Source organism: Acinetobacter sp. UBA2581, from assembly GCF_002339435.1.
Taxonomy (GTDB): Bacteria; Pseudomonadota; Gammaproteobacteria; order Pseudomonadales; family Moraxellaceae; genus Acinetobacter; species Acinetobacter variabilis.
Genome location: NZ_DDLD01000072.1, coordinates 1 through 57671 on the forward strand (window position 1 = coordinate 1; position 57671 = coordinate 57671).

Sequence of the window (57671 nt, forward strand, 5' to 3'; positions counted from 1 at the left end):
TCAATGCGTAAGTCCTATATTGGAATAATACTTTGCATGTGCAGGAAACATGCATAGAGGAATCATACAGTGCAGATGAGGGCTTTTTTTATTCTATCTTTAAGTTGTTTTACAGAGGGGGATTTTAGATATCGGGCAAATATAAGGCGATTATCGTATATTTTGATGTAGCTCAATTGAAAAGATCAGTAATTATTCCCATATACAATACAAATGAAACGCACAGACAGGTTCAAGATCAAGGCGTATGATCAATACATTGACAATCTTTGGCCTTAGAAGCTGTGCAATAAAGGATCAGGACATTATATGAATATCGCGGCGAATCCGGTGATCGAAGCAGATCAAACCATTTATTTAAAAGACTATCAAAAACCTTCTTTTGTTGTAGATTCAATCGACCTGAATATTCAAGTCTATGACGATCATACGCTGGTCAGCAGCAAACTGGAGATGCAGCGTCAAACAGCAGGTGATCTGGTATTACTTGGTCGTGACCTCGAACTGCAATCGATTCAGTTAAATGGTCAGCCACTAAATGCATCAGATTATATTCTGGATACTGAGCAACTGGTGATTAGCAATGCTCCAGATCAGGCGACCATTGAAACAGTCGTCAAGATTCATCCAGAAAGCAATACCATGCTGGAGGGTCTGTATCAGGCCAGTTCAGATCTGTTCGTCACTCAGAACGAACCGGAAGGTTTCCGTAAAATTACGTTCTATCCAGACCGCCCAGATGTATTGTCTGTATTTACCACTCGTGTCGAAGCTGACAAAAAGTATCCGGTTCTACTGGCTAACGGTAACCTGATTGAAACTGGCGAAGTGGATGAAAACCGTCACTATGCACTTTGGCAAGATCCAACCAAAAAGCCGAGCTATTTATTTGCTTGCGTCATTGGTGATCTGGCAGTAATGAAAGATCGCTATACCACATCAGAAGGTCGTGATGTGGCACTGGAAATCTATGCCGAGGAAAAAGATATTCCAAAATGCAAAATCGCGATGGAAGCCTTAAAACATTCCATGCGTTGGGATGAAGAGCATTATGGTCTGCCATATGACCTTGATAATTACATGATCGTAGCAACCAGCGCATTCAACATGGGAGCGATGGAAAACAAAGGCTTGAATATCTTCAATACCTCATGCGTATTGGCTGATGAAGAATATACAACTGATGCTGCCATCATGCGTGTACAGTCCGTGATTGCCCATGAATATTTCCATAACTGGACGGGTAACCGGATTACTTGTCGTGACTGGTTCCAGCTATGTTTGAAAGAAGGTTTGACTGTATTCCGTGATCAGTCTTTCTCGGAAGATTTGCAGTCTGCTGCGGTACAACGTATTGATGATGTTGCAGTCCTGAAAGCGCATCAGTTTCCGGAAGATTCTGGCCCTTTATCGCATCCACCGCGTCCGGATCATTTTGTAGAAATTAATAACTTCTATACGGCGACCGTGTATGAAAAAGGTGCAGAAATTAACCGTATGATGGCGACTTTGCTCGGTAAAGAAAAATTCCGTCAGGGTACAGATGAATATTTCCGCCGTCATGATGGTCAGGCCGTAACGGTTGAAGACTGGGTAGCTGCATTGACTGCCGGTTCAGGTGTGGATCTATCAAACTTCCTGACTTGGTATAACCAGCCAGGTACACCAAAACTGGTCGCAAAAGGTGAGTATGATGCAGATGCACAAACTTATCGTCTTCGCTTTAAGCAAAGTCTGAAAGCTCATCCGAAATATCCGAATCTGAAAGCTGTTCCGATTCCAGTGGCTTTGGCCTTGTTTGATGCGGCTACAGGCGAGCAGCTGAGCCTGCACTCTGATGCCTTATTTGAAAATGGCGTCAAAGATGGGGTGTATCTATTTGATCAGGATGAAGCGACCATCGAGTTTAGCGGTATAACCAGCAAGCCGGTTGTTTCTTTACTGCGTAACTTCTCTGCACCCGTTGATCTTCATTTTGATTACTCTGAACAAGAACTGGCGTTCCTGTTGCAATATGAAACCAATGGTTTTAACCAGTGGCAGGCGACCCAGACTTTATTAGAACGCATTCTGCTGGATGATCAACCTTCTGAAATCTATATCGAGGCAATGCTAAATACCTTGCCTGATCTGATTCAGAAAGATCCGCTATTGGCTTCCCGTCTGTTTGATGTGCCGGCTGAAGGTTACCTGGGTAGCCGTATTGATACAGACTATAATCCAGCCATGATTCAGGAAAAACGTGATGCCTTGCTGCATAAATTGGCACGTGCCTTTGGAGCCACAGCTAAAGAAATCTATCTGAGTCTGGATCCTGAATTGCAGTCAGATTTCTCCCAAGCGATGGGTGTACGTGCATTGAAAAATATCATGTTGATGCTGATTGCACGTCAAGGTGATGAAAGTGCATTTGAACTGGCAGAGCAGCAATACCAAAACACAGGCAACATGTCTGAACGTTTAGGTGCCTTGCGTGTGCTGGTATGGAATGATGCCCCTCAAGCCAAAGCATTCCTGGATGATTTCTATAACCGCTTTAAAGATGAAGCGCTGGCACTGGATCAATGGTTCATGCTGCAAGCCGCTCATCCAAAAGCGACTGCAGAAACAATTAAAGCACTCACTGAGCATGCAGATTATGACTTGAAAGTGCCAAACCGTATTCGTGCAGTGAGTGGCGGTTTGAATGCCAATCCGGTCAATACCTGGAGTTTTGGTGTACAGCATTATATCGAGCTGGCGAAATATCTGGATCAGAAAAACCCGATTGTCGGTTCACGTCTGCTTCAGGTGCTTTCACGCTGGTATACACTGATTGAACCACAACGCAGTGAAGTCAAAGCACAACTTGAAGCTTTAAAACCACAGGTGAAATCGAAAAATGTCTCTGAGACATTGAACAGCATGTTAAGCGTATAAGATCATTATGTAAAAAGCCGGATCATCTGATCCGGCTTTTTATTATTTACTTATTTTAAATGGTGAATTTAAACACATTTAAAATCCTATAATGCGAAATCAGCCACATAAAAGGTTTACAGTAAGAGGCTAGACAGGAAAGTAAAACTATACTTTTCTATTAAACATGAAGAAATCTTCAAATTGATATACTAGAGGTCTTATTCAAGATGTTGGTGAAAATCGAAGATGGTTTTTATTTAAATACTCGGCATATTATTGCGGTTCATGTCAGCAGAAATGCTGCGACTGGTCTGTTTGAAATCTCCCTTCAATATACACCGCATTCTATTCAGCAAGCTGGAGAATACAAAAAAGTATTTAATAGCCAGCTGGATGCTGAACTCTTCCTGAACGAACTGAATCAAAAAGTTCGCTAAAAAAAGCCTGCATAGCAGGCTTTTTTTGTTGTCTGCTTTACGATCTCACAATCAATACCGGAATCTCGGACTGGGAAAGAACATTCTGTGCCACGCTACCCAGCATTAGTTTTTGCAGACCTTTACGGCCATGTGATCCCATGATAATCAGATCGGTCGGAACTTCCTGCGCTGCCTGAAGAATTCCTTCAGAAGGTGTCATACCATGAATGATTTTAGTCGTGACTTGCGTACCATCATGCACAAAATTTGCCTTGATCTCATTTAAAAGATCCAGTGCATGTTGTTCTGCCTGCATGAAATAGTCAGTGACTGCGGGAGCAACCTTATAAAAGTCCACGCCTTTAAATGGATCTACGGCAATAATACTGACCAATGTCACCTTACTACTAAAAGCTTTGGCCAGCTCACGGGCATGTTCAGCTGCAGCATAGGACATCGAGGATTCATCGAGTGCGACAAGAATATGTTCATAGTTTTGCATAGTGCCTCCTCATTTTTAGAATATGCAGTGAAATGGTCATTTAGAAAATGGAGGTTCACTGTAGAAGGGTTTAGACAGAAACACTGCCTGAAAAAGTTGCGCACCTTGAAGATGCGCAAATCAGATCATTTTTTAACGATTAACACCGGAATTTGACTGGCGCCCAAAACATCTTGTGCAAAGCTGCCCAGAATCATTTTCTGGAAGCCTTTACGACCGTGTGAACCCATGACGATCAGATCGGCTTGGGTTTCCTCTGCAGTCTCAGCAATATGTTCGGCATTCACCAGACCAGTCACAATGCGGGAATCTGCTTCTATACCTTCACCGTCTGCAATCGCAGTGGCTTCTTTTAGGGCATTTTTTGCATTGGCATGAGCCTGAGCAAAATACTCTTTCATGATGGTTGAACTGTAGTAGAAGTCAGCTTCGGTAAAAGGGTCTTCTGCAATCAGGCTGATCAGGGAAAGTTTACTGCCAAATGCCTTGGCAATTTTGGCTGCATGTCGAACTGCAGAAAAGGAAATATCTGAACCGTCTACTGGGACTAAAATATGTTGGTAAGCCATGATTTTTCTCCGCATGTTGTGTGTCTTTTACGCTCTGATTTATTGATAGCACAGTCCACCCAAGGGTGCAATTGCAAAAAGCTGAAAAATGGCAAAAAATCTTTAAATTACAGATATTTTTCACGTGAAAGCAGAGATTTGATTAAAGAAAAAACAGAGCGAAAAACTAGGAATTCAGGTTTTATTGATCAAAAATAACAGGATAAATGACGCTGTTTTTCTGGGAATAGTTTAAACTGCCTAAGCTTATTTTTTGGCTGATCGAGGGGAAGGTTTTGAGGTTCTTTGTCATTCATTTATTGCTGCTCTGTTCAATTATTCTGGCAGGCTGTCAAAATACTGTACAAAATAGCCGGGTCATTGCCGGTGCTTTTAATTTGACCACAGGGATGCAGCAAAAGGTGATAGATCGCTATGCACCAGGTTCGGTCATCGTGCATCAGAATATGATCTATGCACCGCAGAAAAAGCTCTCTCTGGATCTGTATCAACCGCAAAATATCGAAAGTATTGGCCCCCAACCAACTATTGTGTGGATTCATGGTGGTGGCTGGATTTCTGGTTCAAAAGAACATGCTCGGGGTTATTTTAAACTTCTGGCTGCGCAAGGTTATAATGTGGTATCGGTTCAATATCAGTTTGCACCTCAAGCGATTTATCCAAGTCAGTTACATCAGATTGATCAGGCTTTGGAGTTTATTACTCAACATGCAGCCGAATACCAGATTGATGCCCAGAATTTATATCTGGCCGGAGATTCTGCCGGTGCGAATATGGCCAGCCATTATGCTGCGCTTCTAACAAATCCTGACTTCGCCAAACAATCTGATTTTCAGCCTTATCTGCAACCCTCTCAGCTTAAAGGTCTGATTCTGCACTGTGGTATTTATGACCTGGAGTCATTTGCCAGTACTGCACCTGATGAAATGAAGATCGTAGAGTGGGGCGTATATAGCCTGATTCAGGCCTATACAGGTGACCGTAAAAATGATGCCGAGTTTCTCAAACGTATTTCTCCAATCCAGTATATTACGCCGTCGTATCCGCCAGTATTCATTAGCGGGGGCAACAAGGACTTTCTGACTGATACCCAATCCTTGCCTTTTATCAAAGCTTTAAAAGCGCAGCAGGTTCCAGTGACAGAAGTTTTTTATCCCGAATCTAAAGCCTGGCTGATTCATGAATATCAGTTCTTTATGGGCAAGAAAGAAAGTCAGCAGACTTTTATCAAGACGCTGGATTTTTTGCATCAGCTTTCGCCTCTCAACATAAACTTATAAAAAATTTATTTCTTAAGACCATAACTAAGCTTTGGTTTAGGAAAGACAGATTTGGAGGATGAATAAATGAACCCTGCAACTTGGGCATATCTTTTGTTGGGTTTGGCCATTATTGCCGAAGTCACTGGATCTACATTTCTGGTGAAATCTGAAGGCTTTACCCGTTTGTGGCCTTCTTTAGCGGTGGTCGTTTTATTTTGTATCGCCTTTTATTTGCTGTCTCAGGTGATCAAGGTGATTCCTTTAGGCATTGCTTATGCGATCTGGGCCGGTGTGGGGATCATTCTCACGGCCATTGTTGGTTATATTGTATTTAAGCAGGCGCTGGATCTTCCTGCTTTTATCGGTATTGCCCTGATTATTTCCGGTGTAGTGGTCATTAATCTGTTTTCTCAAGCAGCAGGGCATTAAAAAAAGATAGATATAAGTCATCTCTACTTTTATAAATTTAAGCCAACTGAGGTTTAAGCTTAAATAGTAAATAAACCATCAAACCAAGCAGTAGGCCCCAGAAAGCGGAACCAATGCCGAAAAACTGGATATTGGATGCACTGAACAGAAAGGTTATCAGTGCGGCTTCCCGGTCATGACTGTCCTGAAAAGCCAGTGCAATGTTGTGGCTAATGGTGCCAAACAGCGCAATGCCGGCCAGAACCGTAATGAGAATACCCGGAAAAGCCATCAATAAGCTGGTCAGGGTCGCAGCGAAGAAACCCATCAGAATATAAAACAGACCACAGCTCATACCTGCGATATAACGCTTAGCTGGATCAGGATGTGCCTGTGCATCCAGACTGACTGCTGCACTAATTGCAGCAAGATTAACACTGAAACAGCCAAAGGGAGCGAGTAGTGCCTGAGTGAGGCCCGTCCAGCCTAAAATCGAATTTACCTTGGGTGGATAGCCATAACTTTTAATTACAGCCAGGCCTGGTAAATATTGCGATGCCAGATTAATCACCATCAGCGGAAGAGCCAGTCCTAAAATAGCTTGCAGGCTAAATTCTGGTGTGGTCCATACAGGCTGGGCGATGCTCCAGTCCAAACTTGGGAGCGTAAAATCGATAAAGAACGGACAGAGTGCAATTGCAAGCAGTACGGTAATGACAATGCTATAACGGGTACTGAGCTTTTTAGAAATGAGGTAAATCGCCAGTACGGTAAGCACAAAGCCCCAGGATTGTTGTAGGCTGCTAAATACCGAAATCCCAAATTTCAGCAAGACACCAGCCAGCATGGCACTGGTCAGGCTTTGCGGAATAAACTGAAAAATCCGGTCAAATATTCCGAAAAATCCCAGACAGGCAATCAGGATGCCGCAAATCAGAAAAGCGCCAATCGCTTCGGCTAGACTGTAATGGCCTGCGGAGGCAATAATTAACGCCAGACCGGCTGTCGACCAGGCGGTGGAAATCGGATAACGATATTTCCAGGAAAGCAGCAAGCCGGAAACCCCAATACCTATACCGAGTGCCCATAACCAGGAACTGATTTGCGCTGCATTTGCACCCAGACTTTGCGCTGCTTCAATGACCAGTACCGCGGATACGCTGATCCCAATCATGCAGGTAATAAAACCCGCCATGATGGCAGGAAAGGAGAGATCTTGTAAAAGTTTAGGCATCATCCATGACACTATTTTTAAATGCGTTTAAATCATACGCTTTTCATATATAAACACAATGTTTTTAACAATTTTAGAAAGAGCTGCTCTTGCCAGAAATCTACTAATTTTTAGAAGGTTGAAGTCGCCAGTTTGATTCCGAATCCGCAGAATAGAATTCCTACTGAAGCAACTCCGCCAGCGGTCAATTTATAATTCTGGTTGAAATAGCTCGCGAGTTTGACCCCGGAAAAGATCAGGATTGAAAGGTAGGTCATGCTGATCAGTTGCAGGATTAAAGCCAAGAGTGCGAAAGTCAGTGCCGGATAAGGGTAAGCAGGATCGACAAACTGCACAAAAAAAGACAGGTAGAACAGAATCGCTTTAGGATTTAAAACACTGATTGTCAATGCTGTACGGAAAGGCTGAATCGACCTGACAGTTTCAGGAGTAGCCTTTTTAATCTGAACACGTTGTGACGACTGTTTCGGAAAGAAAGTCTGATAGGCGGCAATGATCAGTTTGATACCAAGATAACTGAGATAGACAGCACCGATAATTTTCAGGGCAATAAATAGCACGGGAAACGCATGAAGTAGAGAAGCTGCGCCTAACGCCGTACACAGGATCAGAATCAGGTCACCGGTATAAACCCCTAAGGCACCCATATAACCGGTCTTGATGCCAAAACGAGAGGCAATTGACATGACATAGAGGGAATTCGGCCCCGGCAGTAACACAATTAACGTTGTCCCAATGATAAAGGTCGTTAGATCTGTGATACCAAACACGAAGAACTCGCAAAAATGAAAAAAGCCGATGCGGCATTATAGCAACATCGGCCTGCAGAAATTCTATAAATTCGCTGTGAAATTAGGTGGTGCTCAAAAAACTTTCCTTTAATAAAGCCGCCAGTTGTTCACGGGCTTTGATAAAGCCATCGATACCACCTTGCAGTAGTTCACTGGCCATCTGGTCCTGTTTCAGTTGTGCATCAAAATCGGCATGACTGATTGGACTCAGTTCACCTTGAGATTGAATATCTTTGGCTGAAAGTTGAGCCTGAACTTCACGCTGATCATTTTCCAGTTGTTCCAGCAAGTTTGGTGCGACAGTGAGCAGATCACAACCGCTGAGGCCCAGAACCTGCTCAATACTACGGAAGCTTGCACCCATGATTTCAGTTTTAATCCCATGCGTTTTATAGAACTCATAAATGCGCTTCACTGAGAGTACGCCCGGATCTTTTTCGATCGGATACGACTCAACACCTTCCGCTTTTTTGTACCAGTCTAGAATGCGGCCGACAAAAGGTGAGATTAAAGTCACTTTGGCATCAGCGCAGGCATGGGCCTGATGCTGGCCAAACAATAAGGTCAGGTTGGTATGGAGACCTTCTTCTTCCAATGCTTTTGCTGCCTGAATGCCTTCCCAAGTCGATGCGATCTTAATCAGGATGCGGTCAGAATTAATCCCATATTGATCATACAGCGCGAGTAATTCTTTAGCCTTGGCGATGGTCGCTTCAGTATCAAAAGACAGGGAGGCATCCACCTCAGTCGAAACACGACCTTCAATCAGTTTTAAAATTTCAACACCGAATTTGACGGTCAAAATATCAATGGTGCGTTCTATCAGAGCATTATTAACATAGCCTTCTTGCTGGGCTTGTTGAAAAGCAGCTTCAATCAATGCCTGATTTTCAGGCTGTTTCGCTGCAGCAGTAATCAGAGATGGATTTGTGGTTGCATCCAGAGGGCGAAATTTCTCAATTGCGCTTAAATCACTGCTATCTGCCACAATAGTCGTCAAGTTTTTTAATTGGTTTAATGCAGTTAATGTCATTACGATCTAGTTCTATGGTTATTACTTATGCATTCTTATATATCATAAATCATCCTCTTACCAAGTAGACTGTCGTTGAATTTCTGTGATTAATGGTCGGTTTTTCGCTGCTGACGCAAGTGATTAATCAAAAAATGAGCAGCTGTACCCAGTCGAGTTTCCCGACTCCAGACCAGATCGACAAAATATTCAAATTTTGGGGTGAAATCGAGCAGCTGCAAGATCTGTAGTTGCTCCTGCAAGTGTGGCTGTTCATTGATCATTTCCAGAGGAAGTACCCCCCAGCCTAAACCTTGCAGGATCATGTTACAGGCAGATTGATGATTGTCAGTGCGCCAGTAATTTCGGGAAAAGAGCAGTTCTGGCTTAATGCTACGATCACGACTGGCAACAACAATCTGTCGACTTTGTAAAATCTGCTCATAACTGACCTGTTGAAATTGACTTAATGGATGCTGTTTGGCCGCAACGGCGACCAGTACCTCACGCTTTAATTCTATAAACTGTTCACGGGTTTCCAACTGTTCTCGTTCAAACATCAGCGCTAACTGCGCTGAACCTTCAAACAGCATGCGATGAGCATCCTCTTGGGGTGCGCTAAATACATTAACTTGCAGCGCTGGAAATTCCCGTTCCAGCAAAACGATATAATCGGTCCAGCGGGTATGGAGTAATTCAGACACCACCACAATATTTAATTCAGATTCCAGGCCTGAACTGAGCGCAAGCGCATGTTGCTTCCATTGATTGATTTCAACCAAAAGCTGTTCAGTTTTTTCATATAGCACTTTCGCCTGCGCGGTGGGTTTCGGTTCACGGCCAATGCGTTCAAATAGCACCAGATTAAGATCAATTTCCAGATTGGCAATGGACATGCTCACTGCAGAAGGAACTTTACCAAGTTTACGTGCAGCAGCAGAGAAGGAGCCGGTTTCCATGACCAGTTTAAACATCAGCAGCTGTTCTTGATTAGTATTCATGAATTCTATCTTTCATTTTTATTGATAGATTCTAACTCGAATAATCAAATTTAAAGAAATAAAATTCTTTTATCTCCTGACTTGATGAACTGAAATGTTAATTTCGAAAAGAAGACTGATTCATGCCACCTTATATGAAGGTATTTTATTGGTGGTGATTGCCATTTTACTGAGTACGCTCATGCATATGCCGCTTGAGGTCACAGGCGCTCTCGGAATTGCGATGGCTGTGACTTCAATGTTCTGGAATATGTTGTTTAATCATTATTTTGAAAAGTTTGAAGCCAAACATCGTTTGAAAAGAACCATCAAAGTGCGGATTGCTCATGCGATTGGATTTGAGGGTGGTTTGATGCTGGCGACGATTCCGATGGTGGCTTATGCATTACAGATCAGTCTGGCGCAGGCTTTTCTTTTGGATCTGGCGATGACATTATGTATTCTGGTGTATACTTTTATTTTCCAGTGGTGCTATGACCAGCTTGAGGCCAAAATGGGTCTGGAACCAGACTACCGAAAAGCTTAACTTGAGTCTTTACTAGAGTAATCTTCAGTGCTCTATTAAAATTACTGCAATAAAAAACCGCTCTTTATGAGCGGTTTTTTATATGAGGCTTGGATTATTTTTCAATAATTGCTGTTACGCCTTGACCACCAGCTGCACAGATCGAAACAAGCACACGACCTGAACCTTTCTGGTTAATCAGTTTTGCCGCAGTCGCGATAATACGACCGCCAGTCGCTGCAAATGGGTGACCTGCAGCAAGAGAAGAACCTTTTACGTTCAGTTTGGCACGGTCAATTGAACCTAGTGGAGCATCCAGACCTAAACGCTCTTTACAGAATTTTGGATCTTCCCAAGCTTTCAATGTTGAAAGTACTTGCGATGCAAATGCTTCGTGAATTTCATAGTAGTCAAAATCTTGCAGTTTCAGACCAGCACGTTCCAGCATACGAGGGACTGCATAAGCAGGTGCCATCAACAGGCCTTCTTTCTTCTCTACAAAATCAACGGCAGCAGTTTCCTGGAAAGTCAGGTAAGCCAGTACTTCATGACCATTTGCTTTAGCCCATTCTTCAGAAGCCAGTAGCACACAAGAAGCACCATCGGTCAGTGGAGTAGAGTTACCCGCAGTCATGGTACGTGCATCACCTTTACCAAAAGCAGGTTTTAGTTTCGCCAGTTTTTCAACTGAAGAATCAGGACGCAAGTTGTTGTCACGTTCAAGACCCAGGAATGGAGTCACCAGGTCATCAAAGAAACCTTCTTCATAGGCTGCTGCCATTTTCTGGTGTGAAGAAGCGGCTAATTCATCTTGCGCTTCACGAGAAATACCCCATTCCAGTGTAGTAATTGCTTGATGGTCACCCATAGACAGGCCAGTACGTGGCTCACCATTTTTTGGTGCATCCATCAGGTCTTTCACATTGATTTTAGTCAGTGCTTTTAAACGGTCTTTCGCCGTTTTCGCAATATTCAGCTCAAGTAATGCTTTACGTAAGCCATCACCAAAAGCGATTGGTGCATCAGAAGTCGTATCTACACCACCTGCAATTCCCACTTCTATCTGACCTAGAGCAATCTTGTTTGCGACTAGGAATGCCGCTTGAAGGCCAGTACCACATGCTTGCTGGATGTCATAAGCAGGGGTTTCCGGTGCAAGAGCAGTATTCAGTACACATTCGCGAGTCATGTTGAAGTCGCGGCTATGTTTCAGTACAGCACCTGCAACCACTTCACCTAAGCGTTGACCTTGAAGATTAAAACGTTCAACCAGACCATTCAGGGCTGCTGTGAACATATCAGTATTGGATGCCGTAAAGTAAGCACCGTTAGAACGTGCAAATGGAATGCGGTTACCACCGATAATAGCAACGCGGCGAACTGTATTTTGGCTCATGTTTGGTTCCTGTTGAACAGAAGTCTGTGTTATAGATGTTGAATCTTGTTGGCTTGAAGTCGTTTTTTTGGTACGTGCAGATGTACTGCGTGTACGTGTGGTTTTAGCCGGACTTTTTTCTGCGGCATTGGCTGTATCAGGATTTTTAGTGCTACGCTTGCTACGCGTTGATGGTTTTGACACAGTTTCTGTCGCAGAGTTCTCGACTGCTGGATTATCTTGAGTTGTTTTGCTCATAAGGCTTTACCAGGCAAATAGATCGTCTTCTTGGTGGTTACATTAGCATAGAAGAAGATAGGCTGTATTGACTACAATGACATTACAGACTGCGCTTAGGTCAAGTCATCTGCCTGTTATCTCAAGTATGATTGGGCGGAATCTGGTAGATCTATTGAAATATAAGTGTCTGGCATCATACTGAAGTTTAAGGATAACTTTAGATCAACCAAAAATTAATTTGTATGAGAGATAATAAACATGACTGATCAGTACCAAACTTTCGCAAAATCTCCTATTGGTAAATTTGTCATTAAAAATTTGGGTCTGCCATCCCCAACTTCTTTAGACCGTTTTGAGTCTGCTACACCTGTAGTTAAAGGCGCGGTATTGTTTGGAGCAGCACCGGCAAGTACATTGACCGGTGCTATTGCTCAGGTTCTGGCAAATATTCATGCTAATAGCTATGCAGGTAACAATGCTGAACTGCAACAGGCTGCTGCATCAGCTGGACTGAATCTGGGTGCGTTTAATCCGGGCGATAAAGAATCAAAATTCAAAGTTGTCATTTTTGATGCTTCAGGAATCGAAAATTCAGAACAATTAAAATCACTTTATGATTTCTTTAACCCGATTGCACGTCAAATTCAAAGTTCTGGCCGTATCGTGATTGTGGGGACTACGCCTGAAACTGCTAAATCAGTCAGTCAGTCAATTGCTCAACGCGCACTGGAAGGTTTTGTAAAATCTGTGGGTAAAGAGTTTAAAAAGGGTATTGCAGCGAACCTGATCTATGTAGATGCCGGTGCTGAAGCAAATCTTGAGTCTGCTTTACGTTTTGCAGTTTCTCCACGTTCTGCCTATGTTTCTGGTCAGGTGATCCGTGTTTCACCTGCTGAAAAAGTGGATGTGGACTGGACTAAACCATTAGCAGGAAAAACCGCTGTAGTGACTGGTGCGAGCCGTGGTATTGGTGAAGCGATTGCTCATGTATTGGCACGTGATGGCGCACATGTCATCTGTCTGGATGTTCCACAGCAGCAAGCGGACCTTGACCGTGTAGCTGGTGAAATTGGGGGTTCAACTTTAGCCATCGATATTACTGCTGCAGATGCAGGCGAAAAAATCAAAGCAGCAGCAGCTGAGCAGGGTGGTCTGGACATTATTGTGCATAATGCTGGTATTACCCGTGACAAGACTTTGGCTAATATGAAACCTGAGCTATGGGATCTGGTGATTAACATCAACCTGTCTGCCATTGAACGTGTAAATGACTATTTAATCTCCAACGATGGTCTAAATGCTAATGGCCGTATTATCTGTGTATCCTCAATTTCAGGCATTGCAGGTAACCTGGGTCAAACCAACTATGCAGCGTCTAAAGCGGGTGTGATTGGTGTGGTAAAATTCACAGCACCAACCTTAAAAAATGGTATAACGATTAATGCTGTTGCACCGGGCTTTATCGAAACACAAATGACGGCTGCGATTCCATTTGCAATCCGTGAAGCAGGCCGCCGTATGAACTCAATGAGCCAAGGTGGTCTACCTGTAGATGTTGCAGAAACAATTGCCATGTTTGCTTCTACGGCTTCAACAGGTTTAAATGGCAACGTGGTTCGTGTCTGTGGTCAAAGCCTGTTAGGGGCTTAATAGATCCCTCCCGATCTCTCTTTATAAAAGAGAGGAGAAGTCCCCCTTTGATAAAGGGGGTTCAGGGGGATTAAAATTCTAAAGAGAAAATTCCAAGAACTCTCAAAACCTCTCTAGTGCTTCACTTTCATACAATGATTGAAGTATGCTCAGGAGAGGTCACTTTATAAAGATAATATTTCCAAAGGTTCAGTATGAATACGCGCCATTTTAGTCAACTTCCAAAACCTTATTTAGCCTATCCAAAAGTGATTCAAGGCTTGATTTTTAAAAAGCCGAAAGCTGAAAAAGTTCTACCGCAAGTTGAATATGTGGTGGATTCATTCAAGGTCGATCAGAAACATTTAAAAGCTTATAATGAAGTATGTGGCTTTAAAAATAATGGTTATATTCCAGCTATTTATTTGACCGTGCTGTCTCAAAGCCTGCAAATGCACATGATGACCTCGGAAGCATTTCCGTTCCCGATTTTAGGACTGGTACATATCCGTAATCAGGTCAAGCAATACCGTAAAGTCGGTGTAAATGAGACTTTAACCTTGTCATGCAAGTTTGGTGAATTACATCCACATGACAAAGGAGTTCAGTTTGATTTTATTACCACAGTCAAAGTAGGCAATGAAGTCGTCGTTGAGGCATTAACGACTTATCTTTCACGTCAAAAGACTGATGCTAAAGCTGCTGCAAAATCGGCAGAAAGTAAAGCGCCGGACTATAAGCTGAATACTGAATGGAAAATTTCAGAAAATACCGGCCGCCGTTATGCCATGACCTCAGGGGATTTTAACCTGATTCATATTCATGCTGTTACAGCGAAGGCTTTTGGTTTTAAACAGGCGATTGCACATGGTATGTGGAGCAAAGCCAAAGCACTGGCTAATCTATCCTTGCCGGATGCCTATGAAGCCGATGTCTGGTTCAAGTTGCCGATGTATTTACCCTCTAAAGTTGAGTTCCTGACTGCTCAAGCAGCGAATGATACAGATTTCCTGATCCGAAACAGCAAGAACCAGAAGCCGCATGTGACCGGCCATGTAAAAGCAATTTAAATCTGAATTAAAAGCCTAAACTCGATTTAGGCTTTTTCATTTTAAGGGATCAAAATTCTATGGATAGAATGATGCAGCCAATTAAAGATTATCTGTTTGCTGATCAGCATAATTATCAGGGCAATGTAGATGCGCGTTTTCGCGACCTTGCTCGTCAGTTTAGCCGCCTACAGGATGCACGTACTGAACAGGGTGGTGCAGCACTTGTCGTATATTTTCAGCGACAAAAAGTTGTCGATATTTATACCGGAAAGAAGTCTGCCACAGAAAACTGGCAGCCCGATACCATGTCACTATGCTATTCCACTGGCAAAGGTGTACTAGCAACCCTAGCGCATATTCTGGTCAGTAAAGGTTATCTGGACTATGACAGATCAGTTGCAGAATACTGGCCTGAATTTGCCCAGAAAGGTAAACGGTCGATTACTTTGGCACATATGCTGAGCCATCAAAGTGGCTTGTTTGATATCCGTAATATCATTGATGATGCCACTGAAATGGCTGACTGGTCACACATGCTGGAGCGGATCGCGGCAGCTGAACCACGTTTTCAGACCACGACAGATGCCGCTTATCAACCTTTGACTTTTGGATGGCAAGTGGGTGGAGTATTGGAAAAGGCAACCGGTAAATCATTAAACCAATTAATGCAGGAATATCTGGTTCAGCCTCTGCAATTAAATGGTGCCTATTTTAGTGTGCCGCTGGATGAACTGCCTCGAGTTGCACGACCGATCTTTAAAGCAAAGTCTGCATCTCAATCTTCTAAAGGCAAAAAAGTAGCCGCACGCAAACCCGGTTTAATAGAGCGCGCCCTGATCTGGAGTGGTCAGAGTCCACAAGATTTTCAAGATGGCATGATTCCTAAAGGCATGAAGAATTTTAACTTCTTTAGTGATGAAGGTTTACAGGCAATTATTCCTTCGGCTAATGGCGTCTTTACTGCAGAGAGTCTGGCAAAAATCTATGTGATGTTGGCCAATCACGGTGCCTGGCAAGGCCAGCAGTTGATTTCACCTCCAGTATTGCAGCGACTAAACCAGGTGCAATATACCCATCGTGATCGGGTGATGCCTGTACCCATGCACTGGCGTCTGGGTTATCACCGTATTTTGACCTTGGGTAAAGCCTCTACAGGTTTCGGTCATATGGGCTTTAACGGTTCTGGTGCCTGGTGCGATCCGGAACGCAGTTTAAGTTTTGCCTATACCCATAACTTCCCCACAGGTTCATTAACTGGAGATTACCGTCTTTGGGGGCTGACGCAGGAAACTTTGCGCTGTGCTGATGCGGTATTGACAGGAAGAAAAGGCTGGCGCTAACTGAATATCCTTGATTTGGGAGTTTAGTCAGTCATTTAAAATATGCTATTTTGTGGCAAATTCCAGCGCTGCGAAATGAAATCATGAAAAAAGTAATACTGATTCCCTTAGTGGCAACCGGTGCTTTATTCGGTTGTCAGGATCAATCCCAGTCAGCTAAAAATACTATTGTTGAAGCCAAGGCGCAGATTCCAGCATGGGCGGGAGAGTATCAGGGTACAACTCCTTGTATGGGCTGCTTGTCGCGTTGTGATGATTGCCCAGGTATGGCTGTCATGCTAACTCTGTATGAAGATCAGACTTATACTTTGCAGCGTGAAAGCCTGAGTGGTCATAATGGGGTGGAAACCTTTAGTGGTCCAATTCGTTTTCAGGATGATTCTTATCAGAAAATTGAGCTGGTGAATGTAGCAACTCGTAATTTACTGTATGTTGATCTGGAAGAGCATGTGCTGGAAATCCGTGAAGACAAAAGCGGTAAACGTTACCAGATGCAGAGTGATTTTATTTTAGGGCGATTCGCTTAAGCAGATTCAACTCAATTCTTTACCTTCGATCAGAAATTTTTATTTTTAAGATTGTATTCATCTACTCAAATAGATGGAAGATCAATAGATATTTTATCTTTCAAATATACAAAAACTATTCTGATATTTCACTCAGGCATAAAAATGGAGCAAACAGCTTCGAGATAGTTGATTTAAATCAGTTTGATAGGCCTATCTCTCCAGATCATAACTGATTAATTCATTCACTATTTTATAAAAAAACAGTATGCTTAGACCTGTAAAAAGGAGCATACATGTATCAAGTACTTGCGCGAAAATACCGTCCCCGCAATTTCAACGAATTGGTCGGTCAAAACCATGTTTCACGTGCTTTAACTAGTGCACTGGAGCGTGGCCGTTTGCACCATGCCTATTTGTTTACGGGAACGCGTGGTGTTGGTAAAACCACGATTGCACGTATTTTGGCGAAGTGCTTGAACTGTGAAACCGGTATTACATCAACTCCTTGTGAGGTATGTCCGACCTGTACCGCCGTCAATGAAGGCCGTTTTATTGACCTGATCGAGATCGATGCGGCATCACGTACCAAAGTCGAAGATACCCGTGAGCTGCTGGACAATGTCCCTTATGCGCCAACTCAGGGTCGTTTCAAGGTTTATCTGATCGATGAAGTACATATGCTGTCCACGCATTCTTTCAATGCTCTATTAAAGACACTGGAAGAACCACCGGAGCATGTCAAATTCCTGTTCGCTACCACAGATCCACAAAAGCTGCCGATTACCGTTATTTCTCGCTGCCTGCAATTTACTTTGCGTCCATTGGCTGTTGATGAAATTACCGAACATCTGGGCAATATCCTGACGAAAGAAAGCATTCAGGCTGATCAGGATGCGATCTGGCAGATTGCTGAATCTGCTCAGGGCTCGCTTCGTGATGCCTTATCCTTAACCGATCAGGCGATTGCCTATGGTCAGGGGGCGATCCAGCATCAGGATGTCAAAGACATGCTGGGCTTGATCGACCGAACAATTATTTATGATCTGATTCTGGCGATTCATCAAAACCAGAAAGCACGTGTCAGCGAATTGTTATTGCAGTTCCGTCAGCAGGCGCTGGATGTATCACTGGTTTTAGATCAGCTGATTTCTACCTTGCATGAACTGGCTTTATTACAATATCTGCCAGATTTAAGCCTGAAATACAGTGCCGAGATCAATCAAAAGATCATGCAGTTATCGGCTTTAATTTCAGCACAAGATTTGCAGCTGTATTATCAGATTGCCTGTAAAGGCCGGGCTGACCTACAGCTTGCGGTTACGCAGGAGCAAGGCTTTGAGATGACGGTGCTGCGTTTGCTAGCCTTCCGTCCGCTACAGCCCAATGAAATTCCAACTAATACAGCTCAGATACAACAAGCTGTACCTGCTGCTTCAGCTTCACAACAAAATCAGATAACGCAGCAGGAAAGTGCTCCGGTTGCTCAAGCTGTAGAAGATTTTTCCTTAGATGATGACTATGAAGACGATCAGGATGATAATCCAGTCACTGCACAGTCTGAACTATCTTCGGATGACTTTCTGGATGAAGACGAGCCAGAAACCAATTCTGAGCCTCAAGTTATACAAGCTGAATCAACTAGAGTAGAACAATCTGAGTCTGAACAAATTGTATTTGATCCAAACCTGGAAGATGGTCTGTTTGGTTTTGACGATGTTCCTGCAGAACCTGTTCCATCCAGCCCTGAAGCCAGCAGTGATGATTTCCTCTTAGAAGAATTCATTCCTGAAAATGATACTGCTGCACTAGTAGAACAAGAACCGGAGTTTAATCTGGATGCCTCGACTCCTGGATCAGAACAAGTGATTCATAAAGCAGATGAAAGCCGGCCAGAAATTTCTACTCAGACAGAGGCTGCATCAACTCAAATCGCAAATACAAATATTTCTACAGACCGTAATCTGATGCCTCAGGATATTCTGCAAATTCCGGTACAGAATATGCAAGGTGAATGGACGGTAGAAAAATGGGAATTCTGGTTTCGTAACAGCCAGTTATCTCCAGCAGTTCAGGAACTGGCTCAGTATGGCATCATGACCGGCCAGATTAATGCAGCATCGGTATTTCATATTCCAGAGCGTTATCAGCCGCTTTTGTCGCAGCTACAACATCATCTGGAAGCAGCTTTGCGGGAACAATGGCCGCAGACCATTTTCCAGGTGAAGTTTGAAGATGTAGAGCAGTTAACGCCATATACCATGCAGCAAGAACGTAAAGTACGTGCTTTTAAACGTGCAGAAGAGCTGTTGCAGGCTGAACCGGCTGTACGTGACTTGCTAGAACAGTTTGATGGTGAATTGCACAATATTCAGCTGAAATAAAATAATCTTATACTGAGACAAAACGCGCTAAAGCATCCCGCATTTCAGCTGGAATCGGGGTGCTTTTTCGTGTGTAGCGATCGACAAACACATGCACGAAACTGCCTTGAGCTGCTGCCGTATCAGAGTTCATTTTGAAGATTGCCAGATCATAGCTGAGAGAACTATTACCCATTTTTTCTATGGCGACACCTACCTCTATAATTTCCGGATAAGACAGCTCCTGATTGAACTGGCATTGCGAGCTGACCACCAGTCCAATTATTGGAGAATATTTGGGATCAAATGCGGCTTCCTGAATCAAGAGGGCATTCGCGACCGTATCAAAATAGCTGTAATAAGTGACATTATTGACATGGCCATACAGATCATTGTCTGCCCAACGAGTCTGTATCGGCAGAAAAAATGAATAATGTTCACGTTGTTTAAGAGCTGCTTTCATATTTTAAAATAACTTGTAGTGACTAGGTCTGCTGAGTTAAAAAATAAACCTAAATTTAATAAATCGACTGATAGATGTTGTAAGCATCTTCCAGAGTAAGTTCACGTGGATTGTTCTGTAACAGGCGGCCCTGTTTCATGGCATCTTCGGCCATGATCATCAGCATATGTTCAGGAATTCCTAACTGTTTGAGTTTCAGGGTTAAGCCACTTTTCACCAGATGGTTATTAAAATGATCAATAAACAGGTCAGTCAGGCCATCATGGCAGCCTTTGCTTTGCGGATCTAACCAGCACATCAGTTCGGCATAGAGGGCTTTGGCATCCGGTGTATTAAATTTCATCACTTCAGTTAATACCAGTGCATTACTATGTCCATGCGAAATATGGAAATGTCCACCTAGCGGATAAGCCAACGCATGTACAGCACCCACTGGTGCATTGGCAAAGGCTTGACCTGCCAACATCGAGCCAACCAGCATGTTTTGACGTGCTTCCAGATCCTGACCATCGTCCAGCACACGTTGAAGATTGGCATTTAACAGTTTCAAAGCATGCTTGGCCAGCATATCGGAATAAGGATTTTTTTTGATTTTAGAAGTATAAGCTTCAATAGCATGAACCATGGCATCAATGCCGGTCGCAGCAGTAATTAAAGGTGGCAGATTTTGGGTAAATGTTGCATCCAGAATGGCAGTATCCGCAAACAGGATCGGTGCCACAATGCCGGTTTTTGTGGTTTCACCGGTAGTGACAATTGAAATTGGGGTGACTTCAGATCCTGTACCTGCAGTGGTAGGAACTAAAATCAAGGGCAAACGAGGGCCAGTGGCCTGATTTACGCCATACAAATCGGATAAAGATTGGTGCTGTGCTGGATGACTCAAGATTGCAATCAGCTTGGCGACATCCATAGAGCTGCCACCACCAAAGCCAATTACGATATCGACATTTTCCTGTTTGGCAAAATCTGCGGCTTCAAGCACTACATGCTCAGGTGGATCGACCTGTACATCGGAATAAATTGCATAATCTAGTCCCGCATCTTCAATAATTTCCAGAATAGGCAGGTGTAATTGATGCTGTAGCATACCTGGGTCAGTGACCAGTAAAACACGCTGATAACGGCCCTGTTTGAGAATAGAGGATAATTCCTGAATCGTACCGAGGCCGGCGATGATGTTGGGAACGGTTTGAAACTGAAATCGATTCATGTCTTTATCCTTTAATTTTTATCGCAAATACAAAATTATTATGGGGCGGTGATATAGGATTCATCAGTTAAATAACTTAACATAAGTATCTTGAAAATGATTAACTCTGAGGTTGTTTATGTCATCCAGAACGCCATATAAGGTGTTATGTGTTTGTTTGGGAAATATTTGTCGTTCTCCCACGGCAGAAGTGGTACTCAGACATTATTGTGATGAACAGAAACTCGATATTGTGGTCGACTCAGCAGGAACCAGTAATTACCATCCGGGGAAAGCACCTGATTTGCGTAGCCAGCAGCATGCCTTAAAGCGAGGTTATGATCTTTCCGGTCTGCGTGCACGTCAACTTAAAACCCATGATTTTATTGACTATGATCTGATTCTGGCGATGGATCTGGAAAATCTGGCGGATATTCACGCGCTTCAGCATCAGGCAGAGGCAGAATTCGGACACCTGCGTGCCCAGGTTGCTTTAATGAGTGAACATGATCAGCACTATCCAAAACAGGCTTTGCCAGACCCATATTATGGCGGGGCAGATGGTTTTGAGCGTGTCCTGAACCAATGTGAGTCCAGCAGTCGGGCTTGGGTAGAAATTTTTAAACAACATCAAACAGAAAAGGTTTAAGTCATGCAGATTCAGACTCAGGTTCAACTTAAACCTTTTAACACGCTAAATCTTGAAGCGATTGCCGCTTATTACAGCCAGATCCAATCAACTGATGATCTGATTGCCGCACTGGAGTTTGCTGAGCAGCAACAACTGAATGTGTTAATTCTTTCTGGCGGTAGCAATATGTTATTGCCGGAACAGATTGATGCACTCGTCCTGCATATGGATATTCAGGGCATTGAAATGCTGGAAGGAAATGAGCAGCATCAATGTCTGCGGGTAGGCGGGGGCCAAGTTTGGCATGACTTCGTACTCTGGACGACAGAACAGAAATTCTATGGTTTGCAGAATCTGGCCCTGATTCCCGGGCTAGTCGGCGCATCTCCAGTGCAGAATATTGGGGCATACGGTGTCGAGGTCGGCGAATTTATTCATGCGGTAGAGGTCTATGACCGTAAGCTGAAAAAATTTGATTCCATTCCTGCCGCAGACTGTCATTTTTCCTATCGTCATAGTATTTTTAAAGATGATCCAACACGTTATGTGATTACACACGTTACTTTTAAATTACTAAAACAGGTAAATCTGAAACTGAATTATGGTGATCTTAAAGCAGCGGTGGGTGATAATCTCACAGCAGAAAACTTGCAGCGGCAGGTGATCCGGATTCGTCAGAGCAAACTGCCTGATCCTAAAGAATTTCCAAACGTGGGAAGTTTCTTTAAAAATCCTATCGTAAATCAACAGGTTTTTTACCAAATTGCTGTGCATTTTCCTGATTTGCCCCATTATCCGCAGGCCAATGATCAGGTTAAAATGGCGGCAGGCTGGCTGATTGATCAGGCAGGCTGGAAGGGGAAACAGCTTGGGCCAGTAGGCATGTTCCATAAACAGGCACTGGTTCTGGTGAACTATGGTCATGCTTCTCTGAAGGATGTCCGTCAAACCTATGGCGCAGTACAGCAGGCTGTCTGGGACAAATTCAAGATTATGCTCGAACCTGAACCGGTATTATTTGATTGTAAAGGCTTAATTCGATCTCATCAGGATAAATAACGTATATGAAAAACACCCATTGGATGGTCCGTTTAGTACAAATCGTCGCAGGACTGTTTGTATTTTTCGGCTGTCTGGTGATGTTAATCTATTCGCCATTTTATTCGCAGCTTGTGGTTAAGGGACTCAATCGATTTGTGTCCTTTGAAATTAACGAAGTTGCAGCACAAAGCCAGAAAATGGCTTCCCTGAGTGAAGATGATACGCTCGAACCAGGTTCTGATCAGTGGATTGCCCGTCAGGCTTATTTACATGTGATGGAACAGGATATCCAGAAAAATCATTCTGCCAATCTGATGCTGATTCAGGCACGCTACAAGATACTGCAACAGATGATTGAAGAACATCAGCGTGAACAGCAGGAAGAAAAAGCAGAACAGAATCAGCCTGCACAAGTGCCTTTATTGTCCCAGCAAGAACCTGTTGAAGCCGTTGACCCAACTCAGAAGGTCCGCGAACTGCTGGAGTGGGACAGTAATGAAAACAAAGAACGCGTTGAGCAATATATTGAATTCTTGACAACTCATCCTTTAGAAGATGAAGAAGCGAGTGCCGTTCAGGTCACAGCGAAAGAGGAAATCAAGGAAGATCTGGCTTTACTGCAAGAACAACAGCAACAAAAACCGGTCAATCAATCTAAGCCTTATGCCATTGTGGTCTTAGGTGGTGGTCTAACCTTGCATGAAAATGGTAAGGATATTGTGGTCAATGACTATACCCGTTTGCGTCTGGAAACCACACTCGCAGTTGAAAAACAGTATCAGTTACCGATCGTATTGAGTGGTGTGGAAGCGCCGTATATGCAGCGCTGGTTACAAAATTACAATGTCGATGCCAAATTGCTTGAAGACCGTAGCATGAATACCTGTGAAAATACCCGTTTCAGCTCATTATTATTGCAAAAAAAAGGTGGAGCACCGACTGTGATTCTGATTACCGACCGTTATCATATGCCACGTACCCGTCGTCTGTTTGCATTAAATGGCATTCAAACTATTCCAGTGGAAGCACCGATGCCGAAGTCCTTGACCCGTTGGCGTCCAAGTCGACAAAATTATGATCATAGTCGCCGTGCCAATTATGAAATGCTGGCCACTATCCGCGATATGTGGTTTGGCTCCAGTGACTGTCGGGAGGTGCCTTAATGTCTGATATTCCGTTTTTAAACCCGACCATCCTGAAACAGCTGGATTTACCTGTTCCAAGCAGGGAAACAACGCCACAGCTTTTACAGCCCTTAAACCTGAACAGGGATGACCAGCCCACTATTGATCTGCTGTCTTATCGCAGACTGTATGGTTTCGATTTGCTGGATTGCAAGCATTGGCAGGGTTATGTACAGATGCCGCTGTTTAAACTGCATGTGCAGGTATTTACACCCAATCTGGAAAATACCCGTTTTGACAAGATTCAGGGAACGGCCTTTCTATTACATGGATATCTGGAACATAGCGGAATTTATCAGCCGATTGTACGTGAGTTGCTGGAACAGGGCTTTAGCGTCCTGACCTATGACCTGCCGGGGCATGGTCTCAGCGATGGTTCATCTGCCAGTATCCAGAATTTTGATCATTACCAGCAGGTTTTGCATGCGGTATATCGTTATGTGAAGCATGCCGAGCAGTTACCTAAACCTTGGGTTGGCATTGGACAAAGTACCGGTGGTGCGATCTGGATGCATCATTTGCTCGAATTTGCAGAACGACGCGAAAATCCGTTTGTAGATCGCGTGCTGTTATTGTCACCATTGATTCGTCCAGCTAAAACTGCCTGGTGGCACAATCCGCTCGGTCTCGGCATTATCAGCCGGATCAAGCGTGAAGTACCACGTCATTTCCGCCGTAATAACCATAATCCTGAATTTCTGCGCTTTATCCGACTTAAAGATCCTTTGCAACCCCGCATGATGGGCATGGATTGGATTCTGGCGATGTCACGCTGGATGCTGGAAATGGAAGCACGTCCAGCCTGCCGAATCCCTGTCTGGTTAGCTCAAGGTGCTCAGGATCAGACAGTGGACTGGCGTTATAACATTGAATTTATCCGTCGCAAGTTCCGCCTGCAAACTTTGTTAATGCTGGAAGAAGGTTCACATCAATTGATTAATGAACGCGCGGATATCCGTGCAGCACTCACAGGTTTAATTCCAGCCTTTTTACATGCGCATGGCAGTAAGACCTATTATTAGACTGTGACACTCTCAATTAAAAAAAGGCGTTTTAGTAAACGCCCTTTTTTTGTCTAATTTGACTAATTTTTGATTCTTATAGGCTCAAAAACTTTCCAGTTTGGCCATATTCCACATACGGAAATAAAAGTTTTCCTCATCTTTATTTTCGCAATGTAATAATTCGCCTTCTTTAAGCCAGAAATGAATCTGGGCAAAGTTCTTGATTTCATGATTGCTGATTCGCTGTGCCAAATGATGCGGCTTAATGGCAGAAGGATGTTTTAAACCTGCTGAAGCGATGAGCTCAGACAGGGCATGCATTGTATTTTTATGGAAATAAAACACTCGCTCTGCCTTAGTCGGGACATGTAGTGCTTTTTGACGCTCTTTATCCTGAGTAGTCACTCCTACTGGGCATTGATTGGTATGACAACTTTGTGCCTGAATACATCCGACTGCAAACATGAATCCGCGCGCTGAATTGACCCAATCTGCGCCAAGCGCCATGGTACTGGCAATATCAAAAGCACTGATAATTTTCCCGCTTGCACCAATTTTAATCTTGTCTCTCAATCCTGCACCGACCAAGGTATTGTGCACAAACAAAAGGCCTTCTCTTAAAGGAGTACCCATATAGTCAATCAATTCAATTGGTGCAGCACCGGTACCGCCCTCAGATCCATCTACCACAATAAAATCAGGATAAATTTTGGTATGTAGCATGGCTTTCACCATACTCATAAATTGCCAAGGTTGACCCAGACAAAGTTTGAATCCGACTGGCTTACCTTCAGAAAGCTCGCGCAGTTGTTGAATGAAATTCATCATTTCAATGGGAGTTTTAAACGCTGGATGACCAGAAGGTGAGACACAATCATGTTCACGGCTAATCCCGCGAATCTGAGCAATTTCTTCTGAAATCTTGGCTTTAGGTAAAATCCCGCCATGTCCAGGCTTTGCGCCTTGTGAAAGCTTGATTTCAATCATCTTTACTTGAGGTAGCTTGGCTTTTTCTGCAAATTTCACCGGATCAAACTGACCCTCTAAGGTCCGACAACCAAAATATCCGCTACCAATTTCCCAGACAATGTCACCGCCATGTTCCAGATGATAAGGGCTGATACTACCTTCCCCGGTATCATGAAAGAATTTGCCTTTTTGCGCACCAAGATTCAAAGCCCGAACCGCATTGGCACTTAAACTTCCGAAACTCATAGCCGAGATATTCAAAATGGAAGCAGAATAAGGCTGGGTACATTGCTCATTGCCGATTAGAATACGAAAGGTTTCTGGATCGGCAGGTCTGCAAGGGGTAAGGGAATGGCTAATAAACTTATAATTTTCTTCATAGACATTTATGATCGAGCCGAAGGGCTTATCTGAATTTTCATTTTTAGCCCGTTGATACACCAGACTGCGCTGCATACGTGAAAATGGCAGGGCATCCCGATCCGCTTCAATAAAATACTGACGAATTTCAGGACGGAATTCTTCAAAGATAAAGCGGAAATGACCCATAATCGGGTAATTTTTTAAGATTGAATGTCTGTTCTGCAAGACATCATATAGGCCTAGCAGGCTCAGCAGAATACTGACGATCCATAAGGTATTCACCAAAGTTGCCGGCATAAAATAATAGATATAGCGCGGTTCATAACCGATATGAAAAATCGTAAAAATAACGGCGATGGTGATGCAGGCAAACCAGACCGAGTGCCGTGAAAAGAAAGTATTAAGTAATTTGTGTCGTACTAATTGCGCAGGGTTAGCCATTATGAAATTAAATTCCTATTTCCACTACGATAGCGTTTAATAATGTGCAGAGCTGCCTGGCTTATACAAGCATAGAATTGTTTTTTAATTTTATAAACTTGCTGAAAGTCTTTTAATGGCCGCCATACTTATCTTCTAGATAGATAATAAATTTTCCAAATAATCTTCTATGAAAAAATTGTGCAAAAGGCATGCATTCTTTTTATTTCAAAAACAGGCTTAAGCGCTCTATAGTGATTTTTATCCCCACAGCAGGAGTGTAAATTATGACAAAAAAATCGATCCGTTTTAATAATGCAGAGCTGGCTTGCTCATGTTATCAGACTCTTTAATTTCTAATGTGACACATCCGGTCTGTTTTCTGGGGCAAGAGGAAAGCAGACCGGCTCAGTAACAGATCACCAGAGCAATAATAAAAATAAAATAATAAATTGATCAGGTCCCCAAAATGGGGACTTTTTTATTCTTTGGAAGAGACTGAATCAGTTTCATTCACTTGGTAAACAGCATCTGCCACTATTTTTGGTTCGATGTTTTTGATTTTATTACCAAAACTGCGTAACCACCAGACCAGTTGCGAGGTAAAAGGCACAGTCGCACTAATCAGAGCCATGCCATTTTCAATTTTTTCAATGTTTTGATCTTTGCTGAGCTGACTTTCCTCAAAATAGTGTGCATCAGATTCAGGCATGCTCAGTTGAAGTAATACATTTTCTGTTGGCTGGTTAAAATCGACCCGGAATCCTAAAGCGCCAGATTCGATGTATTCATCAATATCAAAATTTACCGGATGCAGGGCACGAGAATTCAGCACCACCGCTGATTTAAAACGGTGCAGGGCAAAGGTTTGAATATCCGATTTATCATGACGGGTACAGACCAGATAGATAATTGAACCTTTTTGTACTAATGCCAGCGGATTTAAAATATAGGTTTTCTCTTCGCCATTATGACCACGACCCTGATAAACACATTCCAGCTGTTTGTCCTGTAACAGGCCTTCGTAAATCGCCTGTTGGGCCGTTTTATCGACTACAGGCGGAATAAGTGGCTGAGTGGCAGGCACGATTCTGACCCGGTTAATCCATTGCCGTACATTATTTTGTGATGACAGGCTGCGTCGAGCCAGATCAAACCAGGGGTTCATTTCTTCAATCAGACTAGGTGGCAGTAGGTGTTTGAGATGTTCTTCCACCATCATAAAAGTCACCGCCTGTGAACTGGTCATATGCGGCAAGCTTTGAATGGGCGCATCTGAACGCCAGCGCCAGCCTTGTGGCGTGGTTTTACTGCTCTCAATCGGAAAACGCTGGGCAATCTGGTTCAGGTCACGCTGAATAGTACGCAAACTGATCTCGATCCCTTCACGATTCAAGATTTCCTGGAGTTCACGGGTTCCCATCCATTTTCCGGTAGAAAGACGCGACAAGATTTGCCATTGGCGGTAAAGGCTATTGGAGGTTTCTTTTTCTTGTGCTGACATAATGTATTTTTACTGGCAATCAATGGAAACAAATTAAATATGAGCTTACCACAATAAAAAATCTGGCTTTTTTTCGCAAGTTATTCTGCGCAACAATTGACCTACAATCCGTAAACATCTTGGCGAAAAATGATATTGAGTGAATAGGCACTTTACTGGGTTAATGCATACTTCGAAACGGATGTCATGGCATGGATATTGCTCTGATTTTATTATAATAGATTACAATGAAGAGGTTTGTATGCTAAAAGAAAGCCAGGATACAAATACTATTACAACAGTAGAAAATCATACTGCAGCAGATTTAAGCAAAAATTTTACAGATACTACAGCACTCAATATTTCAATCAAACATAGTCCGCATTTTTTATACCAAGAGATTTCTTCGAAATTTTTCAATGAAATGCGTGATCATCAGGTGATGAACAGTCAGGCAGGTCAACGACTTGAAGAATGGCTGTCACAGCATACACTGGATGAACTGAATCAGCTAAATGAAGTAGCAAAAGAACATTTTCTTTCTGATGGTATTACGTTTACCGTATACGGCGATGAGCAAGGCACTGAGCGGACTATTCCGTTTGATGTAATCCCACGGGTGATTGCCCGTAAACAGTGGAATATGGTGGCACTCGGTTCAGCACAGCGTGTTCGTGCCTTAAACCTGTTTCTGCATGATATTTATCATCAGCAGGATATTCTCAAAGCCAATATTGTTCCTGAACTTCAGGTACTGACCCATGAAGCGTATCAGCCGCATATGTATCAGCATCATTTGAAAGGCAGTATCTATAGCCAGATTAGCGGGATTGATATTATCCGGGATTCCAAAGGCGAATTTTATGTACTGGAAGATAACCTGAGAACGCCGTCTGGTGTGTCCTATATGCTGGAATGCCGCAAGATCAGCCAGAAGTTAATGCCAAAAGTGTTTGAGCAATCCAATATTGCCGGTATTGAGCAATATCCAAAACTCTTAAGAGAAATTCTGGCGGAAAATGCCTATACCGATAATCCATTCATTGTGGTTTTGACTCCGGGTCGTTTCAATAGTGCTTACTATGAACATGCTTGCCTTGCAAGGGACATGGATGTACCTTTAGTGACATCACGTGATCTTTTTGTTGAGAACTCTAAGGTTTATGTAAAAACGATACGTGGGCGTCAACAGGTTGATGTTATTTATAGAAGGGTCGACGACGCCTATCTTGATCCACTGTGCTTTAAACCAGATAGTACTTTGGGTGTTCCGGGCTTAATGTCCGCATATTTACAACATAATGTTGTAATTACAAATGCACCGGGTACAGGTGTGGCAGATGATAAATCGATTTATCCTTATGTCGATAAAATGATTCATTTTTATTTAGGTGAAAAACCAATTTTAAATAATGTTCCAACCTACCAATGCCGTAATCCGGAAGATCTGGACTATGTGTTGGCAAATTTGGATCAGCTGGTCGTCAAGGAAGCACAAGGTTCTGGCGGTTACGGCATGCTGATTGGGCCACAAGCCTCTCAACAGCATATTGATATTTTCAGAGATAAGATTTTAGCTGCGCCGCATTTATATATTGCGCAGCCAACTTTGGATTTGTCGGTCAGTCCGACTTTAAGCAATTTTGGTATTGCTGAACGACATATTGATCTACGTCCTTTTGTCTTGAGCTCACCTTACCGCACTGAAATTGTGCCAGGTGGTCTGACCCGGGTAGCCATGCAGGCAGGCTCACTGGTGGTCAACTCATCGCAAGGTGGCGGGATCAAAGATACCTGGGTAGTCGACAACTTACATTCATAACATTCCAAAGAAGGATAACGTCATGGTTTTGTTAAATACCAATGCGCAACATATTTTTTGGTTAGGCCGTTATTTATCTCGTACCCAGTTTTTATGTTCGCATTTTCCATTTTTAGATGATGAAGCCGCTGTGGCTTATGCACATGCTTTCTGTTTGCCTGCGTTTGATGCCAGTTCCTTAAATGAGCTGGTTCTAGATAGCACCCAGCCGACTTCATTTACCCAACAGTTTCAAGTGGCAAAAGACAATATTCAGGAATTGCGCGGTGTATTGTCAGGCAAAGCCTATTCCGAACTACTGAAACTGATTAAAACTGCGGATCAGAATGCCGGTTATATCTGCGATGTCGTGACAGATTGTGCCGAAATTCTGGAAGCAGAATCATCAGATGTATTTCTGTTTTTCAGTCTGTGCCAATGTCTAGAACAGCTAGATCAGCAATTACGTCTCGGTGAAGATACGACCCGTACCTTATGTAAAATCGATTATATCGTGGATACACTCTGTGAAATTGGCTGGGGCAGTGTAAAGCAATACTGGACACAGTTACGTGCCGCACCTGATCTGAAGCAGTTTTACCAGTTTAGTGATCATATTCATCGCTTGTTCGAGGCTGATGTATGAAATTGATGGTGAATCACCAAACGCAATATACGTACACAGCTGAGGTGAGGAACAGTATTCAGTACATCAAAATGATGCCTTCCACCAATGAACACCAGAAAGTGCACTATTGGGATGTCAGTGTACCGGGTCAGAAAGTAATCCGGCATGATGCCTTTCAGAATCTCTGGATGACCAGTACACAGCGTGAATCCTATCATAGCCTGATGATCATGGCACAAGGCATCGTTGAGTTAAAACTCGCGCATGAGCAGGGCTTAAATGATTCATTAAATCCCTATCTGTTTTTACAACCGACTGAAGCCACAAAATGCAATGCAGAGATGAAGGATTTTGCAGAGCGGCATGTTCCAGCATTAACTCGTAAACATTTAATCGGCTTGGCCCAAGCCGTACTCGAACACGTTCCTTATATATCAAATAGTACTACGGTACAAGGTTCTGCGATTGATGCCTTTGAAGTACGTCAGGGTGTCTGTCAGGATCACAGTCATATTTTTATCGCCATGTGTAAACATTTAGGTTTACCATCACGTTATATATCAGGTTATCTTTATGCACAGAATGCCTCACATTTGGCAAGCCACGCTTGGGCTGAGGTATTTGTTGAACAAGCATGGTACTGTTTTGATGTGAGTAATCTGTTATTTACGCCAAGTGCGCATGTCTATGTTGCGGTGGGACGCGACTATTGGGATGTTGCACCAGTACGTGGTGTAAGAAAAGAAGGCGGTGTGGAATCCATGTATTCCATCGTCCAGGTACTAGGATGTTAATTCATTAATAAGGACAAAAAATGACGTATTGTTGTGCCCTTCGTTTAGAGCAAGGTATGCTATTTATCAGTGATACACGCACCAATGCTGGTGTGGATCACATTTCGGTATTCCGAAAATTATATACCTTTGGGGCAGATGGGGAGCGCGTTATCGTACTCCAGGCCTCCGGAAACCTGGCAACAACACAGGCGGTGATCGGACATATCAGAAATCAGCTGGAACTCAGGCAGGAACCGAATATCCTGAGTTTACCCACCATGTTTGATGTTGCGGAACTGGTGGGCAATACGCTCAAAAAAGTAATTGCCAATGTGACTGATGATAGTTTAGAACAAAGTACTTACTATTGTAATTTCCTGGTCGGCGGCCAGATTAAAAATCAGGAAATGCAGCTCTATCATATTTATCCGCAAGGCAATTTTATTTGCGCGACACGGGATACGCCATATTTCCAGATTGGTGAAAGTAAATATGGTAAGCCGATTCTGGATCGTGCTCTGACCTATGATATGCCACTCGATGAGGCATTACGCTGTTCTCTAATTTCTTTTGCTTCTACCTTACGTTCAAATGTATCTGTCGGTATGCCGCTGGATGTACTTGTCTATAAAAAAGACAGCTTGATGATGCCGAAAGGTAAACGTATTGCTGAAGACGATGAATATTTTACGGATATCAGTCGGCAATGGTCAGAAACTTTAAAGAAAGGTTTGGCAGAGCTGCCTACACCATCGAATGATTATTTCTTATAATATTTATAGAAATAAAAATAAGTTTTTCTTATAAGAATTAGTAAAAATTGACTGCTTAGTGTACAGTGCTAACTTCTATACGATATTGCATAGATAAGAATAGAGGTTAGCCGCATGTACCAATTTTGTTATGCCAGTGAAAGTACCTCGTCCAAAGCCGACTTACTTCAAGATTTAACGGATATCCTTAAAGAAGCACGTGATTTTAATCATCCTAATCAAATAACAGGGGTGCTTTATTTTGCTGATGGACATTTTTTCCAGTGCTTGGAAGGTGAATGTCTGGTTTTAAAAGCTTTACTGACAGAGAGACTATCTAAAGATTCACGCCATAAAAATATTAAACTATTTGAAACTAAAGAGATTGAGCAGCGTACTTTTGGCGACTGGTCGATGAAATACATTTCTAAACGCAGTTCCATTCAACAATTCTGCCAAGAGATGGGGCTTGAAGTTTTTACGCCTAATGATTTTAACCAGGAACAAGTAGATGCTTTATTACTTGAACTGTCATTAATCGAAAATGAAGAGCAAAAATTAGCTTAAATACTGACCGTATAAAAAAGCCCAATTTATATTGGGCTTCATTATTTTTGGCTAGTTTTTCTTTAAACCAGTTTGCGTACCGGGCGGGCAGACATACGGCAAAGTAATTCATAACCAATCGTACCATTGGCTTCAGCTACATCATCAACCAGACGGGATTTGCCCCATAGTTCGACTTCAGTACCTAATTCCAGATTGAGACCAGTTGCATCAATGGCAATCATGTCCATTGCCACACGGCCAATCACACGGGTTTGCTGATCATTAATCGCTACATAGTTCTGTTTCGGGAAAGCACGTGGATAACCATCACCATAACCGATAGAAACAATGGCTAAAGTCATATCTTGATCAGCAGTGAAAGTAGAACCATAGCCGACATGTTCACCCGCTTTGATATTGTTTAGTGCAATCACTTCCGCAGTAAAAGTCATGACTGGTTTTAGATCCAGATCATGTACAGTTTTGTCTGCAAATGGAGTCGCGCCGTAAAGCATGATACCTGGACGCACAAAGTCAAAATGCAATTCTGGATATTTATAGATCGCAGCTGAATTACAACAAGAACCCATTAAAGGTGCGCAGTCATTTTTCACTTCAAGGAACTGCTGGATTTGCTGTTCATTGAGTGGATGTTCCGCATCAGCATTGGCAAAGTGCATCGCCAGCACGCAGGTAAAACCTTCTGCTTTTAGTTGATTGATCACATCTTTAATCACATCAATTTTAAAACCAAGACGGTTCATACCGCTGTTGAGTTTCACCCAGACTTTCAAGCCTTTCGCAATATAGGCTTCTTTATTTGCCAGTAACCAGTCCAGTTGTGGCTGATGATGCACAATGACTTCAATATTCTGATCGATCACAACCTGCATTTCATCTGCAGAGAAAATGCCTTCGATCAGGGTAATGGGTTGCTGGTAGCCGAGTTCACGAATTTCCAGGGCTTCTTCCAGACAGGCGACCCCAAAGGTATCACTATCTTTTAAGGCTGCTAAGCAGTCTTTAACTCCATGTCCGTAAGCATTGGCTTTGACCATGCTGACGATTTTAGCGGTTGGGGCAAGTTGTTTGACACGGTTTAAATTATATTGCAGTGCTTCACTGTCAATATAAACTGTAGCTTGGCGCACCCTAGATACTCCTGCGGGATGACAAAAATAATATCGTGTGGAACACACAAAAGAGGGAGAGAAATAACAGGATTGTGAAAACAAAAGCGGTCATTTCAAAATTGCAAATATTGTAGACCTATCTGCCATAAATGGACATGCTCATTTATATAATTTCATGCACAGCAGGCATTCTAAATAAAAAAGAGACCATTTCGGCCTCTTTTTTGGAATCAAATTAACCTTGAGTGCTTATTCTTCATCATCATATTGGGCATAGAATTCAGGAGAGAGGTTACTGAAACGGGTATATTGACCTTCAAATGCCAGACGAACTGTACCAATTGGACCATTACGCTGTTTTCCAATAATAATCTCGGCAGTACCAGCTTCTTTGGATTCCTTGTTATAAACCTCGTCACGGTAAATAAACATGATCAAATCGGCATCCTGCTCGATCGCACCAGATTCACGAAGGTCAGACATTACCGGGCGTTTGTTTGGACGGTTCTCCAGAGAACGGTTCAACTGTGATAAGGCAATCACAGGACATTGCATTTCTTTAGCCAAGGCTTTTAAGCTGCGAGAAATCTCCGAGATCTCGCCTACACGGTTATCACCCATACCCGGCACTTTCATCAACTGAAGATAATCGACCATGATACAACCGAGTTTACCACCATGCATTTTGGCAATACGACGCGCACGCGCACGAACCTCAGTCGGTGGTAGTGCAGAGGAGTCATCGATATAAAGATGCTTTTCCTGTAAATGTACAATGGTACTGGTCACCTTAGACCATTCATCACTGTCCATTTTACCGGCACGTAAATGCCCTTGATGCACGCGGCCGAAAGATGAAATCAAACGCATCGCAATCGAATCCGCTGGCATTTCCATCGAATAGACCAGCGCAGGGAGGTTGTTGTTAAACAGCACACTTTCGACCAAATTCATGGCAAAGGTGGTTTTACCCATAGAAGGACGAGCTGCGACAATAATCAAGTCACCGGCCTGCATACCAGAAGTTTTATTGTCCAGTTCTACGAATCCCGTAGTTAAACCGGTAATTGAACCTTCTAATTGGGACAGTTCATTCAACTTGTCGAATACGTCAGCTACAACAGTATTGATGGCTTTGGGGCCTTGAGCCTTGGCATTGTTATTATGTTGTTCGGCAATCGAGAAAATATTGGTTTCAGCCAGATCCAGAATTTCACTCACTGGACGGCCTTTAGTGTCATAGGCATTCTGTAAAATTTCAGAGCTGACTTTGATCATGCTACGTAAAGTAGAGAACTCTTTAATTTTACCCGCATAGGTTTCCAGGTTATAGAAACTTGAAGGGGAGTCAGCCATCAGCTGCATTAAATATTCTTCACCACCGACAGCATCGAGTAAGTTCTGTTTGATCAGCCAGTCATGTACCAGTACTGCATCATAAGGCGAGTTTTCCTTAGAAAGCTGTTCAATGGCACGGAAAATATATTTATGCCGGGTCGCATAAAAATCATTTTCAGTCAGCACATCGCCGACTTGTTCAAAAGATTCAGCCACAGTCATAAGGGCAGCAAGTACAGCCTGTTCAATCGCTAAATTGTGCGGGGGAGTACGGAACTCCTTAAGTTGGGTATCAGCAACAATTTCTGGTTTAGCGGTAGGTGCCTTTTTGCTGGCATTCGCCTGTGACATATAAATCCCTGATTTTAAATACAATGGTTAAATATTGTCGGAGATGAATAAGGTTTATTCACTACGAGATGAAATGATACGCGGTCTAATCCAAAATGCGAAGTGCAATTTTTTGTGAACGCGAAGAATAAATTGAATTTTTTACTGTTGAGCAGATTATATTTTTTACAGATAAAAAAAGAGCATGCCAAAGCATGCCCTTTTTTCGGTGAGAAATTACTCAGCTACGATAGTAACCAGAACTTCTGCAGCAACATCATGGTGCAATTGAATTGCGATGTTGAATTCACCAGTGTTGCGAAGCGCGCCATTTGGAAGACGAACTTCAGCACGGTCAACTGTAAGACCAGCATTTGTCAACGCGTCAGCGATGTCACGAGTACCGATTGAACCGAACAGTTTACCTTCATCACCAGCTTTCGCAGTGATTACGATGTTAACTTCGTTCAATTGGTCAGCACGTGCTTGAGCAGCAGCTAATACTTCAGCTTCTTGTTTCTCAAGTTCAGCACGACGAGCTTCAAAAGCAGCAGTGTTAGCTTCAGTAGCTGCAACTGCTTTACCTTGAGGGATCAAGTAGTTACGACCGTAACCAGCTTTAACTGAAACTTTATCACCAAGTTTACCAAGGTTTTTAATGCGTTGTAATAAGATAATATCCACAGCTCAACCTCACTTATGATTGTCAGTGTAAGGGATCAAAGACAAGTAGCGAGCTTGTTTGATAGCAAGTGCTAGCTGACGTTGGTAACGAGCTTTAGTACCTGTAATACGGCTAGGAACAATCTTGCCGTTTTCAGTGATGTACTGTTTTAAAGTGTCGATATCTTTGTAGTCGATGTACGTAACGTTCTCAGCTGTAAAGCGGCAGAACTTGCGACGACGGTAAAAACGTGCCATGTTAGGTTCTCCTTATGCTTCAGCAGAGTCTTGAGCTTGTTGTGCTTCTTCACGTTGAGCTTTACGCGCACGTTTTTCTTCAGCACTCTTAGCCAATAGTGACTCTTCAGTGATAGCGTTTTCACGACGGATGATAAGGCTACGAATGATTGCATCGTTATAACGGAACAATTCTTCTAGCTCATCAAGAGTAGTTTGACCACACTCAACATTCATAAGAATGTAGTGAGCTTTGTGGATCTTGTTGATTGGGTAAGCCAATTGACGACGGCCCCAGTCTTCAAGACGGTGGATTTGACCTTCAGCTTCTTTGATGTGAGTCAGGTAACGTTCTACCATACCCACAACTTGATCGCTTTGGTCTGGATGTACCAATAGTACGATTTCGTAGTGACGCATTGTCAGCTCCTTACGGTTTAAACAGCCCCAATTTAAGTGAAATTGAAGCAAGGAGTCACAACCTTGGTTGTGTCGCATAATATGCGAAGCGTGAAGTTTAGTGGTTTTGGGGCTGAAATACAAGCAAATCTTGCCAGATGATGAATGTTTAAGCAGATAAGGAAGTTAATGAAAAAATTTACAAGAAGGAAATTTCTGGAAGAAACACAGTTACTTTAAATTGGCTTTAAGGGAATTATTTATTTAGCAGAAGAAATAAAAAAGATAGAGTAAAACTCTATCTTTTTAAAAAAATATGATTGGATTCTGCGGGGCAGTAGAAGTAAAACTGAAAATAATACTGATCACGGTAATCAGTTTGACCGAGAACATGAAATACTGTTTTGCCCATGCCTGATCATCTTCAGCTTTAAAGCCCTGAATACTGAGATAGATCCAGTAAAGCGTCATCAGATTCAATACCACCAGATAAATCCAGTTTGCATAACCATAAACAAATAGAGCATTCATGGTGATTCCGAACAATATCACGTAGATCAAAGATTCGATCTTGGTACGTCGAATTGAACGGGCGACAGGCAGAATTGGAATGCCTGCATTTTTGTAATCTTCAAAACGGTAAACTGCAATTCCCCATGAATGAGGCATTTGCCAGAGTGCATACCCTAGAAAAATTAAAAGGGCACCTAAGTCAAACTGACTTGCAACTGCGGTATAACCGATCACAGGCGGTGCTGCGCCAGAAATACTGCCTACCAGTGTTTGGTGAATAGTTGTTCGTTTTGTCCATAAGCTGTAAAAACCAACGTATACGACAAAACCAATAACTGCGAATAGGAAAGCGTATGCATTTACCCAGAACCATAAAATGCCAAAACCGATTACACCCAGTACAAAAGCAAAGGCGAGAGCAACAGGTACAGAAATGGTTTTTTTGACAAGTGCGCGATTTTGCGTGCGCTGCATTTTTTGGTCGATGTCCTGATCAATAACGTTATTGACCACGCATCCTGATGCTACTACGAGAGTAGTACCAATAAGAGTAAGAAGCAGGAGAAGGAAATCTACAGAACCTTGAGTGGCTACGAAGTAGCCACCCAAAGTGGTAACAAAGTTACCGAAGAGAATTCCTGGCTTAGTCAGGAATAAATACTTTTTCAGCATGACAACCAGTTTAGATCATCATATTGTAGTGTAGGTAGTTCATGATCCATACAGAACCCACTAAAAGAATAGCGATGGTTAAGATGGTATACACAAATGCAATTACGTTCCAGCGTTGCTCTGAAGAAGAGTTCATGTGCAAGAAGTAAATTAATTGCACAAGAATCTGAGCGACTGCAGTAATTGCAATAGCAGTAATCAAGATACCGCGGCTAAAACCACCTGTCATGACCATACCGAATGGAATTACAGTAAGGACAACAGACAGGATGAAGCCAACAGTATATTGCTTCATGTTACCGTGTGATTCGCCAGCAGCGTTATGATCATGACTCATTATAGAACTCCCATCAAGTAAACTACGCTGAATACACAGATCCATACGATGTCAAGGAAGTGCCAGAACAAGCTTAGGCACGCAAGACGACGAGTGTTAGGTAGAGTCAAACCATATTTCTTGATTTGAATCATTAACACGATCATCCATACCAAACCTGAAGTCACGTGGATACCGTGCGTACCTACCAACGTAAAGAACGAAGACAGGAACGCAGAAGTGCTAGGGCCATGACCAGCATGAACTAAATGATTGAACTCATAAAGTTCCATACCGATAAAGGCAGCACCGAATAACCAAGTGATCGCTAACCAGGTAAGAACCTGACCAACGTTTTTCTTGTAGGCAGCTAGAACGGCAAAACCAAAAGTTACGGAAGAGATCAAGAGGGCAAACGTTTCAGTTAAAACGAAGCCTAATGAATCACCAAACAGATCACGCGCGCTTGGAGTGCCTAATGGAACGTGGCTACTTAAAACAGCGAATGCAATGAAGAGTGTACCGAAAAGGATAAGGTCACTCATCAAGTAAGTCCAGAAACCAAAGACAGTGATGTCAGTATCATCGTGATGATGATGCTCATCGTGCCCGTGGTTATCGTGATGAAGTACTTCAGCCATGGTCTTAGTCCTTCTTCAAGTGTTTTTCAAGGATCGCATAACGTTCACCTTCAATACGCTCAACTTCAGCAGCAGGAACATAGTAATCCACTTTCTTGGTGAAAGAAGACACGATGAAGCTGATGATAGCTGCTACGAAAGTAACCGCTACTAGCCACCAGATGTGCCAGATTAACGCGAAGCCCATAACAGTGATGAACATTGCGATAATGAAACCAGCAGCACGGTTAGTCGGCATATGGATATCTTCGTACTTCGTAGGTTTTGCATAAGCAACACCGTTTTCTTTCTCGATCCAGAAAGTATCAATACCATTGATCTTTGGAAGATGAGCAAAGTTATAGAACGGAGCAGGAGAAGATGTAGCCCATTCAAGCGTACGACCATCCCATGGATCGCCAGTCAAATCTAGACGTTGATCGCGTTGTAGGAAACCAACAACGATTTGCATGATGAAACATACAATACCAAGTGCAACTAGAACAGCACCGAACATTGCGATGTTTACATACGGATCCCAGTCTGGGTTATCAAATGTATTCAGACGACGAGTCATACCCATGAAACCAAGGATATAAAGTGGCATGAATGCAAAATAGAAACCGAAGAACCAGAACCAGAATGCTGCTTTACCCCAAGTCTCATTCAGTCTCCAACCGAACATTTTCGGCCAGTAGAAGATGATACCCGCGAACATAGCGAATACTACACCACCAATAATTACGTTATGGAAGTGAGCGATCAGGAATAAAGAGTTGTGTACCAGGAAGTCCGCTGGTGGAACCGCCATCAATACACCTGTTAAACCACCGATACCAAAGGTCACAAGGAAGCCAAGTGTCCATAGCATTGGGGTAGTGTAAACGATACGACCCTTGTACATGGTGAACAACCAAGAGAAGATTTTCACACCAGTAGGAATCGCAATAATCATGGTCATGATACCGAAGAATGCGTTAACGTTGGCACCTGCACCCATGGTAAAGAAGTGGTGAACCCATACAACGAATGACAATACTGTAATTGCAACTGTTGCATAGACCATTGATTTGTAACCGAACAATGCTTTACGAGCGAAAGTCGATACAACTTCAGAGTAAATACCAAATGCTGGCAATACCAGAATGTATACTTCTGGGTGACCCCAAGTCCAAATCAAGTTCACATAAAGCATTGGGCTACCGCCTAGCTCGTTTGTGAAGAAGTGGAAGCCGAAGTAACGGTCAAGAGACAGCATTGCAATAGTAGCAGTCAACACTGGGAATGCTGCGATAATCAATACTGCTGTACATAAAGATGTCCAGGTAAAGATTGGCATTTCCATCAGTTTCATGCCAGGCGCACGCATTTTGATGATGGTAACGAAGAAGTTAACACCCGTTAATAGCGTACCCAGACCTGAAATCTGCAGTGCCCAGATGTAGTAATCCACACCTACGCCAGGAGAGTATTCAATGCCTGATAGTGGAGGATAAGCCATCCAACCAGTCGCAGCGAATTCACCAATCGCAAGTGAAGCCATCATCAGACCCGCAGCACCAGCGAACAGCCAGAAGCTTAAAGAGTTCAATAATGGGAATGCAACGTCACGTGCACCGATTTGAAGCGGTACAGAGATGTTCATTAAGCCAACAACAAGACCCATTGCCACGAAGAAGATCATGATCACACCGTGTGCGGTGAAGATCTGATCATAGTGTTCTGGGTGCAAGTAGCCTTCGCCGCCACCTTTTGCAAGGAACTGCTGAAGACGCATCATGATCGCATCGGCGAAACCACGTACCAGCATGATCACTGATACAAAGATATACATGATACCAATTTTTTTATGGTCTACAGATGTGAACCATTCGTTCCACAGGTAGCCCCATTTTTTGAAGTAGGTAATACCCGCAACAACTGCGATACCACCTAAGATCATCATTGCAACAGTTACCAGTACGATTGGATCGTACGGAATTGCATCTGGACCTAACTTACCTAAGAAGCTCATGAATTATTCTCCTTGAGAAGCAGTCGCATGTTCAACATCTACATGTGCTTCAGAAGCAGCTGCTTCCTGGTGAGCAACAGAAGACGCTGAGTGATCAGCACCGTGATAGTTACTCATGTAGTTATTGATCACAGATTCAAACAAACCTTGCTCAACAGAAGAGTAGTAAGTCACTGGATGTGGCTTAGTTGGGTAAGGCTTCATTGCTTCAGCAGCAGCCTTCTCTTCAGGAGTCGTAGCTTTTGCAATAATCGCTTCGATTTGGTGTTTACCACGGTTACCGTCACGCAAGCTTGCAAATTCAGCTTGGTCTAAAACAGTTTTTTGAACTGCTTCTGGATTTACTGAAGTACCGTTACCTGCTTTAACTGCAGCTACCCATTCAGCAAACTGAGCATCAGTCACAGCATGTGCACGGAAGCGCATTTGTGAGAAGCCATAGCCTGAATAGTTAGAAGAGAAACCGCGGTAGCCTTCAGCTGGGCTAGTTTCGTCTGCCATTAAGTTCAGGTGAGTTTGCATACCCGCCATTGCATAGATCTGACCACTTAACGCAGGGATGAAGAATGAGTTCATCGTGAAGTTAGAAGTCAAACGAAGACTTACCGGAGTTTTCTCTGGGAAGCGAATTTCGTTTACAGTCGCAATGTTTTGTTCTGGGTAGATGAAGATCCATTTGAACTGTTCAGCAATAACCTGAACTGTTAATGGTGCTTTATCTGCCTCAAGTGGGCGGTATGGGTCGTACTTGTGGGAACCCCACCAAGTTAACCAAGCTAAAATACCAATAATAATGACAGGGATACCCCAAACTACAATTTCAATCGCAGTAGAGTGTGCCCATGTAGGTTTATAGTCTGCGTCTTTATTCGATGCGCGATATTTCCAACCGAACCATAATGCCATGATAATTGATGGAATTACCACCAACAGCATTAAGTAAATCGCAGTCATCATCAGGCTACTTTGGCCTTCAGCAACTGGACCCTTAGAGTTCAGAAGTACTAGATCACCACCACACCCTGTTAAAAGTGCAGCCATCGTTGATAAAGACAATACAGCTAAAATCGTTTGTCTCATTTTACAACCTCGGTGAAGAGTCCCATTCCCTAATTTAATATGGGATAGCGATTAAAGTGTCGCATGATAAAAGAGGCCGTTTTTTTACAAAACACCCTTCTAATCATAATACACCGCTACGTTGTAGGGCATTATGCCTGATATTGCCAAACTAAGCTATATATAAAGGTGCTTTAAATGACTGTAATAAAAACCGATTTTGTCGGTCGGATTTCAAGAATATTTATAGGAATTTTATTGTAATTTCAAAGTTATGTAGGAAAATGGGATGCCAAAACATCCCATTTTATGGCAGGACTAATTATTGTTTAACGACTTGGGTTTTTGCCAGTTTATCGTGCACGGTTTGACGTTTTTGCCCTAAACCGAACGCCCAGTCAATGATTGTGCTGAGTGGCATGAAGATAATATTCAGGAGAATAAGGAACACACTGCGAATAGTGAAGGCACGCATCAAGCTGGTTTTTTCACCAGTCTCAGCATCTACGATCTTAATTTTAGTCAGTTTTTTACCGATACTTTGACCCGATTTGGCAATCAGAAAAGCCTGAATAGCGAGCATGATCACCAGGTAAATTGCAGTCGCAATCCATGCCTGCTGTGAAAACATGTCAAACATCTGAGTCTGTAGCTGCTGTGCCAAAGCAGGGTCAGCATCACTACTTAACATCACATTCATAAATTCCTGGTTCAGTTGTGCGAATTGGGTTTCCTGTTCAGGAGTAAAAAATGCGGTCAAAATAAACGTCGCAGGCAGCCATAAAAGCAGATCCACAATCTTGGCTAAAATACGGCTTGGAATACTCGCCAGTTCTTTTTTTGCTGCAACATTTTGAGAGCTGCGGGCACGAAGATGGTCTGTACTTGACTCATTTGCGTTCTGTGGAGCCTGATAGGCAGGTGTTGCTGGCATTTCTGGTGCTACATAGCCTTCAGGCTGATAGATCAGTTTCCCTTGGGTGAGTTCACCTAAAGCTTTCCATTCGGTCATACCTTGATGCCAAGCCAAATCAGTCAGAAGTACCTGTTGGTTGGCAAGCATCTGATTTAATTGCTCGAGCGTATATGGGCCAGCTTGTTGATTATTTCGTGCCAAGTAAATCTGCATATAAACTGAATCTCAAAAATATAAATTTGGACAAAAATTGAACTAGGAGTTTAAGTATTTTCAGGCTGAAAACAAATAAAAGAATATAAATGTAATATATGGATAAGTTTAGGATTTTCAAGAATGTTCATCACCAAATTCCTCCATAATTGAGACAGTGTAGCAAGGATTGATGATTTTGCTATCAAGATGTGAAAATTCACTTAAATTTAATTATGCAATTTTTTCTCATGCTGTTTGTTGGTATTTGTTTGTCATTACACTAAGAAGCTTATGCTTATATAAATAATTTGATTTCTGTTAAATCAAAAAACATATGATTAATCACTTAACTATAAATATAATTAAGATAATATCTAGAAATATAATTAAGATAATATCTAGGTAATATTGAGAACATAAAAAAAGACCCTATGAAAGGGTCTTTTTTTAAAGAGTTAATTAAGCTTTTTGAGCTTTCTCTTCAGACAGGAAGAACCAGGTATCCAATACTGAGTCTGGGTTAAGAGATACAGATTCAATACCTTGTTCCATCAGCCATTGTGCAAGATCTGGGTGGTCAGAAGGACCTTGGCCACAAATACCTACATATTTACCGGCTTTACGGCAAGCATGGATGGCCATAGAAAGAAGCGCTTTTACTGCTGGATCACGTTCATCAAATAGGTGAGAAACGATACCAGAGTCACGGTCAAGACCAAGCGTTAACTGAGTCAAGTCATTTGAACCGATAGAGAAACCATCGAAGTGTTCAAGGAACTGTTCAGCTAACAAAGCGTTAGTTGGCAATTCACACATCATGATCACTTTAAGACCATTTTCACCACGTTTCAGACCGTTTTGACCTAATAGCTCAATAACACGTTTAGCTTCAGCAACAGTACGTACGAACGGGATCATGATTTGAACGTTAGTCAGACCCATTTCGTCACGAACTTTTTTCAGTGCACGGCATTCAAGTTCGAAGCAGTCACGGAAGTTGTCAGATACATAACGGCTTGCACCACGGAAGCCCAACATTGGGTTTTCTTCTTCAGGTTCGTACAGTTTACCGCCGATCAGGTTAGCGTATTCGTTTGACTTGAAGTCAGACATACGTACGATCACTGGTTTGTCAGCGAACGCAGCAGCAAGAGTAGAGATACCTTCAACCAGTTTTTCTACATAGAATTCGATTGGAGATGTATAACCTGCAGTACGAGCAAGTACAGCAGCGCGAGTTTCACGTGGCAGACTATCGATGTTCAATAATGCTTTAGGATGCACACCGATCATACGGTTGATGATGAACTCTAGACGAGCAAGACCAATACCTTCGTTCGGAATTTGCGCGAAGTCAAATGCACGATCCGGGTTACCTACGTTCATCATGATTTTGAACGGAAGTTTTGGCATAGATTCGATAGAGTTGGTTTGGATTTCGAAATCAAGCGCACCTTCGTAGATGAAACCAGTATCACCTTCAGCACAAGATACAGTTACTTCCTGACCGTCAACCAGGACTTCGGTTGCATTACCACAACCTACGATAGCTGGAACCCCAAGTTCACGTGCGATGATCGCAGCGTGACAAGTACGACCACCACGGTTAGTTACAATCGCAGCAGCACGTTTCATCACTGGTTCCCAATCCGGGTCAGTCATGTCAGATACAAGTACATCACCGTCTTGTACTTTGTCCATTTCTTTAATTGAAGTTACGATGCGGACTTTACCAGAACCGATACGTTGACCGATTGAACGGCCTTCACAGATTACAGTACCACGTTGTTTTAACAGGTAGCGTTCCATCGTGCCAACATTTTCACGGCTCTTCACAGTTTCAGGGCGCGCCTGAACGATGTAGATTTTACCGTCATCACCGTCTTTAGCCCATTCGATGTCCATTGGAGAACCGTAGTGGTTTTCAATGATCAGTGCTTGTTTAGCCAATTCTTGCAGTTCGTGATCGTTCAATGCAAATTGTTGACGATCTGCTTTCTCTACATCCACCACAACAACTGATTTACCTGCAGCTGCTTCTTCACCATAAATCATTTTCTGGTGTTTAGAACCTAAGTTGCGGCGCAGTACAGCATGTTTGCCTGCGTTTAGAAGCGGTTTTGAAATATAGAATTCATCCGGGTTTACTGCACCTTGAACCACCATTTCACCCAAGCCATAAGAAGCTGTAATGAATACTGCATCACGGAAGCCTGATTCAGTATCTAAAGTGAACATTACACCAGCAGCACCAGTTTCTGAGCGAACCATACGTTGTACGCCAGCAGAAAGAGCAACCACGTCATGCGCAAAATTTTGGTGTACACGGTAAGAGATCGCGCGGTCGTTGTACAAAGATGCAAACACTTCTTTGATCGCGATCAGAACGTTGTCGATACCACGAATATTCAGGAAGGTTTCTTGCTGACCTGCGAAAGAAGCATCAGGTAAGTCTTCTGCAGTCGCAGATGAACGAACGGCAACCGCGATATCAGGGTTGCCGTTTGAAAGTTCTGCAAAAGCTGCACGAATTTCCTTTTCCAGTTCAGCAGTAAGTGGAGTTTCCACAATCCATTGACGAATCTTTGCCCCAGTTTCAGCAAGCGCATTGACGTCATCAACGTTAAGTGCAGCAAGCTCTGCATTGATTTTAGCGTTTAGGCCACTTTGCTCGAGAAATTCACGATAAGCAGCAGCTGTTGTTGCGAAGCCACCTGGTACTGATACACCAGCATTAGATAAGTGGCTGATCATTTCGCCCAGAGATGAGTTTTTCCCACCTACAAGCTCAACATCGTGCTTCCCTAATTTTTCTAGACCAATTACGCGCGCTTCCAAAGTTGTTACTCCACTTTTGCAGTATTAATCACTATCTTGGCATGAGAGTATAGCAAATCTTCTAGGTTTTTGATTTTACTAAGCGACAGTCATGTAAGATCGGTTTACTATAAAGATTATATAGTACTAAGACAAATGTTTGAGGAGAATTTTAATGTCAGAAGGTAAACAAATTCAGCGGAGTGTGTTTTTTATTTCCGATGGTACTGCCATTACTGCTGAAACCCTTGGCCACTCGCTGTTAGCGCAGTTTCCGCATGTGGATTTTGACATTCATATTATCCCTTATATTAGCTCTGAAGAGGCGGCCATGAATGTGGTCACAGAAATCAATGAACGTGCCCAAAAAGATGGTCAAAAACCTTTGGTTTTCGATACGTTGGTGGATCCCTATGTACGAGACATTATTAATACTGCAAATGCAGTAAATCTTGATGTTTTTGAAGGACTTATAAGTAAATTATCAGAAGAGCTTGGTACTGAACCTACGACTTTAGTCGGTCAGACCCATGCGGTGACCGATTCCGCGTCCTATAAGGCGCGTATTGATGCCGTACATTTTGCGCTCGACAATGATGATGGTGCGCGTACGCGTCACTATGATAAGGCTGATCTGATCCTGATTGGCGTATCGCGTTCCGGTAAAACTCCGACCTCAATTTATTTATCTTTGCAATTTGGAATTCGTGTAGCGAACTATCCGCTAACTGAAGAAGATCTGGACGATAACCGCCTGCCAGCAGTGCTAAGACCGCATAAAAACAAGCTTTTTGGTCTGATGATTGATGCAGAGCGTCTGGTTGCAATCCGTACGGAACGTAAGGCCAATAGCCGTTATGCCAGCTTTAGCCAGTGCCAGATGGAACTGCGTGCAATTGAAGGTATCTATATTTCGGAAGGGATCAAGTACCTGAATGTCTCAGAAATGTCGATTGAAGAAATTTCAACTCGTGTCTTACAAATGACAGGACTAAAACGTCGAATTGGCTAAAAAGAATTCAGAGCCAGACTTCAGTTTGGCTCTGATTTATAGATAAAAATTAATAAAAAATACTACTTTCATAGAAATAAAATATGAATATTATAAATTGTTGAAATATTCAATATTTTAATCAAAAATGTAATGGTTGGTTTTTAAGCTTATTTGCTCTTCAATGAACTCAGAAATTCAATCTTATAGAACTAAATTTTCCCAAATACACTCCGAATTTCTAATCTCATGAGCTAAAAACAGATTAACTTGCTGATTAAAAAGTATGCACAATTAGCTCAACCTGATGTTCATCTCCATTAATACAATGAATACTATTTTCGGAAATTTTTGCAATAGGCCAGGTAATCAGCTGGCAATTTTCACGTTGCAGAGCAGCATAATAGTGGTCTGATTTAAGATAAACTTTGGATGTGGCCGCAAGATTTGGCATAAGCTGGCGTCTGAGCCATAAATTCTGTACCTGATTTTCCAGATAACGTAATGACAAAATGCTTTTAATCCGGTTATTAAACAGGCGTCGATTTTTAATGATTAAGGGGTGATTTAATAACCGCTGCAAACCACGTTCAGTACCTGGCAATACAAATTGCGGATTAATCTGAAAAACTTTTACTGAGTGAGCTTGCTGGCTAATCTTGTTGAGCTGGCTTACGGTAAATTGATCCGTACCAATAATCGCAATATCTTTTCCAGTACAGTCAAGTTCAGCGAGCTGGGAAGAGGGCACTTTAATGCCAGTAAAATGCTGAAAATTTTCGAGACGATTCTCAAATATACCCGCGTGTGCATCCTGCTTGGTGGACATTGTTTTTCCTTGAAATTATTTAATAATTGGTCTTATTTGCTTTGTTATAGATATTAACAAAAGCCCTAGAACGGTAAAGTTCAAAATTTAACTTAGACAGTCATTCTTTTTTCTATTGTATTTTTAATAAGAGATAGATGTATTAAAGAACAGGAGCTCCATCTTAGATATGAATTTATCCAGTTAGAAAGTTAAAATCTTTAAACACAATTTAAAAAAATATACCCATTCCGAAGAATAGGTATATAGATAAGAATAAATTAGGCAAAGCAAGACAGCATTATTGCCCGTTTTTGATCTGCATCAGCAATTCAAAATTATGCAGACGTTTCTCTGTGTCATAGATATCACAGGTGAAGATAAACTCATCTACATCATATTTTGCTAGGAGTGCTTCCAGACCGGCTTTAACAGTTTCTTTAGAACCCACCTGTGCCATGGCAAAGAAATTATCGACAGACATTTTTTCAGGTGGTGACCAGAGTCCTTTCATAGAATCGATCGGTGCTTTCAATTTCAGGCTTTGACCGCGAATCAGGGCAAGGACACGCTGGTAAGCACTTGTTGCCAGATATTCAGCTTCTTCATCTGTATCTGCTACACAAGTTGGTACGCCCATAGAAACATAAGGACGATCCAGATATTCAGACGGTTCGAAATTGTCCCGATACAATTGAATCGCTTGACCAAGCATACGCGGAGCAAAGTGAGAGGCAAAAGAATAAGGTAGACCAAGTTTTGCTGCCAGTTGTGCGCTAAACAGGCTCGAACCTAATAACCACACAGGTACGTGTGTGCTTTGGCCTGGAGTTGCCACAATGCGTTGGCCTGGAATCGGATCTTTAAAGTATTGCAGAATTTCTAAAACATCCTGCGGGAACTGATCTTCAGTTTCCTGCCGGCCACGACGTAAAGCACGCATGGTCACTTGATCGGTACCCGGAGCACGGCCCAACCCCAGTTCAATACGATCTGGATATAAAGTCGCTAATGTACCGAATTGCTCTGCTACTACAAGGGGCGCATGGTTTGGCAGCATAATGCCACCAGAGCCAAGTTTAATGCTATTGGTATTTGCCAGTAAATAGCCTAACAGAACGGCGGTCGCTGAGCTGGCAATACCATCCATATTATGATGCTCGGCCAGCCACATCCGGCTATAACCTAGACGTTCTGCAGTCTGAGCCAGTTCCAGCGCATGTTGCAGGGAGAATTGAATGGTCTTATCGTCACGAACTGGAACCAGTTCGAGAATAGAGAACTGGGTATCGGTAAGCGTACGCATAATATTACTCTTGAATAAACATGACTAAGAGCATACGACTTTGCATTGTATTTGTATATCGAAAAAAATCGATATATATGTAAATCGAAATAACAGGCAAAAAAATAAGCATCCGAAGATGCTTATTCAAGGAGGAAAAGTAATTAGAGGAAATCTTAGCGACGGTGGTTATAACGGTAATTGCTAGTACGATAGTTTTTTGAACTATAGCGACGGTCATAACGGTCATCATAACGACGGTCTTCGCTGACTTTTTTACCAAGGGCAGAACCACCTGCAGAACCTAATGCAGCACCAATTAAGCCGCCATTAGAACCCGCCATATTTTTACCTACGGCATAACCGGCACCACCACCTAAAGCACCACCGATAATCGCGCCATTACGGTCACGTTTATTCGCTGCTACTGCGGCACCAGCACCACCGCCAATCGCAGAACCGATTGTTGCGCCAGTTGTACCACCCATTTTATTGCCCACTGCGGCACCAACGACACCACCCAAAGCAGAAGCTAAAGCCGTATTCGTTGTATTTCCGGCATTGGCGGCTGTCATACCCATGGCTGAGGTTGCTACGACAGCGATCATTAGAGATTTGTAATTCATGAGTACACCTTTTATATATCTAGCTGTATTTGTTGATGAGATAAATTTAATCTAGCAACCGTCAAATAGCATGGAGGCAGTGTTGGCGAATTGTGATTTTTATCTCCTTAATTTATTCATGATCTTATTCGAATAAGTTTATGTATTACATGAATTTGGATGTGTTGAATGTACAATAAAAAAAGCACCCAAACAGGTGCTTTTAATGTTAAATGTAGCGTCGAATTTAAAGAGCCTGAGGGCAGGAAATTAACGGTGACGTTTTTTCCAGTGTTTAGCACGATTCGCTTTGGCACGATCGGCTGCTTTATCTTTAGAAATTTTATTACCTAATGCTGCACCACCCGCAGCACCAAGTGCTGAACCGATATAGCCGCCATTAGAACCACCCATGTTTTTACCTACGGTATAACCAGCACCACCACCTACAGCACCACCAATTGCAGATGAGGTACGGTTTTTCTTGTTACTTGCCACAGCAGCACCACCTGCACCACCTAACGCAGCACCAATTGTTGCGCCAGTGTTGCCCCCCATGTTTTTGCCCAGTGCAGTACCAGCAACGCTACCTAAAGCACTTGCTGCTGCCACACGTGCAGTACTGTCTGCATGCGCACTCACTGTCATCATTGAGCCTGCAGCCATTGCAGCACTCAGTAAAATTGCATTGAGTTTCATGTTGTAACTCCGTGTCCCTGATAGGACTTTCATATGTTAGTGTGTTTCGACGCAGAAAATGTAACAAATTATGCCCAAAAGAATGTGAAGATCTACCTCCATATTTAATGTGTTTATTTGCCAATTTGTAAAATGAGAAATAAATAAGGATCGAATTGAGCAGAAAAAATCCAAAACTGAAGATTTTATTTATATTTGTTAATAAACAGCGGTGACATCGCTGCATCTAAGCACTGACTTACTGAATAATGATGTTCATTGACCCAGAGAATCGTTAAACTAGGCGCAATTTTTTGATTTCGCTGTGCTAAATCACTGTTTAGTCACAGCCTTATGTTTGAGATTTTTTAGAAAATGAAAGAATCGTTACGTTTACGATTAGACCAACTCTCTGACCGTCATGAAGAATTGACTGCGTTATTGGCAGATGTGGAAGTGATTTCGGACAACAAGCGTTTTCGCCAGTTATCACGTGAGCATAATGATTTAACCGAGATTACCAGCGTTTGGACCAAGTACAAACAGGCTGAAGAAGATATTGAAACTGCGCAAGCCATGCTGTCTGATCCTGACTTTAAGGAAATGGCGCAGGAAGAGATCAAGGAAAATAAAGCTCTGATCGAACAGCTTGAAGCTGAACTAAATATCCTGATGATTCCAAAAGATCCGAATGATGCCAACTCTGCTTATTTGGAAATCCGTGCCGGAACTGGTGGTGATGAAGCGGCAATCTTCTCAGGTGATTTATTCCGTATGTATAGCAAGTATGCGGAATCTCAAGGCTGGCGTATTGAAATCCTGTCTGAAAATGAAGGTGAGCACGGTGGCTATAAAGAAGTCATCTGCCTGGTGAATGGTGAAGGCGTTTATGGTCGCCTGAAATTTGAAAGTGGGGCGCATCGTGTACAACGTGTACCTGCGACAGAATCGCAAGGTCGTGTACATACCTCAGCGTGTACGGTAGCGATTCTTCCAGAAGTGGATGTAGATACATCAGTCGACATTAATCCGGCTGACTTGCGTATCGACACTTACCGCGCATCAGGTGCCGGTGGTCAGCACATTAACAAAACTGACTCTGCGGTGCGTATTACGCACATTCCAACCGGTACGGTGGTGGAATGTCAGGATGAACGTTCACAGCATAAAAACAAAGCCAAAGCGATGGCCTTGTTGGTTTCACGTCTGGAAAATGCCAAACGTGCAGCAGCAGATGCAGCGACTTCTGAAATGCGCCGTGACCTAGTCGGTTCGGGTGACCGTTCAGAACGTATTCGTACCTATAACTATCCACAAGGCCGTATGACTGATCACCGTATTAACCTGACTTTATATAAGCTGGATGCTGTGATGGAAGGTGATCTGACTGAGCTATTAGACAGTCTGCATCGTGAATATCAGGCTGATCAGCTGGCCATGCTTGCACAGCAGAATGGTGGCTAATGAACATTCAAGAAGCACTGGCTTTACGTGGTGAACCTGAAAGTTATGAACGTCAGGAAAATGCCTGGTTGTTGGAACACATTACCAAGATTGATTCTTTTGATCTGGTAGTGAAAAAAGACCAGCAGTTAACGCCTGAACAGGAACAGGCCTATGTCGAAAGTCTGGCGAGGATTGCTGCCGGTGAGCCATTGGCTTATGTCACAGGCTCACAACCGTTCTGGACACTGGATCTTAAAGTCACTAAAGATACGCTAGTACCACGCCCGGATACCGAAGTGCTGGTCGAAACAGTCCTGAAATTAGACTTGCCGGAAGATGCGCGAATTGTTGACTTGGGGACTGGTACAGGTGCCATTGCCTTGTCACTGGCGTCTGAGCGCCCGAACTGGTCTGTAACAGCTTCGGATATTTATGAACCCACACTGGAAGTTGCCAAATATAATGCAGAACAGCATGATTTGGATCAGGTGCAATTTATCCTTGGTTCATGGCTTAAACCATTTGGTCGGCAGTTCTTTGATGCGATTGTATCTAATCCACCGTATATTGATGCAGACGATGAGCATATGCCAGATCTGGCAACTGAGCCGGAACGTGCGCTGGTTTCAGACAAAAATGGTCTGGCTGATATTGAGATGATTATTCAGCAAGCCAAAAAACATCTGACCGTGAATGGCTGGGTTGTGCTTGAGCACGGCTATGATCAGGGCGATGCGGTTCGTCATCTGTTTACTCAAGCTGGTTATAAACAGGTCCGTACAGTGAAAGACTATGGCGGCAATGATCGGGTAACTTTAGGTCAGTGGCCGCATTAATTTTTAAAGCTTGATTTAATAAAAAAGCGGCCTAGATAGGTCGCTTTTCTAATGCTTTTATTAAATAAATTATGACTTTTTAATCACATCCCGCCAACGCAGTAAGCGATTTTCAAACAACTTCATAATGCTATCGGTGATTTTGCCTAGGACTGCTAACAGGATAATCGCAATAATCACAATATCCGGACGTGAAGTTTCACGACCATCACTGAGCAGATAGCCAATCCCTTGAGTGGCAGCAATCAATTCAGCCGCAATCATAAACATCCACGACAAACTCAGACTATTCCTTAAGCCAGTCAATATTCCTGGTGAGGCAGCAGGCAATACAATCTGCTGAACCTGTTGCCAGTATTTCAGGCGATAGACTTTTGCGACTTCAATCAGTTTACGATCCACACCCTGAATTGCAGCCACAGTATTGGTATAGGTCGGGAAGAAGCCACCAATTGCGATCAAGGTGATTTTTGAAGATTCATCAATCCCTAACCAAAGCAGGAGTAAAGGAATCCAGGCTAGACTTGGAATAGATTTAATCGCAGAAAACGTTGGTTCCAGAAAATCTTCTGCATGTCTATTTAGCCCAACCAGGATCGCAAAGATCAGTCCCAATCCACTACCAATCCCAAAGCCAAGAAAAACTCGCCAGCTACTGGTCCAAATGTGTTGCCATAAATCGCCCTCAGCCAGTTCAGTAAAGGACTGAAACAGACTACTCGGTGCAGGCAATAAATAAGGTTCGATCACGCCATTACGGACCAGTATTTCTACCAATACAATAAAAATAACAGGCAGGGTTAGGGCTTTGATCAGCGAAATGCTGCGTGGTAGCACAGTGGATTTTGGCTGTTCTTCCACGCTAAACTGGTCCGAGATGCTTTTCGGTATAGCCATTACTTAGTTACAACCTTTTTTGCATAGCGGGCATCAAATAATTGAGTCACGACCTGATTGACATTGGTTCCTTTACGAACCAGTTCTTCTTCCGTCAGGATACGACCGGCTTTTTGTAATGCACCCGTATGTTTGGTGGTTGGAATATTCTGATCTAGATTGGTACGGCTGAGTTGAAGCTTAGCAACTTCAATCGGAAGCTTGGCTTCACGTGCCAATAGTTCAGCCAGTTTGTCGGGATTGGCTTTCGCCCATTTACGTGCCTGTTCATAAGCTTTAATTACCGCTTCAATCGCTTCCGGACTGGATTTGGCAAACTGGTCTTTTACGCTGAGTACGCTATAAGAATTAAAACTGACATTGCGATACAGCAATTTGGCACCTGACTGCGCCTGCGCAGATGCCATTAAAGGATCAAGGCCTGCCCAAGCATCGACCTGTTTACGCTCCAACGCAGTCTTACCATCCGGATGCTGTAAATGAACGAGCTCTACATCGCGCTTGCCCAAACCAATCGTATCTAAGGCTTGTAGGGTAAATAAGAAAGGATCTGTACCTTTAGTGGCAGCAATCTTTTTACCTTTCAGATCTTTCAGTGATTTGATATTCGAATCTTTATTGACGACCAGTGCTGTCCATTCAGGCTGGCTCTGGATATAAACTGTTTTAATCGGGCTACCATTGGCGCGGCTAAGCACTGCCGCTAAACCTGCAGTAGAAGCAAAATCTGTGCTACCACTATTTAGATATTCGAGTGAGCGGTTACTGCCTTGGCTAAATACCCATTTAATCTTGGTTTTTGGTAAAGCTTTTTCTAGCAGTTTCTGTTCTTTGACCACCAGACTGGTTGGTGCATAATAGGCATAGTCCAATTTTAATTCAGATGGAATCGCTGCGTTAGCCAAGCCAGTAAAAAGAGAAATAGAAAGACCGAGTAAGGTCAGACTCGAAGTTTTTAATGTTTTTTTCATGAAAATCTCAATTTTGAATTAAATTTTTGACATTCATAGCGGTAAATAGATAAGTACACAAAAAAGAAAAAAAGATAATCAAATTAAAAAATAAAATAATTAATGGCTTTAAATTTAGGTATTTGTTTTTAATTAAATTTTTTTAATAAAAAATAGAAGGGTTTTGCTTAGATAAAATTTTAAAAATAATATGGCATAAATTGATAAGCTGTTTTTTTTAATTATTCGTCCTTGCAGTATGAGATTTTATAAATAACGAGTGCCATAAAAAAGCGATGCATCCGCATCGCTTTTTGAGTCACTATTTTATAAATCTGGATAGCTTACATTGGGTAGTCTTGCAGACAGTCATAAACTTCGACTTGATCTAGGCTACCAGTTTCCATTGCCAGGCAAAGAGCCACGACTTTGGCGGTATCAGCAAGATATTGTTCATCTTTCAGTGCAATACCTTGTTGTAATGCAACGATGCGCTCAGCCGGAATTTCAAGCGATTTCGCAGCTTCAGTGGCAACAATCTGGTTAAAGAAGTGCACAATAGCATCTTTGAGGGCAGAATCAGACGCATTCAAGATGCCTTGATTCAATTGCTCTGCATTAAGATCGGTCGAAGAAACTAAAGCCTGGGCGAATTTTTGAACAAGATTTTGTCCAAGAACATCAGTCATCTTTAACATGGAAATACCTTCAACAAGGAAAGGGGGAAAGGGAGTACAGCCAAAAGTGAAACACTAAAGATTGATTGAAAAATAAACTATATTAATAGGAAATGCAAAGCATTGTGGATGACCGTTCAGTCCTCTATTTTTGGGCTGTAAGCCTTGAAAAATATAACTGTTGAAAAAATATGGATTTAAATTTATACGCTGAATTTTAATCGTTTTTAAGTCTTATTGAATATAAATTATCTAGTAATATTTTGTCTATAGGCACCTGGACTAACCCCTGTCCATTTTTTAAAGGCGCGATGAAAAGCACTGACTTCCTGGAAGTTAAGCTGATCACTGATGTCTTGCAAACTTTGATCCGTACGGGTTAACAGTTCAATAGCTGTATCACGACGAATTTCATTTTTAAGCTGTTGATAAGTTACACCTTCATTTTTAAGACGCCGTTGCATGGTGGCTTCAGACATATTCATTTTCAAAGCAAGCTCATTTAGTTCCAGCCATTCAACCGGAGGTACTTTTAAAAGCTGTTTGCGGATCTGTGTACTTAGCGCATAAGGATTTTTAAAGCGAACTAGCAGGTTATGCGGAGTCTGCTGAATAAACTGATACCAGGAGGTCTGATCCTGTTTTACCGGGAGCTGCAAATAGGCTGCATTAAACTGGATATAGTTTTCACTGGCCTTATATTCAATCTGTTCACAAAAACGGACTTTATAATCAAAATCATCGAGTGGCGCGGCACATTTCAGTTGAATCTGATTGAGTAAAATCCGCTGTCCGCTTAACCAGCATAGCAGGGTATGAATCAGCATTAGATAGGTTGCATAACTAAACATGCGCTTGGTCTGTTTCTGGTCATAGATCACGATATAGGCAAAGTTTTCCTCGACCATCAGTGTGCTGTGCAGATCATCCAGAATCAGATTAAAAAATTGCAGGATTTGCTGCAGAGCTTTTTCCAGCGTAACTGCCTGTAACAGCATTTTAGATAGTAATTTGAAACTGCCACGGCGCATTGGATGGCTGTCCATGCCAAAAAATTCGTCATTCATATTATCGGCAAGTGCAGTCCATAGCGCGGCATATTGCGCTACTGACACCCGTGCTTTAGCAGAGTACAGAATCTCTAAGGGAATGGCAGCCTTAGTTAGAATCGCGGCAATATCATAATGCTGTGCTTTGGCATTCAGCAGTGCTTCATGAACCAGATCAATTGAAATGGTTCCCTTACTATATTCCAAGGCTGGTAAGTGCATAGCCAGTCAGATATCCCTTCTTTATTGTCCAAATCCATCAGTGAAGATGCAACATTTGGAAATTGTACAGAATAAAATCTCTGTTTACTCTGCCTATTAAGTCGTAGCTTGTCATAAAAATAGGAACAGGACATTAACATGAAAATTCAGGGAAAAGTGATTGTGGTAACTGGTGGTGCATCAGGTCTGGGTGCAGCCACAGCGACTCATCTGGTAGAACAGGGTGCAAAAGTGATTCTGGTCGATATGAACCAGGAACAGGGCAATGCTTTACAACAGCAACTGGGTGAGCAGGCTGAATTTGTTCAACTGGATGTAACGGATGAGCAGGCGGTTGAAGCTTTCTTTAATCATGTTGAAAACAAGTATGGCCAACTCAATGGCTTGGTGAACTGTGCTGGTATTGCACCTTCTGCCAAGGTACTGGGCCGTAATGGAATTCATGAACTAGCAATGTTCCAGAAAGTGTTGAATATCAATGTAAGTGGCACATTCAATATGCTGCGTTTTGCGGCGGCTTTAATCGCGAAGTATGAGCTGCAAACCGATGAAGAAGAGCGTGGCATGATTGTGAATACGGCTTCAGTTGCAGCCTTTGATGGTCAGATTGGTCAGACAGCTTATTCTGCGTCTAAAGGTGCGGTCGTTGCGATGACGCTGCCACTAGCACGTGAGCTGGCGCGTGAAGCGATTCGTGTCATGACCATTGCCCCCGGCATTATGGAAACCCCAATGCTGAAAGGCATGCCGCAAAATGTACAGGATGCTCTGGGACAGATGGTTCCATTTCCGCCGCGTCTCGCCAAACCTCAGGAATTTGCCCAGTTAGTGGGTCATATCTTCGAAAATAGCTATTTAAATGGTGAAGTGATTCGTCTGGATGGTGCCATCCGTATGGCTCCAAAATAAGTTGGAGCCAACGAAGCAAAATGCAAAAGTCAGAGTGGATATGTTTATTCACTCTATATGGAAAATTAAAAGATAAGTAAGGGATATACGCAGTGCTTTTAAATGACGAACAGAAAATGATTCAGGGAATGATGCGAAACTATTCGCAGCAAAAACTGAAACCCACCGCTGGTTTAAGGGATAAAACGGCACAATTTCCAGCACAGGAATTGAAAGAACTCGGTGAACTCGGTGCACTTGGCATGACCGTGTCTGAACAATGGGGTGGAGCAGGTCTGGACTATGTGTCGTTGGTACTGGCCCTTGAGGAAATCGCGGCTGGAGATGGAGCCATCTCGACCATTGTCAGTGTGCAGAATTCATTACCTTGTGGGATTACCCAGCGTTATGGTACCGAGGAACAAAAGCAGAAATATCTGACTAAACTGGCGACCGGTGAATGGTTGGGGTGTTTCTGCCTGACGGAGCCTCAAGCCGGTTCTGATGCCAGCGCACTGGAATGTAAGGCAGAACGTGATGGTGATGAATGGGTATTAAATGGCACCAAGCAGTTTATCACCACCGGTAAGCATGCCCAGATTGCACTGGTATTTGCAGTGACAGATAAATCTGCAGGCAAAAAAGGAATCTCATGTTTCTTGGTAGCTACCGATAGTCCAGGATATATCGTCTCGAATCTGGAAGAAAAAATGGGGCAGCATTGTTCCGATACCGCGACCATTATTTTTGAT

General features: G+C 42.7%; 55 protein-coding genes (1 of these 55 running past the window's edge). 24 read left to right on the forward strand and 31 right to left on the reverse strand.

All coding sequences use genetic code 11. The annotated features are described in order from the left end of the window. Positions 1-309 precede the first annotated feature (309 nt). Together pepN and B3Q46_RS08545 are read left to right on the forward strand one after the other, a co-directional pair. On the forward strand, positions 310-2919 hold the full coding sequence (gene pepN, locus B3Q46_RS08540) for an aminopeptidase N (RefSeq protein WP_034703543.1): 2610 nt from the start codon (positions 310-312) through the stop codon (positions 2917-2919). Positions 2920-3128: 209 nt separating this feature from the next. Then, a complete protein-coding gene (locus B3Q46_RS08545; protein ID WP_004783945.1) occupies positions 3129-3338 on the forward strand; it encodes a hypothetical protein in 210 nt (69 codons plus the stop codon). Positions 3339-3375: 37 nt separating this feature from the next. Here the strand turns inward: B3Q46_RS08545 and B3Q46_RS08550 are convergent, their stop codons facing one another. Together B3Q46_RS08550 and B3Q46_RS08555 are read right to left on the reverse strand one after the other, a co-directional pair. Beyond that, entirely contained in the window at positions 3376-3822 is a 447-nt protein-coding gene (locus tag B3Q46_RS08550) for a universal stress protein (RefSeq protein WP_004783943.1), read from the reverse strand. Between the two features lie 125 nt (positions 3823-3947). Beyond that, on the reverse strand, positions 3948-4391 hold the full coding sequence (locus tag B3Q46_RS08555) for a universal stress protein (protein WP_004783941.1): 444 nt from the start codon (positions 4389-4391) through the stop codon (positions 3948-3950). Positions 4392-4666: 275 nt separating this feature from the next. Here B3Q46_RS08555 and B3Q46_RS08560 point away from each other — a divergent pair, with 275 nt between their 5' ends. Continuing rightward, complete coding sequence (locus B3Q46_RS08560) at positions 4667-5671, forward strand: alpha/beta hydrolase (protein WP_034703541.1); 1005 nt, start codon at positions 4667-4669, stop codon at positions 5669-5671. Positions 5672-5737: 66 nt separating this feature from the next. Continuing rightward, positions 5738-6082: an SMR family transporter gene (locus B3Q46_RS08565; RefSeq protein WP_005236073.1), complete on the forward strand. Its 345-nt coding sequence runs from the start codon at positions 5738-5740 to the stop codon at positions 6080-6082. A gap of 37 nt (positions 6083-6119) precedes the next feature. Here the strand turns inward: B3Q46_RS08565 and B3Q46_RS08570 are convergent, their stop codons facing one another. From B3Q46_RS08570 to B3Q46_RS08585, 4 genes are all read right to left on the reverse strand, one after another. Continuing rightward, positions 6120-7295: a benzoate/H(+) symporter BenE family transporter gene (locus B3Q46_RS08570; RefSeq protein WP_034703547.1), complete on the reverse strand. Its 1176-nt coding sequence runs from the start codon at positions 7293-7295 to the stop codon at positions 6120-6122. 110 nt (positions 7296-7405) lie between these two features. Further along, positions 7406-8065: a leucine efflux protein LeuE gene (gene leuE / locus B3Q46_RS08575; RefSeq protein ID WP_175967774.1), complete on the reverse strand. Its 660-nt coding sequence runs from the start codon at positions 8063-8065 to the stop codon at positions 7406-7408. Positions 8066-8147: 82 nt separating this feature from the next. After that, a complete protein-coding gene (gene tal, locus B3Q46_RS08580; RefSeq protein ID WP_004783929.1) occupies positions 8148-9119 on the reverse strand; it encodes a transaldolase in 972 nt (323 codons plus the stop codon). Between the two features lie 89 nt (positions 9120-9208). Continuing rightward, on the reverse strand, positions 9209-10099 hold the full coding sequence (locus tag B3Q46_RS08585; protein WP_005236069.1) for a LysR family transcriptional regulator: 891 nt from the start codon (positions 10097-10099) through the stop codon (positions 9209-9211). Positions 10100-10193: 94 nt separating this feature from the next. On the opposite strand from B3Q46_RS08585, the gene aceI reads away from it, so the two are divergent. Then, positions 10194-10625 carry a chlorhexidine efflux PACE transporter AceI gene (aceI, locus tag B3Q46_RS08590; protein ID WP_005236068.1) on the forward strand — a complete coding sequence of 144 codons (432 nt, stop codon included), beginning with the start codon at positions 10194-10196 and terminating at the stop codon, positions 10623-10625. 94 nt (positions 10626-10719) lie between these two features. On the opposite strand, the gene B3Q46_RS08595 is transcribed toward aceI, so the two are convergent. Further along, on the reverse strand, positions 10720-12237 hold the full coding sequence (locus tag B3Q46_RS08595; protein ID WP_004783924.1) for an acetyl-CoA C-acetyltransferase: 1518 nt from the start codon (positions 12235-12237) through the stop codon (positions 10720-10722). 240 nt (positions 12238-12477) lie between these two features. Between B3Q46_RS08595 and B3Q46_RS08600 the strand changes: the two genes are divergently transcribed. From B3Q46_RS08600 to dnaX, 5 genes are all read left to right on the forward strand, one after another. After that, a complete protein-coding gene (locus B3Q46_RS08600; RefSeq protein ID WP_034703537.1) occupies positions 12478-13869 on the forward strand; it encodes a 3-oxoacyl-ACP reductase in 1392 nt (463 codons plus the stop codon). A 194-nt stretch (positions 13870-14063) separates the two neighbouring features. After that, positions 14064-14918, forward strand: a complete 855-nt coding sequence (locus B3Q46_RS08605) for a MaoC family dehydratase (RefSeq protein WP_005236063.1) — start codon at positions 14064-14066, stop codon at positions 14916-14918. A 59-nt stretch (positions 14919-14977) separates the two neighbouring features. Continuing rightward, a complete protein-coding gene (locus B3Q46_RS08610; RefSeq protein ID WP_005236061.1) occupies positions 14978-16240 on the forward strand; it encodes a serine hydrolase domain-containing protein in 1263 nt (420 codons plus the stop codon). A gap of 83 nt (positions 16241-16323) precedes the next feature. After that, entirely contained in the window at positions 16324-16767 is a 444-nt protein-coding gene (locus tag B3Q46_RS08615; protein ID WP_005236059.1) for a copper resistance protein NlpE N-terminal domain-containing protein, read from the forward strand. Between the two features lie 275 nt (positions 16768-17042). After that, entirely contained in the window at positions 17043-19130 is a 2088-nt protein-coding gene (dnaX, locus tag B3Q46_RS08620; RefSeq protein WP_005236058.1) for a DNA polymerase III subunit gamma/tau, read from the forward strand. Between the two features lie 7 nt (positions 19131-19137). Here dnaX and B3Q46_RS08625 read toward each other — a convergent pair whose 3' ends face one another. Next, complete coding sequence (locus B3Q46_RS08625; protein ID WP_005236056.1) at positions 19138-19572, reverse strand: acyl-CoA thioesterase; 435 nt, start codon at positions 19570-19572, stop codon at positions 19138-19140. Positions 19573-19627: 55 nt separating this feature from the next. After that, positions 19628-20785 (reverse strand): iron-containing alcohol dehydrogenase, encoded by a 1158-nt coding sequence (locus B3Q46_RS08630; RefSeq protein ID WP_005236054.1) that lies wholly within the window; start codon positions 20783-20785, stop codon positions 19628-19630. 118 nt (positions 20786-20903) lie between these two features. Here B3Q46_RS08630 and B3Q46_RS08635 point away from each other — a divergent pair, with 118 nt between their 5' ends. The 4 genes from B3Q46_RS08635 to B3Q46_RS08650 are packed head-to-tail and all read left to right on the forward strand — an operon-like array spanning position 20904 to position 24642. Continuing rightward, positions 20904-21413 (forward strand): low molecular weight protein-tyrosine-phosphatase, encoded by a 510-nt coding sequence (locus B3Q46_RS08635; protein WP_005236052.1) that lies wholly within the window; start codon positions 20904-20906, stop codon positions 21411-21413. 3 nt (positions 21414-21416) lie between these two features. Then, positions 21417-22454, forward strand: coding sequence for a UDP-N-acetylmuramate dehydrogenase (gene murB, locus B3Q46_RS08640; RefSeq protein WP_005236046.1), 1038 nt, complete (start codon positions 21417-21419; stop codon positions 22452-22454). Between the two features lie 5 nt (positions 22455-22459). Continuing rightward, complete coding sequence (locus B3Q46_RS08645) at positions 22460-23599, forward strand: YdcF family protein (RefSeq protein WP_005236039.1); 1140 nt, start codon at positions 22460-22462, stop codon at positions 23597-23599. Continuing rightward, positions 23599-24642, forward strand: a complete 1044-nt coding sequence (locus B3Q46_RS08650; RefSeq protein ID WP_005236036.1) for an alpha/beta hydrolase — start codon at positions 23599-23601, stop codon at positions 24640-24642. Before B3Q46_RS08645 ends, B3Q46_RS08650 begins: the two co-directional genes overlap by 1 nt. 84 nt (positions 24643-24726) lie before the next feature. Here the strand turns inward: B3Q46_RS08650 and B3Q46_RS08655 are convergent, their stop codons facing one another. Further along, positions 24727-26397: an FMN-binding glutamate synthase family protein gene (locus B3Q46_RS08655; RefSeq protein ID WP_005236035.1), complete on the reverse strand. Its 1671-nt coding sequence runs from the start codon at positions 26395-26397 to the stop codon at positions 24727-24729. 460 nt (positions 26398-26857) lie between these two features. After that, a complete protein-coding gene (locus B3Q46_RS08660) occupies positions 26858-27880 on the reverse strand; it encodes a helix-turn-helix transcriptional regulator (RefSeq protein WP_005236034.1) in 1023 nt (340 codons plus the stop codon). 241 nt (positions 27881-28121) lie between these two features. On the opposite strand from B3Q46_RS08660, the gene B3Q46_RS08665 reads away from it, so the two are divergent. The 5 genes from B3Q46_RS08665 (at position 28122) to B3Q46_RS08685 (ending at position 32383) form a co-directional block, all read left to right on the forward strand. Further along, positions 28122-29681, forward strand: a complete 1560-nt coding sequence (locus tag B3Q46_RS08665) for a circularly permuted type 2 ATP-grasp protein (protein WP_005236033.1) — start codon at positions 28122-28124, stop codon at positions 29679-29681. A gap of 22 nt (positions 29682-29703) precedes the next feature. Next, on the forward strand, positions 29704-30306 hold the full coding sequence (locus B3Q46_RS08670) for an alpha-E domain-containing protein (RefSeq protein WP_286714811.1): 603 nt from the start codon (positions 29704-29706) through the stop codon (positions 30304-30306). Beyond that, positions 30303-31082 (forward strand): transglutaminase family protein, encoded by a 780-nt coding sequence (locus tag B3Q46_RS08675; RefSeq protein WP_286714813.1) that lies wholly within the window; start codon positions 30303-30305, stop codon positions 31080-31082. The genes B3Q46_RS08670 and B3Q46_RS08675 overlap by 4 nt, the downstream gene beginning before the upstream one ends. A 20-nt stretch (positions 31083-31102) precedes the next feature. After that, complete coding sequence (locus B3Q46_RS08680) at positions 31103-31837, forward strand: proteasome-type protease (protein WP_005236031.1); 735 nt, start codon at positions 31103-31105, stop codon at positions 31835-31837. 114 nt (positions 31838-31951) lie between these two features. Next, on the forward strand, positions 31952-32383 hold the full coding sequence (locus B3Q46_RS08685; RefSeq protein WP_034704218.1) for a BLUF domain-containing protein: 432 nt from the start codon (positions 31952-31954) through the stop codon (positions 32381-32383). 62 nt (positions 32384-32445) lie between these two features. On the opposite strand, the gene alr is transcribed toward B3Q46_RS08685, so the two are convergent. From alr to ppsA, 12 genes are all read right to left on the reverse strand, one after another. Next, the gene (gene alr, locus B3Q46_RS08690; RefSeq protein ID WP_005236027.1) at positions 32446-33516 is read right to left on the reverse strand and encodes an alanine racemase; all 1071 of its coding nucleotides are present in this window, start codon (positions 33514-33516) and stop codon (positions 32446-32448) included. Between the two features lie 231 nt (positions 33517-33747). Then, positions 33748-35187 (reverse strand): replicative DNA helicase, encoded by a 1440-nt coding sequence (dnaB, locus tag B3Q46_RS08695; RefSeq protein ID WP_004783882.1) that lies wholly within the window; start codon positions 35185-35187, stop codon positions 33748-33750. 216 nt (positions 35188-35403) lie between these two features. Next, positions 35404-35850, reverse strand: coding sequence for a 50S ribosomal protein L9 (gene rplI, locus B3Q46_RS08700; RefSeq protein ID WP_004783880.1), 447 nt, complete (start codon positions 35848-35850; stop codon positions 35404-35406). Positions 35851-35859: 9 nt separating this feature from the next. After that, positions 35860-36087 carry a 30S ribosomal protein S18 gene (gene rpsR, locus B3Q46_RS08705; protein ID WP_004278792.1) on the reverse strand — a complete coding sequence of 76 codons (228 nt, stop codon included), beginning with the start codon at positions 36085-36087 and terminating at the stop codon, positions 35860-35862. A gap of 12 nt (positions 36088-36099) precedes the next feature. Further along, entirely contained in the window at positions 36100-36486 is a 387-nt protein-coding gene (rpsF, locus tag B3Q46_RS08710; protein ID WP_004696436.1) for a 30S ribosomal protein S6, read from the reverse strand. Between the two features lie 285 nt (positions 36487-36771). Further along, a complete protein-coding gene (gene cyoE / locus B3Q46_RS08715; protein WP_005236026.1) occupies positions 36772-37650 on the reverse strand; it encodes a heme o synthase in 879 nt (292 codons plus the stop codon). 10 nt (positions 37651-37660) lie between these two features. Then, positions 37661-37990, reverse strand: a complete 330-nt coding sequence (locus B3Q46_RS08720; RefSeq protein WP_171065470.1) for a cytochrome o ubiquinol oxidase subunit IV — start codon at positions 37988-37990, stop codon at positions 37661-37663. Then, complete coding sequence (gene cyoC, locus B3Q46_RS08725) at positions 37987-38607, reverse strand: cytochrome o ubiquinol oxidase subunit III (protein WP_004783873.1); 621 nt, start codon at positions 38605-38607, stop codon at positions 37987-37989. The genes B3Q46_RS08720 and cyoC overlap by 4 nt, the downstream gene beginning before the upstream one ends. 4 nt (positions 38608-38611) lie before the next feature. Next, a complete protein-coding gene (gene cyoB, locus B3Q46_RS08730) occupies positions 38612-40600 on the reverse strand; it encodes a cytochrome o ubiquinol oxidase subunit I (protein ID WP_166134966.1) in 1989 nt (662 codons plus the stop codon). Between the two features lie 3 nt (positions 40601-40603). Beyond that, positions 40604-41680, reverse strand: a complete 1077-nt coding sequence (gene cyoA / locus B3Q46_RS08735; protein WP_005236020.1) for a ubiquinol oxidase subunit II — start codon at positions 41678-41680, stop codon at positions 40604-40606. A 301-nt stretch (positions 41681-41981) separates the two neighbouring features. Next, a complete protein-coding gene (locus B3Q46_RS08740) occupies positions 41982-42788 on the reverse strand; it encodes an RDD family protein (RefSeq protein WP_034704208.1) in 807 nt (268 codons plus the stop codon). Positions 42789-43229: 441 nt separating this feature from the next. Next, positions 43230-45608: a phosphoenolpyruvate synthase gene (ppsA, locus tag B3Q46_RS08745; protein WP_034706293.1), complete on the reverse strand. Its 2379-nt coding sequence runs from the start codon at positions 45606-45608 to the stop codon at positions 43230-43232. A 154-nt stretch (positions 45609-45762) separates the two neighbouring features. Here ppsA and ppsR point away from each other — a divergent pair, with 154 nt between their 5' ends. Next, a complete protein-coding gene (gene ppsR, locus B3Q46_RS08750) occupies positions 45763-46599 on the forward strand; it encodes a posphoenolpyruvate synthetase regulatory kinase/phosphorylase PpsR (RefSeq protein WP_208461753.1) in 837 nt (278 codons plus the stop codon). Positions 46600-46855: 256 nt separating this feature from the next. On the opposite strand, the gene B3Q46_RS08755 is transcribed toward ppsR, so the two are convergent. The 4 genes from B3Q46_RS08755 to B3Q46_RS08770 all read right to left on the reverse strand — a co-directional run bounded on the left by B3Q46_RS08755 (position 46856) and on the right by B3Q46_RS08770 (position 49975). After that, positions 46856-47407 carry a hypothetical protein gene (locus tag B3Q46_RS08755; protein WP_034706290.1) on the reverse strand — a complete coding sequence of 184 codons (552 nt, stop codon included), beginning with the start codon at positions 47405-47407 and terminating at the stop codon, positions 46856-46858. 280 nt (positions 47408-47687) lie between these two features. Further along, positions 47688-48692: an LLM class flavin-dependent oxidoreductase gene (locus tag B3Q46_RS08760; protein ID WP_034704549.1), complete on the reverse strand. Its 1005-nt coding sequence runs from the start codon at positions 48690-48692 to the stop codon at positions 47688-47690. Between the two features lie 155 nt (positions 48693-48847). Further along, positions 48848-49297, reverse strand: coding sequence for a hypothetical protein (locus B3Q46_RS08765; protein WP_004783858.1), 450 nt, complete (start codon positions 49295-49297; stop codon positions 48848-48850). A 249-nt stretch (positions 49298-49546) separates the two neighbouring features. After that, positions 49547-49975 (reverse strand): glycine zipper 2TM domain-containing protein, encoded by a 429-nt coding sequence (locus B3Q46_RS08770; RefSeq protein WP_034704547.1) that lies wholly within the window; start codon positions 49973-49975, stop codon positions 49547-49549. Between the two features lie 354 nt (positions 49976-50329). Here B3Q46_RS08770 and prfA point away from each other — a divergent pair, with 354 nt between their 5' ends. Beyond that, positions 50330-51418 carry a peptide chain release factor 1 gene (gene prfA, locus B3Q46_RS08775; protein ID WP_034704545.1) on the forward strand — a complete coding sequence of 363 codons (1089 nt, stop codon included), beginning with the start codon at positions 50330-50332 and terminating at the stop codon, positions 51416-51418. After that, on the forward strand, positions 51418-52236 hold the full coding sequence (gene prmC / locus B3Q46_RS08780) for a peptide chain release factor N(5)-glutamine methyltransferase (protein ID WP_034704543.1): 819 nt from the start codon (positions 51418-51420) through the stop codon (positions 52234-52236). The genes prfA and prmC overlap by 1 nt, the downstream gene beginning before the upstream one ends. A gap of 69 nt (positions 52237-52305) precedes the next feature. On the opposite strand, the gene B3Q46_RS08785 is transcribed toward prmC, so the two are convergent. The 4 genes from B3Q46_RS08785 to B3Q46_RS08800 all read right to left on the reverse strand — a co-directional run bounded on the left by B3Q46_RS08785 (position 52306) and on the right by B3Q46_RS08800 (position 56031). Further along, positions 52306-53133 (reverse strand): ABC transporter permease, encoded by an 828-nt coding sequence (locus B3Q46_RS08785; protein WP_034704541.1) that lies wholly within the window; start codon positions 53131-53133, stop codon positions 52306-52308. Further along, positions 53133-54104, reverse strand: coding sequence for an aliphatic sulfonate ABC transporter substrate-binding protein (locus B3Q46_RS08790; RefSeq protein WP_034704539.1), 972 nt, complete (start codon positions 54102-54104; stop codon positions 53133-53135). Before B3Q46_RS08790 ends, B3Q46_RS08785 begins: the two co-directional genes overlap by 1 nt. Before the next feature lie 323 nt (positions 54105-54427). Beyond that, complete coding sequence (locus B3Q46_RS08795) at positions 54428-54781, reverse strand: hypothetical protein (protein ID WP_034704537.1); 354 nt, start codon at positions 54779-54781, stop codon at positions 54428-54430. 227 nt (positions 54782-55008) lie between these two features. Further along, a complete protein-coding gene (locus B3Q46_RS08800) occupies positions 55009-56031 on the reverse strand; it encodes an AraC family transcriptional regulator (protein ID WP_034704535.1) in 1023 nt (340 codons plus the stop codon). Positions 56032-56169: 138 nt separating this feature from the next. On the opposite strand from B3Q46_RS08800, the gene B3Q46_RS08805 reads away from it, so the two are divergent. Together B3Q46_RS08805 and B3Q46_RS08810 are read left to right on the forward strand one after the other, a co-directional pair. Next, positions 56170-56940, forward strand: coding sequence for a 3-hydroxyacyl-CoA dehydrogenase (locus tag B3Q46_RS08805; protein ID WP_034704533.1), 771 nt, complete (start codon positions 56170-56172; stop codon positions 56938-56940). A gap of 92 nt (positions 56941-57032) precedes the next feature. Continuing rightward, positions 57033-57671 carry the 5' portion of an acyl-CoA dehydrogenase family protein gene (locus tag B3Q46_RS08810; protein ID WP_034704531.1) on the forward strand. Its footprint extends 498 nt past the window's final position, so only the first 639 of its 1137 coding nucleotides appear in the window; the start codon lies at positions 57033-57035; its stop codon lies beyond the right edge, outside the window.

Coding starts and splice junctions, on each gene's coding strand:
- pepN (WP_034703543.1), top strand. CDS start 310: ATGAATATCGCGGCGAATCCGGTGATCGAAGCAGATCAAACCATTTAT.
- B3Q46_RS08545 (WP_004783945.1), top strand. CDS start 3,129: ATGTTGGTGAAAATCGAAGATGGTTTTTATTTAAATACTCGGCATATT.
- B3Q46_RS08550 (WP_004783943.1), bottom strand. CDS start 3,822: ATGCAAAACTATGAACATATTCTTGTCGCACTCGATGAATCCTCGATG.
- B3Q46_RS08555 (WP_004783941.1), bottom strand. CDS start 4,391: ATGGCTTACCAACATATTTTAGTCCCAGTAGACGGTTCAGATATTTCC.
- B3Q46_RS08565 (WP_005236073.1), top strand. CDS start 5,738: ATGAACCCTGCAACTTGGGCATATCTTTTGTTGGGTTTGGCCATTATT.
- B3Q46_RS08570 (WP_034703547.1), bottom strand. CDS start 7,295: ATGCCTAAACTTTTACAAGATCTCTCCTTTCCTGCCATCATGGCGGGT.
- tal (WP_004783929.1), bottom strand. CDS start 9,119: ATGACATTAACTGCATTAAACCAATTAAAAAACTTGACGACTATTGTG.
- B3Q46_RS08585 (WP_005236069.1), bottom strand. CDS start 10,099: ATGAATACTAATCAAGAACAGCTGCTGATGTTTAAACTGGTCATGGAA.
- aceI (WP_005236068.1), top strand. CDS start 10,194: ATGTTAATTTCGAAAAGAAGACTGATTCATGCCACCTTATATGAAGGT.
- B3Q46_RS08595 (WP_004783924.1), bottom strand. CDS start 12,237: ATGAGCAAAACAACTCAAGATAATCCAGCAGTCGAGAACTCTGCGACA.
- B3Q46_RS08600 (WP_034703537.1), top strand. CDS start 12,478: ATGACTGATCAGTACCAAACTTTCGCAAAATCTCCTATTGGTAAATTT.
- B3Q46_RS08605 (WP_005236063.1), top strand. CDS start 14,064: ATGAATACGCGCCATTTTAGTCAACTTCCAAAACCTTATTTAGCCTAT.
- B3Q46_RS08610 (WP_005236061.1), top strand. CDS start 14,978: ATGGATAGAATGATGCAGCCAATTAAAGATTATCTGTTTGCTGATCAG.
- B3Q46_RS08615 (WP_005236059.1), top strand. CDS start 16,324: ATGAAAAAAGTAATACTGATTCCCTTAGTGGCAACCGGTGCTTTATTC.
- dnaX (WP_005236058.1), top strand. CDS start 17,043: ATGTATCAAGTACTTGCGCGAAAATACCGTCCCCGCAATTTCAACGAA.
- B3Q46_RS08625 (WP_005236056.1), bottom strand. CDS start 19,572: ATGAAAGCAGCTCTTAAACAACGTGAACATTATTCATTTTTTCTGCCG.
- B3Q46_RS08630 (WP_005236054.1), bottom strand. CDS start 20,785: ATGAATCGATTTCAGTTTCAAACCGTTCCCAACATCATCGCCGGCCTC.
- B3Q46_RS08635 (WP_005236052.1), top strand. CDS start 20,904: ATGTCATCCAGAACGCCATATAAGGTGTTATGTGTTTGTTTGGGAAAT.
- murB (WP_005236046.1), top strand. CDS start 21,417: ATGCAGATTCAGACTCAGGTTCAACTTAAACCTTTTAACACGCTAAAT.
- B3Q46_RS08645 (WP_005236039.1), top strand. CDS start 22,460: ATGAAAAACACCCATTGGATGGTCCGTTTAGTACAAATCGTCGCAGGA.
- B3Q46_RS08650 (WP_005236036.1), top strand. CDS start 23,599: ATGTCTGATATTCCGTTTTTAAACCCGACCATCCTGAAACAGCTGGAT.
- B3Q46_RS08655 (WP_005236035.1), bottom strand. CDS start 26,397: ATGGCTAACCCTGCGCAATTAGTACGACACAAATTACTTAATACTTTC.
- B3Q46_RS08660 (WP_005236034.1), bottom strand. CDS start 27,880: ATGTCAGCACAAGAAAAAGAAACCTCCAATAGCCTTTACCGCCAATGG.
- B3Q46_RS08665 (WP_005236033.1), top strand. CDS start 28,122: ATGCTAAAAGAAAGCCAGGATACAAATACTATTACAACAGTAGAAAAT.
- B3Q46_RS08670 (WP_286714811.1), top strand. CDS start 29,704: ATGGTTTTGTTAAATACCAATGCGCAACATATTTTTTGGTTAGGCCGT.
- B3Q46_RS08675 (WP_286714813.1), top strand. CDS start 30,303: ATGAAATTGATGGTGAATCACCAAACGCAATATACGTACACAGCTGAG.
- B3Q46_RS08680 (WP_005236031.1), top strand. CDS start 31,103: ATGACGTATTGTTGTGCCCTTCGTTTAGAGCAAGGTATGCTATTTATC.
- B3Q46_RS08685 (WP_034704218.1), top strand. CDS start 31,952: ATGTACCAATTTTGTTATGCCAGTGAAAGTACCTCGTCCAAAGCCGAC.
- dnaB (WP_004783882.1), bottom strand. CDS start 35,187: ATGTCACAGGCGAATGCCAGCAAAAAGGCACCTACCGCTAAACCAGAA.
- rpsR (WP_004278792.1), bottom strand. CDS start 36,087: ATGGCACGTTTTTACCGTCGTCGCAAGTTCTGCCGCTTTACAGCTGAG.
- rpsF (WP_004696436.1), bottom strand. CDS start 36,486: ATGCGTCACTACGAAATCGTACTATTGGTACATCCAGACCAAAGCGAT.
- cyoE (WP_005236026.1), bottom strand. CDS start 37,650: ATGCTGAAAAAGTATTTATTCCTGACTAAGCCAGGAATTCTCTTCGGT.
- cyoC (WP_004783873.1), bottom strand. CDS start 38,607: ATGGCTGAAGTACTTCATCACGATAACCACGGGCACGATGAGCATCAT.
- cyoB (WP_166134966.1), bottom strand. CDS start 40,600: ATGAGCTTCTTAGGTAAGTTAGGTCCAGATGCAATTCCGTACGATCCA.
- cyoA (WP_005236020.1), bottom strand. CDS start 41,680: ATGAGACAAACGATTTTAGCTGTATTGTCTTTATCAACGATGGCTGCA.
- B3Q46_RS08740 (WP_034704208.1), bottom strand. CDS start 42,788: ATGCAGATTTACTTGGCACGAAATAATCAACAAGCTGGCCCATATACG.
- ppsR (WP_208461753.1), top strand. CDS start 45,763: ATGTCAGAAGGTAAACAAATTCAGCGGAGTGTGTTTTTTATTTCCGAT.
- B3Q46_RS08755 (WP_034706290.1), bottom strand. CDS start 47,407: ATGTCCACCAAGCAGGATGCACACGCGGGTATATTTGAGAATCGTCTC.
- B3Q46_RS08760 (WP_034704549.1), bottom strand. CDS start 48,692: ATGCGTACGCTTACCGATACCCAGTTCTCTATTCTCGAACTGGTTCCA.
- B3Q46_RS08765 (WP_004783858.1), bottom strand. CDS start 49,297: ATGAATTACAAATCTCTAATGATCGCTGTCGTAGCAACCTCAGCCATG.
- B3Q46_RS08770 (WP_034704547.1), bottom strand. CDS start 49,975: ATGAAACTCAATGCAATTTTACTGAGTGCTGCAATGGCTGCAGGCTCA.
- prfA (WP_034704545.1), top strand. CDS start 50,330: ATGAAAGAATCGTTACGTTTACGATTAGACCAACTCTCTGACCGTCAT.
- prmC (WP_034704543.1), top strand. CDS start 51,418: ATGAACATTCAAGAAGCACTGGCTTTACGTGGTGAACCTGAAAGTTAT.
- B3Q46_RS08785 (WP_034704541.1), bottom strand. CDS start 53,133: ATGGCTATACCGAAAAGCATCTCGGACCAGTTTAGCGTGGAAGAACAG.
- B3Q46_RS08790 (WP_034704539.1), bottom strand. CDS start 54,104: ATGAAAAAAACATTAAAAACTTCGAGTCTGACCTTACTCGGTCTTTCT.
- B3Q46_RS08795 (WP_034704537.1), bottom strand. CDS start 54,781: ATGTTAAAGATGACTGATGTTCTTGGACAAAATCTTGTTCAAAAATTC.
- B3Q46_RS08800 (WP_034704535.1), bottom strand. CDS start 56,031: ATGCACTTACCAGCCTTGGAATATAGTAAGGGAACCATTTCAATTGAT.
- B3Q46_RS08805 (WP_034704533.1), top strand. CDS start 56,170: ATGAAAATTCAGGGAAAAGTGATTGTGGTAACTGGTGGTGCATCAGGT.